Origin of the sequence: Bartonella sp. HY328 (genome assembly GCF_025449335.1) — a bacterium.
Lineage (GTDB): Bacteria > Pseudomonadota > Alphaproteobacteria > Rhizobiales > Rhizobiaceae > HY038.
Window position 1 is genome coordinate 612,501 of record NZ_CP104883.1, and the last position, 57,671, is coordinate 670,171.

Sequence of the window (57,671 nt, forward strand, 5' to 3'; positions counted from 1 at the left end):
TTCGGATAAGGGTTTAGTGACAAGATACACTATGTCGTAAGGGAATGCTCAAAGCCCTTACATATGATTGGCAAGCTTAACCGCACCATCGAATATATCTCAAGAAGCTGGTCTTTCTGCTGATATTCAGCTTAAAAATCTGCACAGGTTTTTAACAATAATTGGATATTGGCAATGAGAACGATCAAGTGTCTTAAGGGCATTTGGTGAATGCCTTGGCATGCACAGGCGATGAAGGACGTGATACGCTGCGATAAGCTACGGGGAGGTGCGAATAACCTTTGATCCGTAGATCTCCGAATGGGGGAACCCACCTTTGATGGCTAGAAAAGTTAAGTTGTTCAGTAATGGACTGCTTAGGTTTCTAGCTATCTTTAAAAAGGTATCTACATCTGAATAAAATAGGGTGTAAGAAGCGAACGCAGGGAACTGAAACATCTAAGTACCTGTAGGAAAGGACATCAAACGAGACTCCGTTAGTAGTGGCGAGCGAACGCGGACCAGGCCAGTGGCTTAAATGAGAAAAGTGGAATAAGTTGGAAAGCTTAACCAAAGTGGGTGATAGTCCCGTACACGCAAATTGATTTTAAGTCCTAGAGTAGGGCGGGACACGTGAAATCCTGTCTGAACATGGGTAGACCACTATCCAAGCCTAAGTACTCGTGCATGACCGATAGTGAACCAGTACCGTGAGGGAAAGGTGAAAAGCACCCCGACGAGGGGAGTGAAATAGATCCTGAAACCGAATGCCTACAAACAGTCGGAGCCCAAGATTAGTTCTGGGTGACGGCGTACCTTTTGTATAATGGGTCAGCGACTTAGTCTGACGAGCAAGCTTAAACCGTTAGGTGTAGGCGTAGCGAAAGCGAGTCTGAACAGGGCGTTCAGTTCGTCGGATTAGACCCGAAACCGAGTGATCTAGCCATGAGCAGGCTGAAGGTAAGGTAACACTTACTGGAGGGCCGAACCCATATCTGTTGCAATAGATCGGGATGACTTGTGGCTAGGGGTGAAAGGCCAATCAAACTCGGAAATAGCTGGTTCTCCGCGAAATCTATTTAGGTAGAGCGTTAGTTGTATTCTCCAGGGGGTAGAGCACTGGATGGGCTAGGGGTCCTCACCGGATTACCAAACCTAACCAAACTCCGAATACCTGGAAGAACTGACTAGCAGACACACGGCGGGTGCTAACGTCCGTCGTGGAGAGGGAAACAACCCTGACCACCATCTAAGGTCCCCAAGTTATGGCTAAGTGGGAAAGGATGTGAGGATCCCAAAACAACCAGGATGTTGGCTTAGAAGCAGCCATCATTTAAAGAAAGCGTAACAGCTCACTGGTCTAAATAAGGGTCTTTGCGCCGAAAATGTAACGGGGCTAAAGCCATACACCGAAGATGTGGATTTACACGTAAGTGTAAGTGGTAGCGGAGCGTTCCATAAGCCTGTGAAGGGATACCCGTGAGGGATCCTGGAGGTATTGGAAGTGAGAATGCTGACATGAGTAACGATAAAGGGAGTGAGAGACTCCCTCGCCGAAAGTCCAAGGGTTCCTGCTTAAAGTTAATCTGAGCAGGGTGAGCCGGCCCCTAAGACGAGGCCGAAAGGCGTAGTCGATGGGAACCACGTTAATATTCGTGGGCCTGTGGGAAGTGACGGATTGCGTAAATTGTATCATCTTATTGGATTGATGATGCAGTGAAGCAGTTCCAGGAAATAGCTCCCACATTATAGACCGTACCCGAAACCGACACAGGTGGACCGGTAGAGAATACCAAGGCGCTTGAGAGAACTATGTTGAAGGAACTCGGCAAATTGCACGCGTAACTTCGGAAGAAGCGTGACCCTTTAGCGGGCAACCGTTAGGGGGTGGCACAGACCAGGGGGTAGCGACTGTTTACCAAAAACACAGGGCTCTGCGAAGTCGCAAGACGACGTATAGGGTCTGACGCCTGCCCGGTGCTGGAAGGTTAAGAGGAGATGTGCAAGCATTGAATTGAAGCCCCAGTAAACGGCGGCCGTAACTATAACGGTCCTAAGGTAGCGAAATTCCTTGTCGGGTAAGTTCCGACCTGCACGAATGGCGTAACGACTTCCCCGCTGTCTCCAACATAGACTCAGTGAAATTGAATTCCCCGTGAAGATGCGGGGTTCCTGCGGTTAGACGGAAAGACCCCGTGCACCTTTACTATAGCTTTACACTGGCATTCGTGTCGACATGTGTAGGATAGGTGGTAGACTTTGAAGCAGTGGCGCCAGCCATTGTGGAGTCTTCCTTGAAATACCACCCTTATCTACATGGATGTCTAACTGCGTTCCGTTATCCGGAACCAGGACCGTGTATGGTGGGTAGTTTGACTGGGGCGGTCGCCTCCTAAAGAGTAACGGAGGCGCGCGATGGTGGGCTCAGAACGGTCGGAAATCGTTCGCTGAGTGCAATGGCATAAGCCTGCCTGACTGTAAGACTGACAAGTCGAGCAGAGTCGAAAGACGGTCATAGTGATCCGGTGGTCCCGTGTGGAAGGGCCATCGCTCAACGGATAAAAGGTACGCCGGGGATAACAGGCTGATGACCCCCAAGAGTCCATATCGACGGGGTTGTTTGGCACCTCGATGTCGACTCATCGCATCCTGGGGCTGGAGCAGGTCCCAAGGGTATGGCTGTTCGCCATTTAAAGCGGTACGTGAGTTGGGTTCAGAACGTCGTGAGACAGTTCGGTCCCTATCTGCCGTGGGTGTAGGAATATTGATAGGATCTGTCCCTAGTACGAGAGGACCGGGATGGACGTATCTCTGGTGGACCTGTTGTGGCGCCAGCCGCATAGCAGGGTAGCTATATACGGAAGGGATAACCGCTGAAGGCATCTAAGCGGGAAACCCACCTAAAAACGAGTATTCCCATGAGAACCGTGGAAGACGACCACGTTGATAGGTCAGGTGTGGAAGTGTGGTAACACATGAAGCTTACTGATACTAATCGTTCAATCGGCTTGATCGTTCCCATTACCTATATCCAGTTAATAAAACAGCAGAAAATCAAAACCAGCTTCAATTTGTTCATGCCTTTCGCCGACCTGGTGGTTATGGCGGAGCGGCTGCACCCGATCCCATTTCGAACTCGGCCGTGAAACGCTCCAGCGCCAATGGTACTTTGTCTTAAGACACGGGAGAGTAGGTCGCTGCCAGGTCTGCAAAATGCATGAATGAATATAATCTCTTCACCATCAAAACTCCGTATTTATTCTTATCTGATCTTCCTTAAATAACCGTTCTAAACGCTTAATCAGATAAGGTCCTTTGCTCGAGCAACATCATTACTTCAAGCAAAGTCTATAGGTGACGCGGGGTGGAGCAGCCCGGTAGCTCGTCAGGCTCATAACCTGAAGGTCGTAGGTTCAAATCCTGCCCCCGCAACCAAATCCCCAGCAAAAATTTATAAACAGTGTTAAAACCTATTGTAATAACCGCCTCAGAGCGGTCTTTGGCGTTTATACATATAGGGTTACACTCGCTTAACTAGCGAAAAGATCCTATCTGCACTCGAAAAGCCTAAATACCCCCGCCAAAAACAAACATAACATCATCGTCGTCCGTCAAAATCAGCTCCGCTCAACAAAATCCAATCAAATTAGAAACAGCATATATCATAGCCCCAAAAGAAGCGGTCTGGCGGTCCTTGGCGTATTCTTACAAGGCGCTTGAAATCTTGCTGCGTTGCCGAAGATTAATACAACAAGTCAAAATATTAAATGACTGCCACATGGCCTATTATTGCCTATTAAGGTCAATTTTCAGGCTAGCTTGACGGGGAGACGACAGAGTGGCATGAGAACGGTCATCTTAATAGTAAAATGAATTTCGTTCGAGGGCTATCTATATTAGGTGATCGGATCACATGGTATTCTAATGGAGTTATGGAGAAATGTGAGAAAGTAGCTTATGGCACCGTATTAGCTATTAAGGAATGGGATGAAAAAGGAAATCTTATAAATAACTACTCGTTAGATACTAACTCTTCTAGATTTGACAGTGCTATCAAAAATCGTAAATACCACATAGATAAAGTAAAGAGAGGATTGGTAGATGCAGATTCACTTTCTCCATGGACTTGCATATTAGATCTTTCTTAAGTTTAATAGAATTCATGGTTTGCCTTACAGGATGATCTGATGCAGGTATAGTCTCTGGTAGTCGGTGGTGTGGGGCGAGCTTTAATATACAGCCACAAGCGATTGGCAATGAAATCTTTTGCCTGATAGATACAAACAACAGCTTAACATCATTTTGTGTCCTCAAACATGCGCCTATCATCTCGCCATTATCAGTTAATGGCAATTGCACCCAGGTATTCTATCGAGAGCATCATAAAGTCCAATAAGATGATTTTTGCACAACCTATTGGCGGCTTATCAAATAGATGGGAGTTCATGCATGAAAGATAGTCGGGTATATATTGATACTCGAATTTTGTTCCAACGATGCATTTTTTTCTAAAAGTTCCAGTGTATTAACATCAATTTTAATAGCCTCAGCTAGAACTCAACAAGGTAACTCATCATAAGCTGCATCGACACCAAAAACTATTTCAGTTGTCTAGACGCAATTCTTGGTAATGTTTTTTTGAGATAGTTTTTAATGCGTTAGACTGATGATATCCTTTATAATGGATTAATATTGGTTTTATCGCTAGGCTGATAGCGGATGACGTCAGCTCATGAATGAGATGCTTTTTGCTCAATTGTGTTTGATTGAACTTCGCGCTGAACAATCAACTATCTCAGCTATAAATGGTTAATTGGTAAAGACGACTAAATAGCCGGTTATTTTTGGTAATGATGGAGGCAAAAGAATAAGAATGTAAGTGGCATATTTTGACGCTAACTAGATTTTCGATCTGATATTGCGTCAAGTCGCACTATCCAATTTACGAATAGCCCTTGTAAAAATTTATGGCGTTATACATTGTCGTTTAGTGCTCTCAGGGTCAATATTTGCTCACAGCGTCCAAAGGGGCCGTAAACATCGTGTAGAATTGAGCTGCTTAACCCAATACCATCTTCACCATATTGTTGTACAGATTGCAGCCCTAACCAGCGCCCCTTGGGCAGACGATACATATGCAATTGTAAATCAAGATTAGGAAAAGCAAAAGCAAAGGGCTTATCTTGGCGTGGTGAAGTGCCATTGGCCATATCAATGAGACCGACCAAATGAACAAAGTCGCTGGTTGGTTGATTATCAAGACAATTTAAGGGTGTATTAATCCATATGAGGCCTTTGCCTTTGCGATTAGCCTTATCTCGTCGAGCTATAAGGCTTTTGATAAAGCCGCCTAACCAATTGTCAATATCCGGCCAAGGCTCACATTGCTCCGGACTATGAACTGGCTTATCCTCGATCCCAGCAACAGAACCAGTTTTGGTTTTTGCCATGCGCCATGTATGCGCAACAATGCAAGTTTTGCCAGCAGCTTCTAAATGTTGTTCAATTAATTCTATTGTCTTACCTGGCCGTATCAAACGAGTGGTAATTGAAAAATCGGTAAGACTAATTTTGCCCCAAATATCAAAGCTTATGCGTCCAATACGCATATCAAAACGCGGCATAAAACATTCAAGCTCACGGGCAATAATACCACTTGCGGCCGCCATGTGTTGCTCATCTTTATTCCATGCCCCTTGCGCATGGATTGTTGGAGAGAAATGGCTAATTCTTGTACCATCTTCACTGGTGGTTTCACTTAATAAATTATAATAACAGGTCATGCTGCAATATCAATTTCTAACAATTTCCAACCGAAAAGGGCCAAACGCAATGTTTGACCCCAGTTTTACACTTATAAAAAGCGTCTATAATCAATCAGCTAAAACTGCGCGGATACGATCAATATATTTATGGCCAAAGCTAAGGTTATTTTCCGAAACCGATTGGCTTTCATCAAAGAATTGTTCTTCACCTTGAGCTGATGCCGCAGATAATGCTGCTGACAGCGCCATAGAGCCTACAACATAATCATGGGCAGAGATAGAATATTTGCGTAACAGTGCCATTAGTTCCGGGCGACCGCTAATCGCCTGCGTCATACCGCTAATAGATGTATCATCATCGCCTGTACCAGGTGGATTTGATTCAAGCGGCAATGCTTGAAATTCCGCGCGCACTTTTTCCATCCTGTTTAAAAAATCTTCAGTTAATGGATAGGTCGCAACTTCTTTGGCATTTTCTTCGCGAGTGAGTGCAAATGACGTATCATCACCTTTTGGCGCATTTTGGGCAAAACCAAATGTCGGCACTATGAGTAAACCTAAAATAGCCAGAATGCCTCTTTTTATTTTCATTTAAAATTGTCCTTTAACCTACGAATTTGTGTAAATACTGTAATATCATCAGCGCCATCGAGATTGAGATTAGCACGAATCTCACTGTTATTACAGCGCAAGAATGGGTTGGTTGCCTTTTCTTGACCAATTGTGGTTGGTAATGTTGGCAAATTCTGGGCCCGCAGCGTATCAACTATGATCATGCGTTGCTGTAAGGCATGATTCCCTCCATCAATCGACAAAGCAAAGCGACCATTAGCTTGCGTATATTCATGGCCGCAATAAATGAGCGTTTCATCTGGCAATTGTGCTAATTTTTGTAGTGATGCATGCATCTGGCTGGGAGAGCCTTCAAATAAACGACCGCAGCCAAGCGAAAATAGCGTGTCGCCGGTAAATAATAATTGGTCCAATGGCAAATAATAGGACAGTGCTCCACTGGTGTGACCGGGCGTCGATAGCGGCATAACGCGGCTGTTGCCAAAGCTAAAATTATCCCCCTCGCTAATCGCCTTATCTAGCCCACCAATTTGCAACTGCTCGGCCTTAGGGCCAATAACCAATGCACCCGTTGCCGCCTTTAATTTTTCGATTCCGACAATGTGATCACTGTGGTGATGCGTAATAAATAGATAATCAAGTGTCCAATTCTTTTTACGTAATACCGTCAAAATAGTATCAGCATCGGGCGCATCAATCGCAGCAGTCTTACCGCTACTTTCCTCATGCAAAATAACGCCAAAATTATCGCTACGACACATAAATTGCTCAATTTGCATAATTTGCTCCATTTGTTATCGTGCCAAGGTTCCATGGCGGCGCGTAAAGCTAGATCATTGAAGGTAAATGCGGCAGTACTTTGCCCTTATATCATTTTTAAAGCCCCGTGCTAAAGGTTTTAATATCCTTAAGGAGCCAAGTTAGTGTTAACTTTATTACTTGGTGATTGGTAAGGATAGCCCACAAGCGGTATTCGTTACCAATTTTAGTATCAAATAGACATTAAAAACATTAGATGCGCTTTAAATAACATCTACATTATCAAACATGACCGCATTGGCTATAAGTTTATCTTAAAAATTCGCTACAAAGTGAATGAATCGATTTATAGCATTTTGTGCAAAAAAAAACTGAATTTTGAGAAATTTTAAAAATCCATCAGTGTATTTTTCTAAAATTAGAGGATTCTATATATATTATCCTATTATTATAATAGAAATACGGTTTTTATTTTAATTTATATTAAAGTATTAACGAAATAGTTATTTTAAAATAACTTATTGTTTTTAAATATTTTTTTTAAAAAAAGTCTCGTAGTTAGGATATAGCTAAACAGATTTGCCCCCGCTTACTTATTTTGTACGCAAGCTCAAATTACCATATGTTTTATTAAATTATAATATAGCGATGTAATATATATTGTATTTATAAAATTATAATTTAGAAAAACAAAATATAAAAATAGGTGCAACTAATTGATTTTGTGGTGTTTATTTTTGTAGTATTTTTATTATTTTTTGATTAAGTTATTATATAATTAAATTATTATATAAAATTTATTAAATATATAAAATTTGAAAAACATAACGATCTAATATTTGAAATAATATTTAAATTGACAACATATATATTATGAAACTACAAATGTAATTGTACACAGCAAGATATATACATTCGAAATATTATCTTATTTAGATTTAAACATTACGCATGAGAATTCAAATTCAATTTCTCAAGTTGAAAACGAAAGGTTGCTAACATGGCTAAAGGTCTTACAAAGTCTATCCGTGAAATCGTCACAAAATATGGCTTAAAATATTTCGATGGTAGTAATAATGATGATGTTCTTACCGTACAAAAAAATATTGAAAGCAAATCTAATTCTGCAATCGGCATTAATTTAGGTAATGGCGATGATATATTGAGAGTTAATGGTTCAATTAAAGCTCAAGGCAAAAATACTATTCTTGGTGGCGATGGCGATAAAGAAATCAATGTTCGCAAAGGTCTTGAAGCAGAAAAAGGCGGCGAAAATCGCTTTACCTTTGGTGAGGGTACTCACATCTTGACCTTTGGCTCAGATATTAAAGCAGACTCAGGTTCAACCAACCGTATCGCTGCAGGTGAAGGCGATAGCGTCGTCAATGTTAAAGGTGATCTTGAAAGTAAGGGTTTAAATGAAATCTTACTTGGCTACGGCACACATCAGATTAACATTGAAGGCATTGAAGCTGAAAAAGGTGGTGTAAATCGCTTAACAGCTGAAGGTCAAACTGAGCTTTACATTAAAGACAGCATCAAGGCTAAAAGTGGTACCAATGAAATTACCACTGGTGAAGGCAATGACCACATCGTTATTGGCGATAAGATGTCGGCTAAAAATGGCGGTGTAAACCGTATCTCAACGGGTGATGGCGATGATGTTGTTCATATTAAAGATGGTGCTGAAGCCGATCGCTCAAGCCACAATTATTTAGATACTGGCGCAGGTAATGATACTATTATTCTTGATGATGGTGTGAATGTTGGTGGCCTTACCATTGATGCTGGCGATGGTTATGATGTTTTGGTGTTAAATTCCAATTATAACTGGTCTTTCCAACTAGACTATCGCAACTGGTTAACTGACCTTCAGCAAAGTGGTGAGCTTGCTTCGACCAATCTTGAAGAAATTCAAGCTAATATTGGCTATCGCGCTTCAGTTTCTAGCATTGATTGGCTAACTCAGCTTATTAATGATTATAATGCGGAAGCAGGCCATGATGACATTAACTTGACAGTTAATCTTGATAGTGCTGGCCGTGTTATCAACTTTGATAGCCTATTTACCAGTGCTGATGAAAGTGCAATCACTGGCATTAGCCTAACTGGTGGCCGTGCCAATACTTTGAAAATCGGTTCTGATATTCAAAGTTCTGGCTATGACAATGACAGCTTGCACATCACAGGTGATGGCAATGACACTGTACAGCTTGCATCTAACTGGCACTTGAGTGAAAGTAATTACACAGCTGAATCTGGCGTTATTTATAATGTTTATAATAATGGTGCCAATGAAGAAATCTTCGTACAAGCAAGTATGAATGTTGCTTATGGCTGATAATTACAACAAGTAAAGCCCCCCGATAGGCCCGCATCTTATGAGTGCGGGCCTTTTTGTGTTTGTTAGATAAATCACATATTTATTGGTAATATAGTTCGTAGCATTATTGTATAATGCAGAAAATTTTAATTAGAGCGTTTTCCGAAAAGTGTGAAGCGGTTTTCGGACAAAAAACGCGGTGTAAACAATGGATTAGAGCGCCGATCTGATCCAGTCAGATCGAAAAGCGCTCTAAAGTCCTTTTTCTATTAATAAAAACGTAACTCATCGTTTTAAAAATTATTACTTTATTAAAATGTAATTTTCCAGCTGGCATGAGCTCCATGGTCTTTAATGTCACTCGCTACTTGACCGCGATAGCCTAAGGTTATTTGATTATGTGGTGTAACTTGCCAAGTAAAGCCAGCACCAATTAATGCAGAGTTTTTAGCAATTGGTGTGCCTTCAACACTAAATTTATGACTACCAAGCGCAAAGCGGTTTTCAACGCGGCCATCAATATCACCAAAGGCATGGCTCCAACCAATATCACCATAAAGGGAGATTGGTACATGCTTACCTAATTTGAAGTTGCCGCGTAAGCCAAGAGTTGTAAAACTTGTATTGGTGGTGTTGCTATCACTGAATAATGAAGCATAGCTGGCGCTCTCACTAATATCCTCAAGGTTTAGCCAGATATGGGCGATATTGGCATAAGGAGAAATTACCGCCCCTTCATTTAGATGAAAATCATGGCTAGCTTCACCAAATATCTGCATTTGCCAACCATTGAAGCTAGCATTGGCAGTGCTTTCAAGCCCATGAATTGAAATTTTTCGCTCGGTTTCATTATCCAAATGGCTATAAGCGATACCGCCGCGCAATTTAATTCCGCTAATTTCACTCGCCACATAAGCACCAAGATGTAAAGCATCAACATTAAATCTTGAGCTATAGCGACCATCTATTTCAGATCGTTCATAACCAAAAACAATACCGGCAAATGCTTTATCGGTAAGTGCGCCATCAAGACCTAATGCAATGCCCCAGCCATCATTATTAATTTTGCCAGCATTATTGGTTGATGGCAATTTACCACCATGGCCCCAAGTGGCAAACCAAAGCGGCTCTGTTGTTGGCATTGCACTATCTGACAACATTCGTTGGTTGATTTGGTCGCGTAAGTGGTGGCTATTTTGCAAAAGTGCTGAGCGAGCAGAACCAAATATTTCACCTGAAAGCTGGTCAAAGGCTGGATTTGCATTATCGCGGCTTAAATTTAATACAGCTTCATAAACAGGGGTTTGTAAATCCAGTGTCTCTATAGCTTTGGCTGTTGAACATTGGTTACTTGTTGCGCCGGCAAAACACAATGCAATATCATTACGCGCCATTTGGAGAACAAGGCTATTGTCGTTAAAAACTAGGTTTGGTGTTAAAAATGCAAGATTGCTAGCGATTGCATCAAAGCCATTCACACCATTTTTGGTAATACCGTTTTGCGCCGTCATAATAGTGTAATTCGTGTTAGCACGATAAAACCCATTTCCGGCAAATATATTAAGATTGCCGCCATTAATGGTTATACCGCCACTTGCAGCGAGCAAGTCACTATTGCCCATATTATCCACTTCAACATTATAATGAGAGCCGGTCGCAAAAGTTACATTTTGAACATATAAAGTGCCAATTGACTGTCCTGGAGCAAGTATTGCACCTTGAGCGACATAGATATTACCAGTTTGGCCCGTGCCGCCTAGGGTCGTGCCGGCGTTAATTGTAATATCCCCAAGCAAGGATCCATTGACAATTAGGCTACCACCATTAATTTGCGTGCCAGTATTAAAAATATTGTTTCCATTTAATATTAACCTACCGCCGTCAAGCTTTTGTAATTGCCCTTCACCTTGCAAATCATTATCAATATTTGCAGTGCCATCAGAAACACGGATAATATTTTGATTGCCACTTAATTGTAGCATATCACCGCTTAATCGATAACCATCGCTAGCAAATTGTAAGCCGCTAGCGCTGACTGGGCCATTATTAGCATTGATTGCAACTTGGCCAGCCTTACCGGTGAAAACTGCAAAAGCATCTTTTTCAAAACTGCCATTTTGCGCGCCATTAGCAGATGTCCAAGGGGTGGCGCCATTGGGTGCCATTTGCCAAATACCAGATCCGCCAGTAATGACACTATCATTGACTATGCCTTCACCATCCCAAAAGTTTAACTGCGTCCCATAGCTGTTGACAAGATTAACTTCACCTTTAACAGCTGTTTGGACATGGGTTTGCGATTGTTGCGGCATGGTACCAATAAGCAAGCCATTATCGCTTAAAGATCCACTGTAATTAAAAATTCGGTAGATACCGGGAGCAAAATTACCATTTTCAGTGACATTAATTGTGCCTGCAAGGGTTAGATCACCATTAACGCTCACAAGATCATTATTGGTACCACCAGCAATATTCACTTCTCCAAATCGATAATTAAGATGAACACCATCATTTAGAGTTAAATTGCCATTAATCACCAATGTACCGGCATTATTAGTAGTGCCCGGCCGCAAAATTGCACCATTATTCATCACCACATTGCCGGTACTGCCAGTTCCACTTAGAATGCCACTATTATTGACAAGAAGATCAGAGGATAATTGACCAAGCACTGCCAATTCTCCACCATTAATATTTGACTGCGTTGTTAGGTTGTTTTGACCGTTTAAAATAAGTTGCCCACCATTTAAGGTGAAGCCACCAAAGCTATTTTGGCCACTTAAGACCAAAGTGCCATCGCCATTTTTGGTTAAATGACCATCACCATCAATATTATTTTTCCAGATATCGAAAGCACCAAAGCCAGAAATATCATTGGCAGTATTGATATTTTGATTGATTGTCATATCCCGATAAAGGTGAGCTGGACCATTATAAGCAGCGGGTAGGTTGATAAGGCCCCAATAGGACATATCATTGCCTTGTTCAATTGACCAACCAGCAAGAGAATCTTCAGGATATGCTGTACTTGCCAGAATATCGCGCCAATCTTCTGGATTTAAATAGGGAAAACGCAAACGCAACAGATAGCCAGTTTGCATGTTGAATTTTTGAGGATCAAAATAGCTATTATCATTGCTTTGGCGGCTACCATAATAGCCAATACTAAAATTATCAGCTGCATGGCTATCATAAACAGGTCTTGCTTGTTGCTCCAAGCATTGGCGCATATCAAGCTCGCATAAAGGATCCATAGATTGGCGTAAAGCTTTGGCATTTTCTACTATCTCAGCAGTAATATCATCGTCAGCCAAAAGATTAGATAATGTATAATAGGTGCCTATGCGCGATGCGATTGTGTCGGTTGGAAAATGTGCATTCACAATAACCCGACTTTCACCAAATTGTAGTGCTCTTGAAAATAACTCATCACCTCGTTCTGGAAAAAGCAGACTAAGGGCAATGGCTTGGCGATAGCCTTTCCATGTGTGGCCACTTGGATAGGAAGATCCGGTTATTTGCCAATAATTCTCGTTATAATTTCCATCCGCATCCAATACTTGATACGGGCGACCTCTTAAATATTTATCTTTTAAAATAAAATCTAATGATCGGATCCGCGCCGCATTTGTGTCTAGCGCATAGGTGGCATTATAAATATAGCTATAAGCGTTTTTATAGTAAAGATTGGCGGCTAAACTACGATCAGCCGCATAATCACCCAACGCACTTTTTGAAAAAGTTGATAATAAATATGCGGTTGTTTCACTTCGGTCAGCCAATGCTAAATCTTTTCGCTCACCGGTGATAGATGTATATAAAATACTGGCAAGCCGATCTTGTTCTGCCGCTAAGCTTGCGGGCGCAGGATAGGCTCCAATAACTTTTTCGTCTAATGTTGTGTACCATTGATTGCGGTTTGCGTTTATTTTTTCAATAGCAGTTTGCTCGGCGGCCAAAACATTGCTTGATAACAAAGATGTCGATAACAGCGCGAGAACGATGGCGGATTTTTTCATGATCATTTCCTGCAAAGGCGTTTCGTAACAATTGAAAAGAAAATCTCGAATATTTTTTCAGATAATACGTTATTAGTCCGTGCTCAGTAAAAGAGCAGCGTTACACTGAGATGAAACTTGCATTACAGTTTGGTTGAATGCACATATAAGAAAGTTAGGTATAGCGAATATTCACGACAATATGATTTCACATTAGCCTAAATCGCCATAACTTTGCCGTGCGATTCAATAAGGAAATAGATAAGCTTAAGCCCTTGGATATTTCATAATGACAAATAATACCGCGACACCTCTTAGCAAAGACGATGACAGCCTTAAAAATACAGCCTCTTCTAGCCAATACCGCCGATTAAAGCGCTATTTGGGGCTTTTGGCGGGATTAGCCATTGCCTTCATTTCGCTTTATGCCTTTTGGCATCTTGCTTCATCAACCCCGCGTCATGAAACGTGGAATGCGTTGCATAATATTGATAGCAAAAATATTATGCTTGCCATTTTCTTTATGATCATAAGCTATTGTGGCATTGCCCTTTATGACGTGATTGCGGTTCATATTATTGCACCTTCTAAAATCCCTCTACCGCTTGCAGCCGTTACCAGTGCAGCAGGCTATGCTGTATCCAATGCCCTTGGTTTTTCCTTTGTAACTGGCGGTGCTTTGCGCTATCGTCTTTATGCGCAGGAAAAAATCAATATCGCTGATATTACCCGTATTACCAGCATGTCATGGATTTCCATGTGGCTAGCGCTCATGGTTATTTTAGCTTTTGCCTTAATCCTTGATCCGATTGGTTTTCCCCACTTACTTGCCTTTATGTCGGGTTTAGAGCGCCCAATCGGCATTTTATTGCTCATTGTGCTCGCCGCATTGTTATTTTGGCTGCGCAAAGGCGCACGTGTATTAAGAATAAAATCGTTGTCGCTGCCCTTGCCTGACGCCAAAAATGCCATTTTCCAAATGATAGCGGGACTGATTGATTTAATTAGTGCAGCCGCAACGCTTTATATTTTTATGCCAGCAGATTTAAATATAGGCTTTGCTGCTTTTACTGTCATTTATGCTTTGGCCGTAGTTATTGGTGTTTTTAGCCATTCTCCAGGAGGTCTTGGTGCTTTTGAAGCAATCATTATTGCTGGCCTTGGCATGCCAAGTGATGGCGAAGTTTTAGCCGCCCTTGTGCTTTATCGGCTTGTTTATACCGTATTGCCATTAATCCTTGCAGCTTTTGGTGTGGCATTATGGGAAATAATACGCCAACGCAAAAAAATGACCAGTAAAGCTGCCTTGGTTGCAAGAATTATTGAGCCATTCATTCCGATATTATCAGCAGCCCTTACCTTTTTGGCAGGCGTTGTCATGCTCATTTCTGTGGTGACACCGGGGCGAAAAATAAGACTGGATGTTTTGTCCGATATATTGCCGATGATTTTTATTGAGACGTCAAATCTTGCCGCAAGTCTTGTCGCGATTATCTTGCTTATTGTTTCTTATGGCCTTGCCAAACGTCTTGCCAATGCTTGGTTGGTTACCATGTGCCTTTTAGCTGCTGGCGCAGTATTTTGTTTAACCAAGGGTTTGGATTTTGAAGAGGCACTTATTCTTTGCGTATTTGCTTGGCTTTTATGGCAATTTCGCCATTCCTTTTACCGCCGGCCATTAGATAGTAGTTTTTCAATCAGCTGGGGTTGGCTTACCAGTGTTATTACCTGTATAGGTGCGGCGCTTTGGCTTGGCTTTTTTGTTTATCGCCATGTTGAATATTCCAATAACCTATGGTGGGATTTCGCATGGAACGCCAATGCACCGCGTTTTCTACGCGCTAGTCTTGTGATTTTGGCCGGCATTTTTATTATTGCCCTTTATAATATTATTCATCGATCATCACGTAAAGACAATCATCATAATTATCAAATTCCTGATATTATACCCTCACTTGTTCAATCATCACCAATGTCTGATACAGCTTTGGCGTTATTAGGTGACAAACAATTTTTAATCTCTGAAAATCAAGATGGTTTCATTATGTATGACCGCTCAGGCGGCAGCCTCATTGCTCTTGGTGAACCGGTAAGTAATAATGGCGATACATTAAAATCACTTGCTTGGGATTTTCATAAAAAAGCTGACGGCGCTGCCCTCCGCACGGTTTTTTATAGTGTTGGGGTTGAAAATCTACCGCTCTATCTTGATATGGGGCTTAGTGTTTTAAAACTTGGTGAAACGGCGCGCGTTGCACTTGAAAACTTCACCCTTGAGGGGGCAAAGCGGCAGCCTTTCCGCTATGCTTATCGTAAAGCCGAGCGTGATGGATTAAAATTTGAAATTATTTCGGCAAAAGATGTAAATCTTCATTTAGATGAATTGCGCGATGTTTCGAATAGCTGGCTTGCCAAAAAATCAGGGGCAGAAAAACATTTTTCTATTGGTAATTTCAATGATGAATTTTTATGCCGTTTTGATGTTGCAGTAATGAAAAAGGACAATAAAATTGTGGCTTTTGTTAATATTTGGCAAAGCGCTCATAAAAATGAAATTACCATTGATATGATGCGCTATTATGCTAATATTTCCAATATATTAATGGAAGCGCTTTTTGCCAATTTGTTGCTTTACGGCAAAGAAAGTGGCTTTAAATGGTTTAATCTTGGGGCCGCTCCCTTATCTGGTCTTTCAACCAATCGTTTAGCCTCGCGCTGGCAGCGCATTGGATCATTTATTTATAATCGTGGCCGTGATCTTTATCATTTTGACGGTTTAAAATCATTCAAGGATAAGTTCGATCCCGTTTGGACACCTTATTATCTTATTTGCCCAGGCGGTCTTGATACAGCAAAAGTGCTTTTTGATGTTACAACCTTGATTAATGGCAACCCATTGGAGTTCATACGTAAATGACCATAAGAAGAAAAATATTCACGTCATTGATGATTATAGTGGTTGCTTTGGTAGCGGGAGCAGCCATTTATGGCTTTATGCATCAGGGTAAAATAATGCGTCTTTTAGCAGGTTGGAAAGGTGATAACGCCCCGATTGCTTTTGCAGAAGGCGAAAGACTGCAAAATATACCAGTTTTTATACCAAAAGGTGATCCTCGCGGCTTTGTCATTTTTGTTACAGATAAGGGGGACAGTTCAGCCAATGAGCAAGCTTTACAAAAATCTTTACTAGATCATAATTTAATTGTTGCCAATGTACGCTTTGATGCATGGCGCAAAGCTTTAGATGCTGAAGATGGCGAATGCATCTATTTGGTGTCCGATCTTGAAGCTTTGGCTAAAGACGTGGCACGAAGACTTGATCTTGAACAATATTTCCGTCCTGTAATTGTTGGTTTAGGCGAAGGTGGCGCCATCACTTATGCTGCAGCTTCAGACTCGCCATTAAATACTCTTGCTGGTGCGGTAAGCATTGACGCAAGTAGTGGTTCGCATACCCGTCTTCCCTCATGTACTGAAAATGCTCTTGCCACCAAAACTACTGACAATGGCTTCCAATATGGGCTTAATGTTTCCATTCCTGTTCCAGCAGTGATTATCGACAATAAAAGCCCTATCGATAATAATCCGATTGAAATTGGCGAAAGCGGTGATGTAGCCGTGCTTGCCCATGTCAGTAGTGATGCCCAGCGCATAAAACAAGCTGCCGATACAGCACTTGCTTTTGCAATTCGCGATAATGGCGACAATGCATTACCGGTAGTTGACTTACCGTCGAAACAAGCACCCAAAGCTGTGGTGATTTTCTTTTCTGGTGATGGCGGTTGGCGTGATATAGATATGCAAATTGGTGATTGGATGCAAAACCATGATGTTCATGTCGTTGGTGTTGACTCCTTACGCTATTTTTGGTCAAAAAAGACACCTGAAGAAATGGCCCATGATATTGAACAAATGATAAAAAAAGCTGATCCAACCGGTAAATTGCCCGTTAGCCTTTTTGGCTATTCTTTTGGGGCAGATGCTTTACCTTTTGCCTGGCCTTTACTTGATAGTAAAACCGCAAATCGCGTCAAAATGATAGCTTTAATGGGCGTGTCAATGAGTGCTGATTTTCAAGTATCAATTGACGGCTGGTTTGGCGGAGCAGGGGATATGCCCGTTTTGCCTGCGCTGCAAAAAATGCCAATGGATAAAACTATTTGTATCTATGGTGATGAAGAAGATGATACAGCTTGTGCAAGTAAGGATCTTGGCACAATGCAACGCATTGAACTAAAAGGCGGTCACCATTTTGACGAGGATTATGCAAGCCTTGCACAAACCTTGCATGAAAATCTCTTAAAGCGCATCAATAATTAAAAGTTAAAAGGCATTTAGCAAGCTAGCGAGATGCCTTTTAAATTAATATTAAGTGCTTAATAAGCCTTGGTCATAAATTGCAACCGCTTCTTTTAAAGCATTTATATCATTTGCGCATAATTGCCGTTTTACCGCATTAAATTTATCTACTGGCCACTCATAGATTTTCAAGGCCAAAAGCTCATTAATTATCTCTGGTGTAAAACGATGCTTAACGAATTTTGCTGGGCTACCTGCAACAATACTATAGGGCTCAACATTTTTAGTGACAACGCTATTGGCTGCAATGATCGCCCCCCTCACCAATTTTAACACCGGGTAAAAGAATAGATCGCATACCAAGCCACGCACCATCTTCAATAATAGTATCACCCTTGCGTTCATAGGATTCATTGATAAAATTAGCAAAGGGGTAAAGACAAAACCAATCTGCACGGTGGGTGTGGTTGCCACCCATTAAAATAATAACTTCAGCAGCGATGCAAACATAATCGCCAATATAAAGCTTATCAAGCTCCCAATTATTATTCCATTGACGGCTGATCTCATCGCCTTGTAAATATCGCACGCAATATTTTTCAAAGCCGCTATCCCAGCAATCACTATAATAGCTGTGGGTGCCTTTAATAATTATATTGGGATTGGTAACAACTTCATGCAATAATTGGGTTCTTGACCAGTGTTTTTCCATTAAATTACTCTTGTAAGCATCTCTATGGTTGAAATGAAACTTTGAAAATATTCTTAATAAGAAAGTGCTTCGCTTATTTTATGTTAAAGCCAAAGCATATCAAGTCATAACAGATAGCCTATTGGATTAGAGTGTTTTGTGAAAAGTGTGAAATGGTTTTGGGACAAAAAACGCGGTGCAAACAATGGAATGGGGCATCGATCTGATCTAATCAGATCGAAATGCGTTCTAAAGTATAAAAAATACTGCTATTGGCCTATTCAGATTTTGTCTGCGTTTTTTGTATTTTTCTCGGGTCGCCCTCGGCCCATTCGCGTAAATATTCTTCACTTTGCATTTCAAAGAGGCGCGATGCGGTGCGCTCAAACTCGAATGTTTCAGTCGTGTTAGAGCGTCCCTCGTAAAGCTTGTCAGCCGTAGCCGCGGCCGAGATAAAAAGCCGCGCATGATGGTCATATAGCGTATCAATAAACAAAATAAAGCGCTTGGTTTCATTGCGGCGCGTATCATCAAGTATTGGTACATTATCCATAAAAAATGTGCGATATTGTGCGGCAAGTGCCATATAGTCAAAGGCAGCAAGGGGCTTTGAACAAAGATCGAAAAATTCAAATCTTGCGCAATCCTTGGTAGCTTTTGGTATTTCCACCAAGTGGCCTCGTACTGATATTTCGTTCGCCTCTGCTTTTTCATCGCCGATGACATTTTGCCAAGCCGCATCCATTAATTTTTGCGCTTCATTGCCAAGTGGCGAAACATAAACTGGCTCACGGCCATTTTTTTCAAGGCGATAATCGGTGGGCGCATCAAGATTATAAACCTCGACCTGCTTTTTTAAAATAGCGATAAATGGCACAAATAATTGGCGATTTAAGCCATTGCGGTAAAGATTATCTGGTGCAACGTTTGAAGTTGCAATAAGGGTAACGCCCTTATCAAAAAGTGCTGTAAATAAGCGCCCTAAAATCATTGCATCGGCAATGTCGGTTACCGTAAATTCGTCAAAGCACAAGATATGGGCTTCTTTTGCCAAAGCATCGGCAACCACTGGAATTGGATCATTCTGTTTGGTTTCACCACGATTTAAAGCTTGGCGATGTTGGTTGATGCGGTCATGGACATCATTCATAAAGTCATTAAAATGGGCGCGTCTTTTATCACCTTGGGGTAAACAGGAAAAAAATAAATCCATAAGCATGGTTTTACCACGCCCAACTTCACCATAAATATAAAGGCCTTGAATTGGTTCTTGTGCGGATTTGCGTTTACCAAATAACCAGCCAAGCGGACTTGATTTGCGCGAAAGATTTTTTTCCCGCAAACGATCAATCAACTTATCAAATTCAGCCACCAGCTTAACTTGCGCGGGATCTTCATTAATTTCCCCAGATGCAATAAGTGCCTTATAGCGCTGACTAACCAAATCCATAAAATTCGACTCCACTAAGCTATTTTTGCTCACTTCAATTAACGCATTATGCGCTTTGTTATGTCAATCTATATATGAGCTAAAAAAACGTCTAAAGGCAAGTGTTTATAAGGTTTTTGTTGCAAATGGTAAACATTCGCATCTCCTCAGTAGCTTTTTTAAAAATAGTCGAAACTGGTTTTAGCGCAAAATGCCTTTGTTAATTGTTATGAGCTTTCGTTTAAAACCTACTTGGTTGGCGCAATCCGCACGGCAAGACCTTCGATGCGCTTGGCAGCTTCATCAATAAGTGTGATAAAAGCTTGTTCCTGCTGCGAAATACTGGAAGAGGTGTTTTCTTGCTCAGCAGTGAGCTGGGCATTCTGGTCTTCCAAATATTCGACACGCTTTTCAATTTCAGTCATTTCATCCATGACCATAATGCCAGCCATGACCGATAGGCGATGATCACCAATTTCGCCGAAGGATGATTTTAAATGGCTAATATAGCGATCAAGTCGGGCAGCTAGTCCCGCCAAATGCTCTTCTTGTCCCTCGTCGCATGCCATACGATAGGTTTTGCCGTCAATTGTGACCATCACTGTTGCCATGGTAATAACTTTCCTATCGCTCGATAACCGCTCTAATTGTCTCCATTGCCGTAATCAGGCGGCGGGATACGTCCTTGTTGGCTTGTTCAAGACGTTCGCCTCGCGATTCAGCCTTGTCAAGTTCTTGGGCCAAGCGCGAGCGGTCGGCATTTAGCCGTTGCACTTCTTCTTCAAACTCTTGCACGTCGCTTTGTGCTTCAATGCGAGCCTCGACGGCATTTTCAAGCATGTTAAGGGCACGCGACATATGCTCTAGCGCCTGTTCTAACGATGTGTTGACTGCCATTGGCTTTTATACCCTATCTATTAAAGCATATGGATAAAATCCATCTACCCTTTATTCTCGCTTTTATCACAATGTAATTTAAGTGATTTGCCCAATTTAAAATCACCTAAAGTTCTTTCATAATCGAATCATGCAAATTACGAAAGATGTTAATTTATTTTATTCCACTTATCTTTCAAACAAACGGCTACAATAAAGCAATTTGATTGGTTGTTGAACAATGAGTTGGTTGTTTGCCACACTATTTTCCAGACAAGGGGTTTAAGGCTTGCTTTGAAAAAATATTATAAAATAAATAGCTACCAAACAGTTATTGCAATTCAAACTGCTATTGAAGTAAGGTATATTTGTCGTTAATATTGACTTAATCACCTTAAGTGATATTTGTGGTTAAGTCTTTTTAAAAGGCGTGTTTACATCCATCCCGTCAATGCCAGATTAAGCGAAAAATAAGCTCATGACAAATTCAGAGAAACAAAACCAGATGGCTAACGCCATCCGCTTTCTTTCCATCGATGCCGTACAAAAAGCCAATTCGGGCCACCCCGGCCTACCAATGGGTGCGGCAGATATTGCCACCGTGCTTTATACCCAATTTATGTCGCATGATCCTAAAAAGCCTCATTGGCCTAATCGTGATCGCTTCGTGCTTTCAGCCGGCCATGGCTCTATGTTGCTTTATTCATTGCTTTATCTAACTGGCTATGAAGATATCACCATTGAAGAAATTAAAAATTTCCGGCAATTGGGCGCTCGCACTGCAGGGCATCCTGAATATGGTCACGCCGCTGGTATTGAAACAACGACCGGCCCATTAGGTCAAGGTATTGCCAACGCCGTTGGTATGGCTCTTGGTGAGCGTTTGATGAATGCGCGTTTTGGTGATCTTGTTGACCACTACACTTTTGCTTTGTCTGGCGATGGTTGCTTAATGGAAGGCATTTCGCAAGAAGCCATTGCTCTTGCTGGCCATTTAAAGCTCAACAAGCTTATTTTATTATGGGATGATAATAACATCACCATCGATGGTAATGTAAATGTTGCTGACAATACTGACCAGTTAGCACGTTTTGCGGCTGTTGGTTGGGATACATTCTATGTTGATGGTCATGATCAACAGGCAATTGCTGATGCTATTTCAAAAGCTAAACAATCCGATAAGCCAAGCTTTATTGCTTGCAAAACTACTATTGGTTTTGGCTCGCCTCATATGGCTGGCACCAATAAGGTGCATGGTTCACCCCTTGGCGCAGAAGAAATTGCTGCAACTCGTAAAGCTCTAAACTGGACTGCCGAACCATTTATTGTACCTGAAGATATTTTGGACAGCTGGCGTTTGTCAGGTCTTAATTCTGCTAAAAAGCATGTTGAGTGGACAAAAAAATATGAAGCGCTGGACGCCAATACTCGCGCAGAATTTGACCGCTTGATGCGTGGTGACTTGCCGGGCAATTTTGATGCGGCAATTGATGAATATAAGCAAAAGCTTGCCAATGATCAGCCTAAGGTTGCAACGCGTAAGGCGTCCGAAATGGCATTGGAGGTCATTAATGGTGTTGTGAATGAAACCATCGGTGGCTCGGCTGACTTGACTGGTTCAAACAATACTAAGACCAGCCAGACCAAAAGCATAACGCCTGATGATTTTTCTGGTCGTTATATGCATTATGGCGTGCGTGAACATGCAATGGGCGCAATCATGAATGGCTTGTCACTTTATGGTGGTATCATTCCTTATTCAGGCACATTCTTGTGCTTTGCCGATTATGCGCGCCCTGCAATGCGCCTATCATCACTTATGGGTATCCGCGTTATCTATGTAATGACACATGATTCCATCGGTCTTGGTGAAGATGGTCCAACCCATCAGCCAGTTGAGCATCTAGCTTCCTTACGCGCTATTCCAAATCACTTGGTTTTCCGTCCTGCGGATGTGACTGAGACTGTAGAATGCTGGCAATTAGCATTAAAATCCCACAAAGCGCCATCAACTATCGCGCTTACTCGTCAAAATTTGCCAAGTTTGCGTAAAGAGTTTGATAGCGACAATCTTTGTGGTCTTGGGGCCTATGAGTTGGTAACTGCAAGCGATGAAGCAAAGGTCACCATTTTTGCCAGCGGTTCGGAAGTTGAAATTGCGGTTAATGCCCGTGATGTTCTGGAAAAGCAGGGCATTGCAACCCGCGTTGTGTCTGTGCCATGTTTTGAATTGTTCGAGCAACAATCACCATCCTATCGCAAGGCTCTGATTGGTTCCGCGCCAGTTAAAATTGCGGTTGAAGCGGCTATTCGCCAAGGTTGGGACAGCTTCATTGGCAATGATGGTATCTTTATTGGTATGCATGGCTTTGGTGCCAGTGGTCCAATTGAAGAACTCTATCCGCATTTTGGCATTACCAGCGATGCTGTTGTTGCTGCTGCAAAAGAAAAGCTTCAATAATCTTATCAAGCCGGCGTTTTTTCCGCCGGCTTTTTTCTTATTCCTTATTAAAAGATATATTTTTTCAAGAATAGGTATAAATATTTGTTGCTAAAAAGAAATCGTCATTAATTGGCAAAAATTGGGCGTTAAGTTTAGATCATGCGTTCCAATGCCACAGATTAATATGGGATTATCGCTTTTAAAATTACCTTTTTTTGTATAAAATCACTATCGTATAAGTTCACTTGGTATAGGCTTAAAAAGCCATATATTTAAATTATGCCAATAATCAGGAGAATACCCATGGCAGTACGTGTAGCTATTAATGGATTTGGCCGTATCGGACGCAATGTTTTGCGTGCAATTATCGAAAGCGGTCGTACCGACATCGAAGTTGTTGCCATTAATGATCTAGGTCCAGTTGAAACAAATGCCCATCTTCTCCGTTACGATTCTGTGCATGGTCGTTTTCCTGGTACCGTGACTGTTGCCGGCGATACAATTGATGCTGGTCGTGGCCCAATCAAGGTTTATGCCGTTCGTGACCCAAAAGAACTGCCTTGGGCTGAAAATAATGTTGATATCGCCCTTGAATGCACCGGTATTTTCACCGCACGCGATAAGGCTGCTATGCATCTTGAAGCTGGTGCAAAGCGCGTTCTTGTTTCGGCTCCTGCTGATGGTGCTGATCTTACGGTTGTTTATGGTGTAAACCATGATAAGCTTACTGCCGATCATAAGGTGGTTTCTAATGCATCTTGCACCACCAACTGCTTGGCACCTGTTGCTAAAGTGTTGAATGATTCAATCGGCATTGAAAAAGGTTTTATGACCACCATCCATTCTTATACGGGTGATCAGCCAACCTTGGACACAATGCATAAGGATCTCTATCGCGCTCGCGCGGCTGCCTTGTCAATGATCCCGACTTCAACCGGTGCTGCTAAGGCTGTTGGTCTTGTCTTGCCTGAACTTAAAGGCCTGCTTGATGGCGTTGCTATTCGCGTACCAACCCCTAATGTTTCTGTAGTCGACCTTACTTTCATTGCCAAACGCGCGACATCAGTTGAAGAAATCAATGATCTTATCCGTAATGCAGCCAATGGTCAGCTTAAAGGTATTTTAGGCTTTACCGATGAAAAATTGGTAAGTCATGATTTCAATCATGATCCACATTCTTCAGTGTTCCACACCGATCAGACAAAAGTTATGGAAGGTACAATGTGCCGTATTCTTACTTGGTATGATAATGAATGGGGCTTCTCAAACCGTATGAGTGATACAGCTGTTGCTTTGGCAAAGACCATTTAATGCTGATGCGCTTATCCTTTAAGATTAGCGCGTGAATATTATAACGCCATGCATTTTCAGCTGGAAAATGTGTGGCGTTATGTTTTTTAAAGTGTTTTAGGGCGGCGTGCCCAAGCTATTGTATGCATTTGACTAAATGCAATGAGGAGAAGATAAGTGGCATTTAAAACTTTAGATGATGTTGATGTAAAATCAAAACGCGTACTCTTGCGTGTCGATTTGAATGTACCTGTAAGTGATGGCAAGGTAAGTGATGTTACCCGTATTGAGCGAGTAAAACGCACGATAACCGAACTATCTGACCATGGTGCAAAAGTGATTTTGCTTGCTCATTTTGGTCGCCCCAAGGGTAAGGTCGTTGCTGAAGATTCCTTAAAACAGATTATTTCTGCGGTAGAAGGTGTTTTAGGACAAAAAGTTGCTTTTGCCGATGATTGCATTGGCGAGCCGGCTAAAAAAGCCGTGGATGCAATGAAAGATGGCGATGTTCTTTTGCTTGAAAATACACGCTTTCATGCCGGTGAAGAAAAGAACGATCCTGAATTTGTTAAAGCTCTAGCAATAAATGGCGATATTTACGTCAATGACGCGTTTTCCGCCGCTCACCGTGCCCATGCTTCCACTGAAGGTCTTGCCCATGTCTTGCCAGCCTATGCTGGCCGCGCTATGCAGGGCGAATTGGAAGCCTTGGAAAAAGGTCTGGGGCAACCTAAAAAGCCAGTTGTTGCAATTGTTGGTGGAGCCAAGGTTTCAACCAAGATTGACCTTTTGAATAATCTTATTGATAAGGTTGATGCGCTGGTTATTGGCGGCGGTATGGCTAATACATTTTTGGCAGCCCAAGGCTATAGCGTCGCAAAATCTCTTTGCGAACATGAACTTGGTGATACAGCACGAGCCATTATGGTTAAGGCCGAAAAGCAAAATTGTGCGATTATTTTGCCAATTGATGCGGTTGTTGCAAGTCGGTTTGAAGCAAATGCTGACCATCACAATTACGGCATTGATGCAATACCAGCAGGCGGCATGATTTTGGATGCTGGCGATAATTCGATTGAGCGTATCAATGCGGTTATTGATGAAGCTTCCACCGTGGTGTGGAATGGTCCGCTTGGTGCGTTTGAATTAACACCCTTTGATCATGCAACGGTTGAAGTTGCAAAACGCGTTGCCGAGCGTACGAAACAAGGCAAGCTTGTTTCAGTGGCTGGCGGCGGAGATACGGTTTCAGCACTTAATCATGCTGGCGTTGCTGATAAGTTTACCTATATTTCAACCGCTGGCGGTGCTTTCCTTGAATGGATGGAAGGCAAGCCGCTTCCAGGTGTTATTGCGCTAGAAATATAAAGATTAAACATCAAGGCAATGCTCCTTACCAAGTTTTTTGGAAACTGGGCATTGCCTTATGAAAGCATATTTGTTCTGCCTATCATTACTAAAATCATATAGTTAACTCTTATAGGAAGCCGTGAATGAGCGAACGTATAGCAGATATTGCCAAAAAATTGGTGGCTACTGGCAAGGGGATTCTTGCGGCCGATGAAAGCAACAGCACAATTAAAAAGCGCTTTGATGCTATTCATCTTGAATCAACGGAAGAAAATCGCCGCAACTATCGCGAAATGTTATTTTCCGACAAAGATGCGATAGAAAATTATATTTCTGGTGTCATTCTTTATGATGAAACTATTCGTCAAAAGGCTTCAAACGGTCAAATGTTGACCGATCTTATCAAGGCGGCTGGATCAATTCCCGGTATCAAGGTAGATGAGGGCGCAAAGCCACTCGCACTTTTTGCCAATGAAACCATTACTGAGGGGCTGGACGGTTTACGCAATCGTTTGCAAGAATATTATCAATTGGGCGCGCGCTTTGCTAAATGGCGAGCGGTAATTGCTATTGATAGCAAAAGCCTACCGTGCCGTGGAGCAGTATTACAAAATGCACAAGCTTTGGCTCGCTATGCAGCACTTTGCCAAGAAAATAATATAGTACCAATCGTTGAGCCAGAAGTGCTCATGGATGGCGTACCAGCAGATCACTCGATTGAACGCTGCTATGATGTAACCAAATTTGTACTGCAACAAGTTTTCATCGCTTTAAATGATGCAAATATCGCCTTAGATGGCATGATATTAAAACCTAATATGGTTATTGATGGCAAAAATGCCCGCAAAGCATCGGTTGAAGAGGTTGCGCAAAAAACCGTGCAATGTCTTAAAGAAACCGTGCCAGCCAGCGTTGCCGGTATTGCGTTTTTATCAGGCGGGCAGGGTGACGTTGAGGCGACAGCCCATCTTAATGCGATGAATGCAATTGGAAATTTGCCGTGGCCGCTTAGTTTCTCTTATGGTCGCGCTTTGCAAGCAGCAGCAATTAAGGCTTGGGATGGAAAGGCGCAAAATGTGTTAGCTGGTCAAAACGCCTTTACCCACCGCGCCAAAATGAATTCCCTTGCCTCATTAGGCAAATGGAGCGAAGTGGTAGAAAATAATAATTAAGCAAAATTGTAATTTTGCCAATTTATAAGCAAATCTACGCTTCGATAATAAATAGACCTGCTTTAAAATTTATTTAAGTAAAAGTGCAGTTTAAATATTGCGCTTTTACCCAAGTAGGTACCTATATTTTGGGTTATGATATTACAAATATTAGAAATTAAAATATTAATCAAAAAGTTTTAATTTAATAAGATGTAAGAGCAGCAAGCTTTTTCTTTATCAAATTTGATTGTTTTACTGCTGTTTATACAGCCGTAAATTTTCTTCTATTTCTTATTTTAGCTATTTACCTTTAGAATATTTTTTCAGGTTCCGTTTTTATAAGTTAGTTTTTACTATGCTGGCTATTATCTGTCATTTAAAATTACCTTAAAATATGCATAAAGTAACAGAAATTTTGATGTGTAATACTTTCGTTGATTAATGAAATGTAAGTGAATTTCAATTTAGAATTATACCTTAACAAGAAATACTTTTTATATTGCTGGTTTTAAAATTGTAGGAAAACATATGTCAAAGGATATTATTGTAACAGAAAAAGACGTCAGCGTTGCAGTAACATTTATTACATCATTACTCTTTAATTTATCCTACTATTTAACTTTATTTTCCGTTTTTTGGTTTGCATTTGATGTCGATAGCTTTGCAAATAAAAGTACCACGATACAGTTTGTTACGATCATTGCTTTTTTTTTGTTCTTTTTAATTTTAGGTTTTTGTGAAGATGCTTTATCTCGTGTAATATATAAATGTTTCATATCTCGGTTAGTTTTCACCCATTCTATTGTTTTGTTCATTATACGCATTGCGCATTTTTTTGAGCTTAAAAAGGGACTTTTGAAAAAGCCTTTTATTTTTGTACCTTTTATTTTTGTAAGTCTTCTTATTGCTCAACATGGCATTGCTCTTGGTAAAGATTGGCTTGTTTATGTTGATCCCGTAGTTGTGCCGGAGGCGACTTCTCGGTCCCTTTTGCCGAGCACTAATCCAGGTGGCCGTGAGAGATATTGTTTTTTTCCAGTTAAGGGCGGTGGGCTCCGGGAGTATGCAATCCTATCGGATCGTGTTTGTGATGTACGCGCGATCAGTTATCAAGGCGTTACCTACGTACGCAAAATGTATTATTTCATTGATGATCAGCAGAGTAGTGCCGATAATATAGCGGCGAATAGGATTTATGCGTCCCGCCTGATGCCCTCCAATATGACGAGCGGCTTTGTAATTAGTCACTATAGTTTGCAGTGGCGCACAATTAAACTCTTCTTTATCGCAGTTTTGATTACATTATTGTGCTATTTTTTTGTTTGCCCCAATTGGATAAAAACAAAATATGAAAAATGGATGGAAAAGAAAAAATTAAGTGGTGATAATTAGTTGTAGATAACAACCATTCTTATAAGAAACCAATAGGGTGGCAAAATCATTACTGCCGACTTTCAAATGTTTAATTAGTAGGTCTTCGCTTTCATATTGCTGCTTAAATATTTGATAAGTCATTGTGTACAAGATAAGGCTAATTTCTTAGCAAGCTTATAAATTATAATAGACTTATTATAATTTTGAATAGATATCGAAACAATTTAAGCCAAAAGATGTTTGGGATAGCTTAACAATTTTTCCACTGTTATTGGTTAAAACATCAAAGCTACATGATAGATTTTGCATTGTTCTGATTGGTGGACTTTTTATAGTGGTGGCAACGTTTCGTCCATTGATATATTGCGTGCCAGCTATTGTTTGCCCTGATGCCATATCAACCCATCTTGTTTGATTTTTAAACCAACTATACTGCTTTTTATCGCCAATTGTGCTGGTGCTATTTGGTGCGCCTATTATATTTTCAATATCTGAAATCGGGCGGTTTATATAGTTTTGTTGAAGTGTTGTAAGCTCAATGCTTTGCATTGGCGCACATCCTGAACCAGCAAATATCAATAAAAAAAGTCCGAAATATTTCATGTAAATTATTCTCCTCAATTAAATATTGTAAATAATAGCTTTAAATTATATAATATTTTGTCATTTTTGGTAAATTGTTAATAAGTAGTTTTATAAAAATATTTTATTTTTTAATTGAATATTTTACTAGCAAGAAAACTGTTTTTTGCATAGCATTTATGAGTTTAAGATTTAGATCAATATATTTGGGGGACTGGCATAGATAAGAGGTGAGTATAATTATTTCGCCCAACTTGACAATACTTTAATCAAATTCTGTGTTGAATGATAGTTAAAACACTACTCACACTCATTTAAGTAGAGGTGAAAGTACTCTTTTGGGATACCATTAAAGCTACGCACACGCAGCTTGGTGTGGTTCCAGAAAATTTCAATCCATTTGATATTATTGCGATTATCCACAAAGGTTTTTGAATGGTTGATCCGCTCATGGTGAAACTCAGATACATCGAGAACATCATAGGCAGAAAAGCTTATCTCGATAAATAATGGAATCTGGCTTAATTGATTGCCTAATAATCGTTAAAAGAATTTCAGTGCTGGCATTTGGTATAGGAAAAGCGTAAACTTTTAACATTCCAAATACGGGTGTTTTTCCATCCGTTCTTGTCCTCTTTTGCCTTTACGCACCCCACCAAAATAACTCTAATTAAGTTCAATTTCATCACACATAAGTTCAGGCGCTTCTTATTCAAGTCGGGAAACTTTTTTCCCTCGCAGCTTATGGAAATAAAGTGTAGCTGTGTTGCTGTTTGCTCCGGCTAAAACATGAGCAGAACGAGCCGTTGAGCCTCAAAAAATAACTTAATTAGGCATAATTTATTTTACTTGTTAATGGCGACTTTGACACAGGGCCTTATCCATTTATTACCAATAACTTTTTTAGTTATCTATGCCCGTCTCCATAATTTTTAAAATGGCAGTAAAAACTCACATGTTTTTCAACATCCATTTACTCAATCAACAGGAGTTAGTATCCTTAATAGCCAAACAGTTGCCATTCCCTTTTAAAACATAATAGTGGTTTTAAGAAGAGATTCAACTATGCCTACTATTTATAAGATATAAACTGGATATTCATCACAATGATAGTTATAAAAAAATTTCCTGGTCTTTGGCAATTCTTGGGACGCTTTCACCAAGATTTCGGTTTAGACGGCGAAACGGTTGAAGACGCTATTAATGAATTTATGGATACTGATAATAATGAAACTAAGATAAAACTCTTAGCAGAAATTACAGAATTTTTAAGACTATATGGCAATGAACTTGAAAAAATATATAACTCTGGTTTTGCATATGATGATATAATGGTAAAAGCTGGTGTTGGTTATATGCCAATGCCTGATGATATGTCTGCCTATGACTGGTTAGTGATGATTAAAAAACGGTTGATAAAAGTAATAGGTTCAAAAGTTGAGGAATGACACCTGATTTTAGTTCGGTCTGGATCTATTTATGCGTGTAATGCGTTAAAAAAAATAATTAAGCACATAGAGTTTTTTGAATATTACTTTTTGGGACTAATCGTTAGCACAGCCTCTGATTTCGCCGGTGTTCATCATAATATAGTCGTAGGTTTCTTTCATAAATTGTCGTGTTCAATAGCTGGTGAGCAACAGGTGCAAGCACAATTTCTAAGTTAAATGGAACAAGATGAACAACTTGGGTGTTCACCACAAAGCTATGCTTATTAATTAGCCAAAAAATTATATTAATGGTATTTCCAGTTTTTGACGGGCATCAAAATAGATATGAGAAAGCTTAATGCAACTTCAAAAAGAGCATTTTAATTAATTTTGAATGAATGTGAATGGCGCTTTAAGACGAGAATGTCTAAACAGTTGCTAGACGATTTCAAAATCAACCTCAAATTACAATCTTAGGTGTCAGCCCAAAAAAATTAAACTGTTAATTTTAACTGCTGCGTAATGGAAATAGTTAAATGGAAAAATTATTTGATACAAATGGGGCTGAAACTATTTCCTATCGCACAGCAGTGGATTTTTATAATAGAATTTATTCTGATGGTAAGTTTCTTGATATAATATACAGCTTATCGCATGGGATAGGAGTTGATGTTGATGGAGCGGGTATCGATTTTGAAGATGGGTTTGGACATAAGTTAGATGGATTGGTCAACTTTACTTATGGCAAGGATGGCGAAGAAGAAAAAACAGTTCCTATTGACGTTTTTAAACAGCTTACTTTAGAAGCAATTGATCTTTACCAAAAAAAGCATTTTCATAACGGCCTTGCAAAAATTCGAAATGCGTTTTTACCCAATATCAATCAAAATCAAAAAAATCCGATTCATAAAACTATTCTTTTAAACAGTGAACCAATAGATATCCGTGAAGTTCACCTCAATAAAACTCTATTTGGTGGACCTTATGATAAATCTGATCATTATTGGCCTCTTAAATATTATTTGGATGCTGCATACGAGAATAATAGCTTTATATGCGTGGTAGATGTTATTCTAAAAAGAATTGGCTTTAATTTTCGCCTAAATCCTTTGCATTTAAATTTCCATTTGAACTTTTCTGATCGTTTTATAAAGACTTCTAATGGTCAGTCCATTGTCCGTATTGGAAGTTATCTTGATGGAGTGGTTTTAATTCCATTTAATAGTTTAAAAAATACAGTATTGAATGGTATTGATATTTACCAGTCGAAAAATTATAAAATTACACTTGAAAAATTTAAACAACAGCTTAAACAGCAATCCGCTGAAATTATGCCTGAATATTTTGATTATACGAAACAAAAATTTGACGACGATAGATATGAATGAATTAGAGAGTAGAAAGTCCAATAAAAATAGATTTTTATTTTATATTGCAGAATTGGGGCGTCGCAATTTAATGTAAAACGGTACGGTGCTTTAAACTATTCATATTGGTGCGTTATTGATGAAAAAATTTGCTTAGATTTTTGTTAAAAATAGGTCAATTGGCATTTAACGACTATTAACGACTGGGTATCGGCGTTGCTCCACGGTAGTCATAAAAACCGCGTTCGCTTTTACGTCCAAGCCAGCCAGCCTCAACATATTTAATTAAAAGCGGGCAGGGGCGATATTTGGAATCTGATAGGCCATCATGTAAAACATGCATTATGGAAAGACATGTATCAAGCCCTATAAAGTCAGCAAGTTGCAGCGGCCCCATCGGGTGATTGGCACCAAGGCGCAAGGCACTATCAATGGCTTCAACGCTGGCGACCCCTTCATAAAGCGTATAGATTGCTTCATTAATCATCGGCAATAAAACACGGTTAACCACAAAGGCTGGAAAATCTTGCGTGACAACAAATGTTTTACCAAGACTTGTAATAAATTCCTCTGCCGCATTAAATGTTTTGTCATCGGTTGCAATGCCCCGAACAATCTCCACCAGATTCATCAAAGGCACAGGATTCATAAAGTGAAGGCCAATAAACCGCTCGGGTCTGTCGGTTGTAGCGGCTAGTCGGGTAATGGAAATAGTTGATGTATTAGTGGCAATGATTGCTTGTGGATTTAGAAATTGACAAAGTTCATGAAAAATATCTTGCTTCGTCTTTTCGTTTTCAAAAGCTGTTTCAATAATGAGGTCAGCAGATCCTAGTTGCTCTTTTTTATTCAGCACCTTAATGAAAGATAGTGCCTGCTGCCTTTGTTGTTCGGATAATTTACCAAGTGCAACTTGTCGCGCTAAATTGCCATTGATGGTTGCAAGGGCTGCCTCTGCCTTTTCTTGTGAAAGGTCATGAAGCAATACATATTTTCCTGCAAGCGCACAAGCATGGGCAATACCATTGCCCATTTGTCCGGCGCCAATAATACCTATTGTTTCAATCATGCTGTCCTCCCCATCAGAACATTATCATAAAACATTATTTACAGCTTTTGTGATAATATCAAAAATTATATGGGCCATAATACTGCCTTTGGCCGAAAACTAATTCTTTTTTTCAGGCAAGGTTGGTAGCGGAAGCAATTCGATACCCTCCTCTACGAGCGATTTCACTTCATCGCCATCGGCCTCGCCATAAATTGTGCGTTCTATAGCTTCACCATAGTGAATTTTTCTTGCTTCCTCGGCAAATTTTTCGCCGACATAGTCGCCTTCCTCACGAATTTTCTCCGATACTTTGCGCCATTGCGCTATAAAATCACGCTCTTGAGAAGACAGTGCGTTGCCCACCATTTTTTCTTTTTTGCGTGAAGTTGAAATGGCTGGTGCCATAAGATCTTTAGCAATTTTTATTGATTCGCATTGCGGGCATGAAACCCAACCTTTAGCACATTGCAGGTCAAAATCATCATTGGAGCGAAACCAAGCATCAAAATGGTGGCCACCGTCACAGTGAAGATTAAAGCGAATCATTTGTTAATTCCCTTTTTTATGTGACTGTAAAAGTTCGTCTAGCTTACCAGCTTCGTCTAACGCGAATAGATCGTCGCAACCACCGACATGGATGTCGCCAATAAATATTTGCGGAAATGTATTGCGTCCATTAGCACGTTCACGCATTTGCGCCCGCACTTGTGGATCACTTGCAGCTTCAATAGTGGTAAATTCAACATTTTTTTGTTCAAGCAATGCTAAAGCTTTAGCGCAATAGGGGCAGCCTGTTTTGATGTAAATTGTAATAGACACGCTTTTCTCCTTAAACGAATATATATAGAGATAAAAAGCGGCAATGCCAAGCATAGTCCATTCTATAGTTTATAAATATAAGCTACTGTAAACTATTTTTGATGAGAAAAAACGAATGGTTAAAACCAATAAGCCCTGAACTTTCACTATATTAGAATAAATAAGTATATATTTATTAATAATGATAATACATTGTATTTTGTTGAAAAAATGAAATAAAAATAAAATAAATTTGATTTATAAAAAATCTGGTTGCTTTTTAATTAAAGTTGAAATAGACAGGTCAACGGGCCACCTCTCCCCACCGAGAGGCGAGCTATCTGAGAGGATAGAATAAAATGACTAATATTAATGAGCCGGGCCGCCGCCCGAATAATCCAAATTTTTCTTCTGGCCCTTGTGCCAAGCGTCCAGGTTGGACAACTCAAGCGTTGAATGATGCGCCTTTAGGTCGCTCTCATCGTGCAAAAATTGGCAAGGCCAAATTGGCAGAAGCCATTGATCTCACCCGTGAAATTTTAGAAGTTCCTGCCGATTATCGCATTGGTATTGTACCTGCATCGGATACTGGTGCTGTTGAAATGGCGTTATGGTCATTGCTTGGTGCACGCGGTGTTGACATGTTGACTTGGGAAAGCTTTGGCGCTGGTTGGGTCACTGATGTAGCCAAGCAATTAAAGCTTAAAGATGCCCGCATTTTTGATGCTCCTTATGGCGAATTGCCAGATTTTTCACAAGTTGACTTTAATCGTGACGTCGTCTTCACATGGAATGGTACTACATCGGGTGTACGTGTTCCTAATGTCGGCTTTATTCCAGATAATCGTGAAGGTTTAACCATTTGCGATGCAACATCTGCAGCTTTTGCGCAAAATCTAGATTTTGCCAAACTCGATGTTGTTACTTTTTCATGGCAAAAAGTACTCGGCGGTGAGGGTGCCCATGGTATTCTTATCCTTAGCCCACGCGCTGTAGAGCGCTTGGAAAGCTATGTGCCACAATGGCCATTGCCAAAGATTTTCCGCATGACCAAAGGTGGCAAGCTTATTGAAGGTATTTTCAAAGGCGAAACCATTAATACACCTTCAATGCTTTGCGTTGAGGATTATCTTGACGCGCTAAAATGGGCAAAATCCCTTGGTGGTTTAAAGGCTCTGCGTCAACGCGCCGACAATAATTTTGCAGTTCTTAATGCTTTCGTTGAAGAGTCATCATGGCTTGCAAATCTTGCTGTTGATCCAACAACACGTTCTAATACATCTGTGTGCTTAACCATTATTGATGAAGATATCAAAAAGTTAAGTGATGATGATCAAGCAGCTTTTGCTAAAGCAATTGTAACCCGTCTTGATAAGGCTGGTGTTGCATATGATATTGGTGCTTATCGCGATGCTCCATCAGGTCTGCGCATCTGGGCCGGTGCAACGGTAGAGGCTGATGATTTAGCTGCTTTAACGCAGTGGTTAGATTGGGCTTTTGCTTGCGAAAAGGCTGCCTTAGCAGCGTAATATTCGCTTAGACCAACCTATAGAGTGGTTAAAGCCACTCTATTTCAATCTTAAATTTCTTTAAAATTTGGTTTTGCTTTGCATTGATTTGCTAAAGCACGGTTTTTTATTTTCTGTCGATTAACCAAATTAAAAATTCAAACGACGAATTATGAAATGCGTATGGTGGTAAAAGCGCTTTTATAATTAACCTTTTGCAGTATTTTGACAATTATGGAGGCCATAATGGCACCTCGCGTATTAGTATCTGATAAACTTTCTCCTACCGCAGTTCAAATCTTTAAAGATCGCGGCGTTGATGTTGATTATTTGCCTGATCTTGGCAAGGATAAAGACAAGTTACTTGAAATTATTGGCCAATATGATGGGCTTGCCATTCGTTCGGCAACTAAAGTAACCCAAGCAGTAATTGACGCAGCAACCAAGCTTAAAGTTGTTGGCCGTGCCGGTATTGGCGTTGATAATGTTGATATTCCAGCAGCGTCCCGCCGTGGTATTATTGTGATGAATACGCCTTTTGGCAATTCAATCACTACTGCTGAACATGCTATTGCCATGATGTTTGCTGTTGCGCGTGAATTGCCTGAAGCTGATGCTTCAACTCGTGCTGGCAAATGGGAAAAAAACCGTTTCATGGGTGTTGAAGTCACTGGTAAAACCCTTGGTATTATTGGTTGTGGTAATATTGGTGCAATTGTAGCTGCCCGCGGTATTGGTCTTAAAATGCATGTTGTTGCTTTTGATCCGTTTCTTTCTGAAACGCGTGCGGAAGAATTGGGCGTTGAAAAGGTTGAGCTAGATGACTTGCTACGCCGCGCTGATTTCATCACTTTGCATACACCGCTTACCGATAAAACCCGCAATATTATTGATGCCGAAGCCATTGCTAAAATGAAAAAAGGCGTGCGCATTATTAACTGTGCTCGCGGTGGTTTGGTTGTTGAAAAAGATTTGGTTGAAGCGTTAAAATCTGGCCATGTTGCTGGAGCTGGTATTGACGTGTTTGAGCAAGAGCCACCAGCAGCTGATAATCCGCTTTTTGCTTTAACCAACACAGTTTGCACGCCGCATCTTGGTGCATCAACCTCTGAAGCGCAGGAAAATGTTGCCATTCAAGTGGCCGAGCAAATGGCAGATTACCTTGTTAAAGGTGCCGTGAGCAATGCTATCAATATGCCAGCAATTACTGCTGAAGAAGCACCGCGCCTGAAGCCATTTGTCAAGCTTGCTGAAGTGCTTGGCACTTATGTTGGCCAATCAACTGAAGAAGACATTCAAGAAGTTGAAATTCTTTTTGATGGTTCCACCGCAACCATGAATACGCGTGCTTTAATTAGCGCGGCATTATCTGGTCTTGTACGTCCCCAAATGGCCGATATTAACATGGTTTCTGCGCCTGTCGTGGTGAAAGAGCGCGGCATTATTGTTTCAGAAATTAAGCGTGATAAATCTGGTATTTTTGACGGTTATATTAAGTTAACTGTTCGCACTTCAAAGCGTACCCGTTCAATCGCCGGTACATGTTTTGTTGACGGTAAACCACGCTTTATTCAAATTAAAGGTATTAACCTTGATGCCGAAGTTGGCGCCCATATGCTTTATATCACAAATAGTGATACACCCGGTATTATTGGTACAATTGGTTTGATTTGTGGTAAGCATGGCGTTAATATTGCAAACTTCGCTCTTGGTCGTGATAAGCCAGGTGGTGATGCTATTGCGTTGCTTTATCTTGATGCACCAATTCCAGCGGCAGTACGCGAAGAATTGCAAAATGTTGCAGGCATAAAGCGTGTTCAACCGTTGGAATTTAACACTATCGAGGCATAATGTCGATTAATTGGCGTTTTATGAATAAAAGCGACCTCGCAGCTATCTGCGAGATCGCCTCCATTTGTCATCCTGATTATCCAGAAGATGAAGCGGTTTTGGCGCAAAAGCAGATGCTTGCATCACAAAGCTGCTATATTCTCGAAAAGGATAATATTCCAAGCGGTTATATTTTAGCGCATCCTTGGAAAACCGGTAATATACCGCCACTCAATCAGTTGTTGGATGGCTTACCGCAAGATGCAGATACGCTATATTTGCATGATATTGCTATTTTGCCCGATGCCCGTAGTGGCGGCGTTGGTTCAATAGGCTTAAAAATTCTATATCAGCAGGCAAAGGCATTGGGCTATGATACGATGTCGCTGGTGGCTGTTAATAATTCAGCACCTTTTTGGTTAAAGCAAGGATTTGCAACCCAAGTGGTGAACAGTGCTTTGCAGCAAAAGCTATTAACTTATAGTGAAGATGCACTCTATATGATGAAGACCTTATAGATCCTCACTGTAAGTCTTTGCAGTGAAAAAATGGTGGAAGAATTTCAACTAAAATTATAACGATTTTTGAATTGAAATTACAATTAGACCATTAATTAGCCCAAAGCTTTGAGCCGTCTTAAAGTAGCTTTATCGTCTAATGGAGTTTATGATCTATTTTCCCACCGACTTTACTAATGATTTAACGATAGTTTTATTTATCGGTGGTTGGTGCAGGGCTAAGCGGCTTTTCTAAAGCGAGCCATTGATGGTGGGTTGTATCAATGACTTTAGCGAGACAATAGTAATTTTCCCACCTGTCAGTAATTTTATAGTCATCATATTAAATTATAATAATTCCTTATCCGCACAAACAGTTACCTTAAGATAAATTGAAAACCCACTTTTTATCTTTTGGTATAATTTTAATTTATTAATAAAAAAGGCATTTTATTCAATGATAAAATGCCTTTCTATGTTAATATAATTGGGTCAATAAGCCCTATTTTGGGTTGCGCGCGGCAAGGGTGCGCAGGCGCAAAGCATTCAACTTAATAAAGCCGGCAGCATCTTTTTGGTCATAAGCGCCTTGGTCATCTTCAAAAGTTACCAATTTATCTGAGTAAAGAGACTTATTGCTGCTGCGGCCTTCCACCATGACATTGCCCTTATAAAGCTTCAAGGTGACTTCACCTTCTACATGCTCTTGACTAAGGTCAATTGCTGCCTGCAGCATTTTACGCTCTGGTGAGAACCAGAAACCATAATAGATAAGTTCGGCATAACGTGGCATTAATTCATCTTTAAGATGGGCAGCACCACGATCAAGGGTAATTGATTCAATTGCACGGTGAGCGGTAAGAAGAATTGTGCCGCCTGGTGTTTCATAAATACCACGTGATTTCATGCCAACAAAGCGGTTCTCCACAAGATCAAGCCTGCCAATACCATTTTCGCGGCCATAATCGTTGAGCTTTGCTAAAAGCGTAGCAGGAGAAAGACGTGTACCATTAATTGAAACAGCATCACCCTTTTCAAAGCCGATAGTAATAGTGGTGGCTTTATCTGGCGCGGCTTCAGGTGAAACGGTGCGCATATGTACATATTCTGGTGCTGGCTGAGCTGGATCTTCTAAAACCTTACCCTCTGATGACGAATGCAAAAGATTAGCATCAACAGAAAATGGCGCTTCGCCTTGCTTGTCCTTAGTGACAGGGATTTGATGAGATTCAGCAAATTCTATCAAATCTGTACGGCTTTTAAAAGTCCAGTCGCGCCAAGGAGCAATGATTTTAATGTCTGGATTAAGTGCGTAGGCCGATAGTTCAAACCGCACCTGATCATTACCTTTACCAGTTGCGCCATGGGCTATGGCATCGGCTCCAGTATCGCGGGCAATTTCAATAAGGCGCTGTGAAATAAGCGGACGGGCAATCGAAGTCCCAAGCAAATAAACACCTTCATAGACGGCATTAGCGCGGAACATTGGGAAAACGAAATCACGAACAAATTCTTCGCGCAAGTCCTCAATATAGATCTCTTTAATACCCATCATTTCAGCTTTGCGGCGAGCTGGTTCAAGTTCTTCACCTTGGCCAAGATCGGCGGTAAAGGTGACAACTTCTGCACCCAATTCGGTTTGTAACCATTTTAGGATGATTGAGGTATCAAGACCGCCCGAATAGGCGAGAACGACTTTTTTTACATCTTTGAATTTGTTCATTTCAAAAGGCCTGGCTCATGGTTAAACATATACTGGTTTTATCAAGCTATTGCTATTGTGCAAGCGCAAAATGCACAAAATTACTTTAGCTTAACTCTAACCGATTTTAATAGTTAAAGACAATGTATTTTTACATATTATCGGGCAGGGATGAAACTAAAAACTATTTTTATGAATAAGAGTATTTTAAGGTAGCAGCCAAAAACCAATGGCCGCAAAACCCACTGCAAAAAATGGGTCAATAAAGGCGGCTTTTGCGTTTAATTTGTTTTGGATTGGCGCAAGGGTAAGCAATAAGATGAGATAATAATAGACCAAGGTTAGAATTAAGAAAACGCCGCCAATGCTTATGGCAAAATTTTCAAAAATATAGGATGTTACGCCAATACGCCCTAAGGATAGCGAAAACATAACAAGAAAGGAGCTACAAAATATAAAGCAGATAATGCCTAAAAATGCACCTGTAAGAAATAGTATTATTGCATTTGGATTGTTTCTTGTTAGGCGTCCGGTTAAACAAATAAAGCAATAAAAAAAACAAAATGCTAACAGCGCTAGAAAAAAATATGCGCGATAGGGCTCAATTACATTAAGATAAAAATGTGGAAATATGCCCAAAATACAGCACGCAAGCATACCGCTTAAAAAAAAGCCAGTCACTGCAAATATGCTGGTATAACGCCCTGCAAGCAACGCTTGTCGGATAAAAAACAAGGGCTGTACAAAGGTGATAAACTGGGCAAAAGCCATAAAGATTGCAAAACTGCCCAAAAATTGCAGTATGAAAAAATGCATGAAATATCCATGTCTTATAAAATTGGTTTATTATCTTATATCCCAATTATTTATAAATTTGGCAATCGTTTATTTTGTTAACTCTAGTTAGCGATGATTTATTGGGGTAATGCTAGCTGACCATTATGAAAACTATTTAGAACCGAAATAGATTAAGATTTGAAACACAAGGGGAGGGTGCGGATTTCATAGTAGGCTATTTGAAAATTATTGCCAGCACTGAGAAAATTAACGAATAAGAAGACTGACTAACCGTGTTTGTGCCGGCGAAAAACCAAGCCTAATCGTGGTTAATCATAAAAACTTAGTTTTTAAAATATCACACTCGCATAGATATATAAGAAAGCTTGTGTTTTGCTAATGATCAAGGTGCGTATTAAAGCTCTGTATGGCTTGGCTCATACATAAGACTAAGTTAATGCGTAATTTAAACAAAGACTAAATCTTTATTTTTTAGTTTGGCTCTTAATTATAAAAGCAAAGTGCGAAACAATTATTGCTCTGAAATAGAAATACCATATCCATCAAAAGCTGTATCATTTGAGCTAGAGCTATTGGCGCTAATAACAGTTGAAATAATAATTAATGTGAACAGCATTGCGACTGTAACAAAGGCTGCTTTTTTAACGGTCATAGCGAAATTCCCTTGCTTTTCAAATTAGATGGTTAAGAAATTGAATGGTCAAAATCAGTTGGTAATTACATGAAGCTTCTTTAGCGTGAAGTTTTGCTTGCGACAATCATTAGTCATCAAAATTCTTACCTAATTGCTAATGAAATATGGGTTTTTACCAAGCTGTGTCCTTACTGCAACGCTTGTCTTACTGTTGACATAATATAACAGTGCTTGACCTTAAAAACCGCACGGTATATTCAATAGAAATGCGCGCAAATTACAAAATGCAACGACTTTTCGTTGATCAATCTTTCTCACATGATTCTTCATCTGCCACTGGTGTTAAGCTTGCTTTAGGTAAGGATCAAACCCATTATCTCGTCCATGTTTTAAGAATGACCTTAGGTAGTGAGGTTCTGCTTTTTAATGGTCGGGAAGGTGAATGGCGTGCAAAAATTATTGATGTTTCTAAAAAAACGGTTGTACTTGAATTACAAGCTATTGAAAGACCGCAACCAAAGCCCGTTGATCTGATTTATTATTTTGCTCCACTAAAACATGCGCGTCTTGATTACATGGTGCAAAAAGCGGTTGAGATGGGGGCGAGTACGCTGCAGCCGGTTTTAACTCAGCATACGCAGGTCACGCGCCTTAACCTTGAGCGTATGCAAGCCAATATTATCGAAGCAGCGGAGCAATGTGGTATCCTTACTGTGCCATCTTGTTTAGAACCTTTAAGTTTAGAACGGCTTTTGGCCAATTGGGACGAAAAGCGCCATTTAATTTTTTGCGATGAAGCGGCAGAAGGTGACAATCCTCTACCGATATTGCAAAAATTACCACGCGGCCCATTGGGGGTTATTATTGGTCCTGAGGGTGGGTTTAGTGACGGAGAGCGTAAATTAATCCGTAGTTGTTCTTATGCCCATGCTATTGCGCTTGGGCCGCGTATTTTAAGGGCGGATACGGCTGCGGTTGCCGCCCTTGCATTAATTGGTGCTACGCTTGGGGACTGGGTTTAAATTGAAACTTGGTATAAATGGTTTTTATAATGCAATAATAAGTGGTGCGAAAACAACCCAATAAAGTAACAATAAAGTACCAATAATTTAATTGCCTAGTCTAGTTCTTTGTATAACCATAGGCTTTTATTTTAAAGCATGAAGACATAGCCGAAATTATTATATATATGCATATAAGATATCGGTTATGGCTTATTTTATAAAAGTGAAAAATCATGCTTTATATTTTTACATTGATTAATATACTTATATTTGCACGCCAAGCTTTAACATGTAGGCGAAGTGATGCAATTTACAGCGTAATCGGCTTTGTATTAAGTGGTGTGATTATACTTCTGTTAGCAGATTTTACTAAAATGCCAGTCTGGAGTGTGTTCAATCAAAAAATTGTTGATTTTAAGCTTTATTTTGCGGTTTTTTGTTTTGCGTTCGGCTTTATTTGTATCATCGGCAAAATGGCATCACTCAATCGTATAAATGAAGATCCGATGCACGGCATAAAGCCGCTTAATTTTGTACTTGGCATTCTTCTTGGTTTTAATATTACATTTCTTTTTGCCCTTCATGATAGCGAAAAATTACATGATGAAAATTTAAGCACTATTCCAGAAGGTCTTATTATCCATAATATGCTCGTGCTATGTATCTGTGCGATAATTGCTGTAAGCCTTATTTTTGTTTTAACGACAAAACCAGTCTTTCGCAGACTGCGCCGCTATCAAGATGTTTTGGATCCGGTTTTTGGTGTCTTATTCGCAGGTCTTGGTATTTGGATTGTTTTAGCCGTGGCACCATTAAGGCTCTATGGCTAAGCAAAAAAGATACTCCACATATTCACTTTCCTGCTCATAGAGTTTTGCTTGTTTATTGTACTATTTCATTTCAACCAATAGATGTTGCCCCTATAAATGAAAAAGGCATATTTACATCCTTAAGATATAAATATGCCTTTTATTTAAAGCGAATTATCGCTTAATTGTCTAAGCTCTATTCAAGACCAAGCTTGCCGCGAAGTTCTGAAAGATCTTCTGCAAGAGTGTTTACAGCTGCTGATAGCGTATTGCGATCATCATCGGTAAGCTTTTCATAGCTTACATAGCCTTCACCTTCTTTATATTTGCTGAGAATTTGATCGACTGTATCAAAGTTTTCAGTAACTTTGGTTACAAAAGCTGCATCATCCTTGCCAAGGAAACCTTTGAAAAGATCGAAAATCTTGCGTGAACCATCAAAATTACCACGGAAATCCCAAAGGTCCGTGTGGCTATACCGGTCTTCTTCACCTGAAATCTTGGTTGCAGCAACTTCTTCCATCAAGGCAGCAGCGCCGCCAACAACGGTTTCTGGTGGGAAAGCAAGATCAGAAATACGTGCTTGCAAGTCTTTAACGTCCGTTAAAAGCTTGTCAGCTGTACCTTGGATATCGTCAGTGGTTTTGGTGTCCCACAAAGAATATTCAATGCGGTGGAAGCCTGTGAAATTTGGATCTTTTTCTTCTTTTTCAAAATCATCAGCACGGGCATCGATTGATTTATCAAGATCAGCAAAGAGTTCAGCAATTGGTTCAATAGCCTCATAGCTGATGCGGGTTGGTGCAAATAGTGCTTTAGCTTCGTCTACTTTGCCAGCCTTAATCGCTGCGGTAAATTTTTCGGTGTCTTCGACAAGCTTATCAACTTTTTCGCTAACATAAATCTTATATTCTGCAATCGGCGCAACAAGATCAAGCTCTGGCTCATTTGCCGCAAAAGCAGGTGTCATCAATGACATAAGACCAGCAATTGCTACAGCCTTTAAAGCCATTTTTCGCATCGGAAGTGCTTTCAAAAACATCGCTATTTCCTTTTCTATAGCTGTTCAACGAAAACGGTGGAGATTTAGTATAATCTACCACCTTTGATACATTGATGAGATATCCCAGCATATCAGCTAAAAAATCAATCATCATTTGTATTTATGATGATACCAATTTTAAATTGGATCGAAACCTTTGAGCATGAATGGAAAAGTTGACTAACGCAGTAGTCAAGAAAACCATGCCATTAAAGCAGCGACCTTTTCCATTCATCTTGATTTATTAGCTGGCTTTTACCGCTTCCATAAGCGAACGGCCTAACCAATCTTCATCATTTTGAACACCAGGCAGGGTGAAGAAATACCCACCACCTTCTGGCTTCAAATATTCTTCCAATGGTTCACCATCAAGTTGGCTTTGCACATGGATAAATCCATCATGAAGGCTAGCTTGATAACAGATAAATAATAGGCCTTGATCTAATTGGCCAGATTTGGTCACGCCATTGGAGTAATTGAAAGGCCGTCGCAAAATTTGATGTTTTTCCGAGTCTGCTGTTCTTGGGTTAGCAAGGCGAATATGGGCATCAAGCAATGTTACTTTGCCATCAGGATCCTTGGTATAATCTGGAACATCAGATTCTTTCTTGCCATCCATCGGCGCGCCACTATCACGCTTGCGGCCAAAAATGCGCTCTTGCTCCTGCAAGGGAGTACGATCCCAGCGCTCAACAAAATTGCGAATAATGCGCACAGCTTGATAGGAGCCGCCACGGGTCCATTCCGGTTCATTTTTGCGGCTGTCATTGACCCACAAAATACGATCCATCAACGCGCTATCATTGGTATCAGGATTGGCGGAACCATCGCGGAAGCCCAAGAAGTTACGGGCATTTTCAACTTCACCATTTGGTAATGGTGCAATGACCGGAACACTGCCTTCTTGCATCCATTTCATCACCAATAGGTTTGATAAGTTTTTATTAATGTCGCGCAATGCGTGAATAACCGTATCAATATCATTGGCACAAATTTGTATTGAAATATCGCCATGGCAGCGGCTTGCAACCAAAGCATCATTATGAAAGCCGGTCATTTGTTCAAGTTCTGCAGGCTTATGGGCCTTTAGCCAATCAAATTTTTCAAAGAGCGAATTGCCAAGCGCAACCGTTACCGTAAGGCCATTGGGTGTAATTTCTGGCCCCAAAATACCAGAATCATAAGGCGGTAATTTATCATCACGCTCTGGATAGCTACCACCCTTGGTTAAAAAGCGGATACGGTCGGTAAGACGGCGAAACAAATCTTCTAATTGCTCAGGTTTACTGACAACAACATTTAGTGCCGCCACAAGACCAGTTGCCGGTCGCGGGGTTAAGATACCTGCCTGATGCTCGCCATAAAAAGCGACAACATCTGATAAATTATCATTGCCCGTTGGTGCAGCTGTCACCGCTCCACTTTGCGCCAAATGCGCGGCTTTTGCATTATCTTGGGCAAATGCCTCATTGCCAGCTACCAAGGTCGGTGTGACTAATGCCGTTGCAGAGGCGGTTTTTAAAAACGAACGACGATTAAAAGGGCTTGATCCACTTTTGGTCATTATATTCTACTCCATTGGATTAAGTGACAGGTCTTATCCATCACCCAATCTCTTCATTTCACAGTGGTTCTTTATTGCTTGCGCATTACAAAACCACTTATTTTAAGGGGTTTAGTGCAACATTGGCGGCACTAAAACCCTAATTTCGCTTGTAACTGCATTAGCTGCTCCGAAAGCTTTTTTAAATCAGCTAAAAGAACTTGCTTTTTATCTGCTGCAAGTTCACCAGTTTCATTTACACCATCTTTGAAAATTGTGCTTAAAGCATCAAGATTTTGATTGATGTCTGTTTGCAATTGCGGTGCAGAATGCTGTGCAACTTCAGCCATGAGCGACGTGGTCTTTTTAATACCATCAATGCTGGCCGCCATTTCGGTTGCTTCACCCTTAGCCCAAGCATTAACACCATGATCACTCGTCAGCATATCAATAAGCTTTTGGGTGATATTTTCAGCACTTGTCAGCATTTCAACCGGTGCAACCTGATTGTCCTTTATGCGCTGGGAAAGGTCATTAGCCGCAGCCTCTAAATCGGCCATAAATGGTGCAAGACCGACGGTTGAATTTTGGCTCCAAAGCCCATATTCAATACGGTGGAAGCCAACAAAAGCTGTGTCATTCTCGCGATTGGCAAGATATTGGGCTTGTGGGTTCATCTTTGCTTCAAGATCTGAAAAACGCCCCGAGAACGTATCAAGCTTGCGATAGTGAAGACGGGCATCAAGCCAAGCTTTTTTGGCCGCATCAACATCATTGGCATCAATGGCTGTCTTAAGTGATTGCAGCGCAGTTGACATGCGCTTTGCTTCCAAAATGAGATAGACGCGATATTCAGATAATGGTTTTAGAAATTCGCGATTTCCCGGTTGCGCTGCTACGGCATCTTTCCACTCATCGCTTGCAGTGACAATTAGTTTGCCGCGTGGATTGGTAAGTAAACCGCAGGTAATCTCATATTCACCTGGTGCAAGGGTGGCAGATAAACGTGATTTAAATCCAGGTAAAATATTCTCACGCTCGGCAAGTACCATAACGCCTGATAAAATTTCCCATTCAACCGCACGATCTGACTTATTTTCAATTTCAAAAAAACGCTTGCCAGCAGGTACGGTCAAATTCATTGGATCGCAGCTATCGCTGCCCACTTTAACCGCAATGATATCATTAACATCTGTATCATCTGTGTGATTGCTGCTTGCCCACCACAATGTGCCAGCCGCAGCAACGGCCAAAACACATGAGCCGACCAAAGCAATCACCATAGGGGTTTTATTTGATTTTGGTGATGTCATGAAACTTACTTTCTATAATAAACACTATTTTTTTAGGTGCTTTACAGTCTAGCACCAAATTGACTTTGTATTGCTTAGTTTCTAAACAGCCACTTGCTTCTTAGGTGGTTTACTTTCATAAACATAAAAACCAAGAACTGGCACCAGATAAAGAAAATAGATCACCACTTCACCAATAGTTGGGGCAGAATTATAACCAAAGAACCCTGTCAAAAAAACACCTAAAGCGCTTTCCTTGGAAAGGATTGGCTCAATGTTAAAAGCAATGTCTTGTAGATGGTTCCAGATCCCGGCTCCATGCAGTTTATCAAGCGAACTTGCAGCAAGGCCTGCTGCCACAAAAATAATAAGAACCCCTGTCCAGCGGAAGAAAATACGCAAATTTAGTGAAATGCTACCTTTGTAAAGCAAGAAACCAATGGCACAGGCTAAAAGCATACCTGAGAGCGCACCCCATAAATTATCGGTTTCATTGCCTTGCTGAAACACGGCAAGTAAAAGGAAAATAGATTCCAATCCTTCGCGCGCTACAGCTAAAAAAGCCATTCCAATAAGGGCGAATGTTGTGCCTCTTGCACCAGATTCCTTTTGAGAAAAAGCCGCCTCCAACGAATCTTTTAATTCTCGGCCAACATTTGATGCGGCCTTTTTCATCCACAATATAACCCAAGTAAGCACACCAACAGCTAAAAAGCCAACAATTGCTTCAAACATTTCTTGTTGCTTTTGGGGAAACTCCGCGCGTATTGCTAAAATAATTGCTGCAATAAAAAGCACGAGAGCAATGGCTAAAAAAACACCAACCCAAATTGCGGGTAACCATTGACGTCGCCCCGTGCGTGTCAAATAGCCTGAAATGATAGCAACAATTAAAACCGCCTCAAGGCCTTCACGCAACATTATAAGAAAAGCAGCAGACATTAAATAAACTTTCTAAAACCCAAACCTTATAAAGGTATTCATTATATGATCATTATATGAGTGCAATTTCTCAATTTGAATGAAAAATTGCTAGCCCTTATAAATCTATTCTCATCTCTCACTTACATTATTAAAAATAATACTGACAAGAATCAGTTATTTAAAAAAACAAAAATAAATGGCTCATTCCACTTGAAAGGGTCTTTGCAATTGAAAAACCATTAATTCAACTAAAGTATAAAAATGAACATTTTCGCCACATGCTATCCATGAAAAAAAGCGAAATATCAAGTGCTGATAATACCATCAGCATAACACAGATTGGAAATAAAATTAAAGTATTAAACAAAAGATAATGTCAATTATTGTAACATTACACCAAATATTTACTAAGATATTTAGAATAATTATAAACTATATTGTTCAAAAATAGAATGGATTCATAAGATTTTGCAAACAGTAACGCAAACAAAAATTTAAATTTTTTTTGCAGGTAAATTAAATTCTATTTAATTTTTAATTTTACAAAATGGTGATCATTATCCAATGATAGGGCCAGTTTATATGCGTTATTTTGAATGAAACTAATTTCACCCATTTGCTGCATTGCAAGATAATTTTCGAAATGTAAAAAAATTTAACACTTATGTCACAATTCTGCTATTAAAACTTCACCTAATAAGTCAAGTGTTCAAGTGATGCTCTCTTTGGTTTTAAGGCTTTATTAAAAAGGCGCAATTGTTATTTCGTGATTTCGCCTAATTTTGTGTTCATAAACCAAATGGAATATTGCAAAATTAACAAAGTAAATTGGGTCGTTTTGTATCTCTATGGCTTTGTTATGAAAGGCACTGACCAAAATTAAAAATGAAAAAGTAAGATATTTTCTTTCTTTTTACTAAATACCGATTTTTTGTAACTAGTTTAAAAGGATAATAATTTTACCATAAATTCAAAGCTGCTATCTCTTGGCTATTTAATTTATTAAATCAACGCTAAAAACTACAATTCCCTTATGCCGCCATTTGGCTTAATAATTATGGTATAGCTTGCTTTGGTCGATGAAATTGCTTTAAAAAGACCAACAGAGATATATATGATTTAACAATAGCATTTGTGATTGAATTGCATTTGTGATTTTATTTCATTGATGGCATCAAATAGTGGTAATAATATTATTTAAATTGGCACAAAAGAAAGGTCAGCGCTTTAATGGAGTATCGCCAATGCAATTGAGATCTATAGTGAAATGGTTTTTTGCCGGTTTCCTATTTCTGATTTCTGTCAATTCGGCGATGGCAGATTTACGCGTTTGCAACACAACTCAGGATATTGTCGGGGTTGCTGTTGGATATCGTTCTGATGATGGTTGGGTTAGTGAGGGCTGGTGGCGCATTAATAAGGCAAGCTGTGAAACAGTTATTGTCGGTTCACTTTCTTCGCGTTTTTACTATCTATATGCCGAAGATGAAAGCGGCAAAAGCCGCTGGGATGGTCCTGTTACCATGTGTGGCACCGAAGCTGAATTTAAAATATCGGGCACCAATGATTGTTTTGCCCGTGGCTTCCAGCGTTTTGGCTTTCAGGAAATTGATACACAAAACCAAAAAAACTGGATGGTACAATTAACCGAACCAGTTATAACAAATCCTGTAATAAATAATTCACTGGTGACAGGGAGTCAAAATCCATGAGACGCAACCGTAATGTGAAAATTCTAGCTACCCTTGGCCCTGCTTCTTTTGACGAAACCGTAATTGAGCGGCTTTTTGTAGCGGGTGCGGATGTTTTCCGCATTAATATGAGCCATGCGGACCATGATACGATGCGTGCGCTCGTCCAGCGTATTCGTAATGTCGAAAAGAAACAAGGCCGCCCAATTGGTATTCTTTGCGATTTACAAGGCCCTAAATTACGCGTAGGTGCTTTTGCCGACCGAGCTGTTGAATTAAAGCAAGGGCAAACCTTTACTCTTGATCGTAATGAAGCGCCTGGTGATACCAATCGCGTTTATCTACCCCATCCAGAAATTTTTGCAGCGGTAAAGCCCGGAGACCGTTTGCTTATTGACGATGGGCGGCTTGAATTGGTTATCATTCAATGCGATCTTGATAAGATTGAATGTCGCGTTGTCGCAGGCACCAAGATTTCTGATCGTAAAGGTGTAAGCCTACCTGATACATTATTAGCCGTTGGCGCCATGACGGAAAAAGATCATCGCGACCTTGCCGCTATTGTTGAAGAAGATGTTGATTGGATTGCGCTATCCTTTATTCAACGTCCCGATGATATTGCCGAAGCCCGTAAAATCGTCAAGGGCCGCATGTCAATCCTATCAAAGATTGAAAAGCCGCAGGCATTGCTCCGCATTGAAGAAATTATTGATCAATCTGACGCGATCATGGTGGCACGCGGTGACCTTGGTGTTGAAATGCCGCTTGAAAGTGTCCCCGGTACCCAAATGCGGCTTATTCAAGCTTGTCGCAATGCTGGCAAACCAGTTGTTGTTGCAACGCAGATGCTTGAATCAATGATTAGTGCGCCTGTTCCAACACGCGCAGAAGTATCAGATGTTGCAACAGCAGTTTATGAGGGCGCTGACGCTATCATGCTTTCAGCAGAATCAGCTTCTGGCCAATATCCGATTGAAGCGGTACAGACTATGGATCGCATTGCGCAAAAAATCGAGCGCGATATTTTCTATAATGGTATGATTAATGCGCAGCATCCAAAGCCAATGGCAACCAGTGCTGATGCTATAGCCCTTGCTACCAGACAAATTGCTGAAACACTTAACCTTGCTGCTATTGTTGCCTATACAACAACGGGAACTACTGGCATTAGAACCTCGCGTGAGCGTCCACGCACACCGATTATTCTCTTATCACCTAAGGTTGAAACAGCACGCCGTCTTGCTATTGGTTGGGGTTTGCACTGCGTTGTTACCGAAGACGCAAAAGACCTTGATGAAGTGGTAGATCGTGCGGCAAAAATTGCCTGCAAAGAAGGTTTTTGTAAAACAGGAGAGCGCATCATCATTACCGCCGGCGTTCCTTTTGGTACACCTGGTTCAACGAATATGTTGCGCATTGCTTTTGTTAATGAAGATCATAAAGCTTGAGTGTTCACTCTACCTAGGTCTCATTAAGCGTAAAGCTAGTTAGTATTAAATAAAAGGCATTTCTATTATCGCAAGATATAGAGATGCCTTTTTTAGGTTAATCTGATTGAATTTAATATATGAGTGAACGCATTAAGACATTGACCATAATATCAATGGAAAGCCCAATATCACTGCAAGATTAATATAGTAAAAAAATAAAAGGCTCGAAAGCATTACGCATTCGAGCCTTTTTAAAATAGAAATTTATAATGTCAAATTAGAAAGAAGTGTTTTCTTCTTCCTCGTCTTCATCCTTACGCTTCATGGAAGAAAGCTTTGCAAAGATCTTGTCAGCATCAAGCTCTTCTTCTTCATGGCCGCGATCATAGCCATAATTTTCAGTCGCAGATGCTGGCAACAAGGTTTCATCGCGTGGCATATCAGCAGGGCGATTTTTAGCAGCTTTTTCAACTTCAATATCAAGATCAATCTGCGAGCAAAGACCAAGAGTTACAGGGTCACGCGCAACAAGAGTGCCTGAATTCCAGTGGGTGCGGGTGCGGATTTGCTCAATGGTTGATTTGGTTGTGCCAATAAGACGTGAAATTTGTGCGTCTTTTAATTCAGGATGGTTTTGCACAAGCCAGAAAATAGCATTTGGACGATCTTGGCGCTTTGAAAGCGGTGTATAGCGTGCCGTGCGGCGCTTGCTTTCAGGAATACGCACTTTTGGATCAGCTAATTTCAAACGTAAATCAGGATTTTGTTCGGCACGCTTAATGTCATCACGGCTTAATTGTCCGGTATTGATTGGATCAAGACCTTTAATGCCTTGCGCGGCTTCACCATCAGCAATTGCTTTTACTTCCAGTGGATGCAATTTGCAAAAAGCAGCAATCTGATCAAAAGATAAAGCAGTATTGTCAACAAGCCATACGGCGGTCGCCTTGGGCATCAGCAGCTGGTTAGCCATAGATATAATCCTTCTGTTCGCCCGCACCGGTTTTGCGGGACGTGGGTAAAAGCCACATTTTTTCCGGGAAATTTGTTATCCTTATATAGTGATTTTTATCTTGCGGCAAGTAGGCAATCAATAAAACCGGCTTATGCTATTAGTTTAGAAAACATCAATATAAGCTCATAACGCCAGCCGCTTGAAATTTTATAGCTGTCGTCTTACCTATAAAACATAATATTTATTATAAAAATGCGTTAAATCGGCTTTCAAATTTTTAGAAAATTATGGCAATCATTAATCTTCATAAAAACCATCCACTTGATGACGGGCGACAATCTGAACGAGCACTTTTTGTGCGGCGCGGCGTTATGCGACTATTATTAAGCCTTGGCTTTGCACCCTTAAGCGAATTATCGCTGGCAGATGGGCGGCGTGCTGATCTGTTAGCGGTGTCATTAAAGGGTGAAATTTGGATTATTGAAGTGAAATCTTCCATTGCTGATTTAAAAGCCGACAATAAGTGGCCTGATTATCGGGCATTTTGCGATCGGCTGTTTTTTGCAACCCATAGTGATGTGCCAATGGATTTATTTCCTGAAAATTGCGGATTTATCCTTGCTGATAGTTATGGCGGCCATGTCCTGCGTGAAGCACCAGAGCACAAATTAAATGCTGCACGTCGTAAAGCGGTGATCCAGCGGTTTGGCAGAGCCAGCGCCACACGATTAGCCCGCGCCGAGCTTGATGGATTAATCATTGACCAAAAGCAACTTGATTGTGAAAATACAGACTGAAAAGAAAAAATGGCTAAGGCCGTTGTTTTTTAAGATTTTTATTCCATTGTCTTTTGCTTGCGCTTTATTGACATAAAGATTTCTTTATGTCATTTAAGTGAAGCGGCGAGGGGGAGTTTGGCAAAACAATCTTTGTCCCGTGCCTAGATTGCAGGTTTCGCGCTTTTTAGTTTTAAGCCGAAGATTAAGCAATGAGCCTAGTATTTTATAACAATGCGCCGATAACGACCAAGGATCATGTATTATGAGCGAATCTTTCTCTTCACTTTTTGAAAGCAGTAAGGCAGCGGATGATCGCCTTGCAATGCTCAAAAAAGCCGCTAAAGAGCGCATTCTTATCCTTGACGGCGCAATGGGAACACAGATTCAAGGTCTAAGCTTTGAGGAAGAACATTTTCGCGGTCATCGCTTTGTAAGTTGTGATTGTTTGTTAAAAGGTAATAACGACCTTTTAACCCTTACCCAACCAAAAGCCATTGAAGATATTCATTATCGCTATGCCCTTGCTGGCGCAGATATTTTAGAAACCAATACTTTTTCATCAACCTCAATTGCGCAAGCTGATTACGGTATGGAAGCGGAAGTTTACGAGCTTAACCGCGATGGCGCACGTCTTGCTCGACGCGCAGCATTACGCGCGCAAGATTATGATGGCAAAATGCGCTTTGTTGCAGGTGCTATTGGGCCAACCAATCGCACAGCATCACTTTCGCCGGATGTTAATAATCCAGGCTATCGCGCTGTCACTTTTGATGATTTACGCATTGCCTATGGCGAGCAGATCAGAGGACTGATCGATGGGGGTTCGGATCTTTTACTGATCGAGACGATTTTTGACACATTAAATGCAAAGGCCGCTGTTTTTGCCGCTGAAGAAGTGTTTCTTGAAAAGAATATCCGTTTGCCGATTATGATTTCCGGTACGATTACCGATTTGTCTGGGCGTACCTTATCTGGGCAAACGCCAACCGCCTTTTGGTATTCACTCGCCCATGCCCAGCCTTTTTCATTTGGGCTAAATTGCGCGCTTGGCGCCCATGCGATGTATCCGCATATAAAAGAATTGTCGCAAGTAGCAGATACGCTCATTTGCGCTTATCCCAATGCTGGTCTTCCCAATGCTTTTGGTGAATATGATGAAAGCCCAGAGGCAATGGCAGAGCAAGTCGCCAATTTTGCTAAGGATGGTCTTATCAATATTATTGGTGGTTGCTGTGGTTCAACGCCTGAACATATTGCCGCTATTGCTGAAAAAGTTAAAGAATTTAAGCCAAGACAAATTCCAACAATTGAGCCACGTTTGCGCCTGTCAGGTCTTGAGCCTTTTACTTTAACTGATGATATCCCATTTGTGAATGTGGGGGAGCGCACCAATGTGACCGGCTCGGCCCGGTTTAAAAAGCTTATTACCGCAGGTGATTATAGTGCGGCATTAGAAGTTGCCCGTGCGCAGGTCGAAAATGGCGCGCAAATTATCGACATTAATATGGATGAAGGGCTCATTGATTCCAAAGCCGTTATGCATGAGTTTTTAAATCTGTTAGCAGCTGAACCTGATATTGCCCGCGTGCCGATTATGATCGACTCGTCTAAATGGGAAGTGATTGAAGCAGGTTTAAAATGCGTGCAAGGTAAATCCATCGTCAACTCAATTTCTATGAAAGAGGGCGAGGAAAAATTTATCGAGCAAGCTCGTCTTGCCCGCAGTTATGGTGCCGCCGTTGTCGTTATGGCCTTTGATGAAGTTGGCCAAGCTGATACACGCGAGCGTAAGGTAGAAATTTGTACCCGCGCTTATAATATTTTAACTCAGCAAGTTGGTTTTCCGCCGCAAGATATTATTTTTGACCCCAATATTTTTGCCGTTGCCACCGGTATTGAAGAACATAATAATTATGGCGTTGATTTTATTGAAGCAACCCATGATATTCGTGCCACCTTGCCGCATGTCCATATTTCTGGCGGTGTATCCAATCTTTCTTTCTCATTTCGCGGTAATGAACCGGTGCGTGAAGCCATGCATGCGGTTTTCCTTTATCGCGCCATTGCTGCCGGTATGGATATGGGCATTGTTAATGCTGGCCAATTGGCAGTTTATGACGCGATTGATCCAGATTTGCGTAAAGCATGTGAAGATGTGGTGCTTAATAGTGATGATGGCGCAACCGAACGCTTATTGACTTTAGCTGAAAATTATCGCGGTCAAGGAGGGCAAGTGGCACAAGAAAAAGATATGTCTTGGCGCCAATTGTCGGTTGAAAAGCGGCTTGAACACGCGCTAGTCAACGGTATTTCAGAATTTGTTGAGGCCGACACTGAAGAAGCAAGACTAGAAGCCGCAAAACCATTGGATGTGATTGAAGGCCCGTTAATGGCTGGCATGAATGTGGTTGGCGATCTTTTTGGCGCTGGTAAAATGTTTTTGCCACAAGTGGTTAAATCTGCCCGCGTGATGAAACAAGCCGTTGCGGTTCTATTACCCTATATGGAAGATGATAAATCCGGCAATACCCGCTCAAGCGCTGGTAAAATTGTTATGGCAACGGTTAAAGGTGACGTGCATGACATTGGCAAAAATATTGTTGGCGTTGTGCTTGCTTGTAATAATTATGAAATTATTGACCTAGGGGTCATGGTGCCGGCAGCTAAAATTTTAGAAACCGCCCGTGAAGTTAAGGCCGATGCCATAGGCCTATCAGGGCTTATCACGCCATCACTTGATGAAATGGTCAATGTTGCCAGTGAGATGGAAAAAGAAGGCTTTGATATTCCATTGCTGATTGGCGGCGCAACCACAAGCCGCGTTCATACAGCGGTAAAAATCCATCCGCGTTATCAACGCAGCCAAGCGGTCTATGTGCTTGATGCAAGTCGCGCGGTTGGCGTTGTATCATCACTCTTGTCGCCTGATAGCCGTGAAGCTACAATAAGCGATATACGTGAAGAATATGCAAAGGTTGCGAGCGCCCATGAGCGTGGGGAAGCGGCTAAAAAACGCTTACCGCTTGCAGAAGCACGCGCTAACGCTTTTAAGATTGATTGGCAAAATTATTCGCCACCAAAACCAACATTTCTCGGCACCAAGGTTTTTGAAGATTGGGATCTTGCTGACCTTGCCCATTATATTGATTGGACACCTTTTTTCCAGAGTTGGGAGTTGAAAGGGCGTTTTCCAGCTATTTTACAAGATGAAAAGCAAGGCGAAACGGCACGCCAACTTTATGATGATGCACGCCATATGTTGGATAAAATTATCAAGGAAAAATGGTTCCACCCAAAAGGGGTTATCGGTTTTTGGCCAGCCAATGCAATTGGTGATGATATTGCTTTGTTTACTGATGAAACAAGACGCGAGCAATTAACAACCTTTTATACACTTCGCCAGCAATTAAGCCGGCGTGAAAATGTTGCAAATCTTGCCTTGGCTGATTTTGTTGCACCGCAAACAAGTGGCAAAGCTGATTATCTTGGTGGCTTTGTCGTAACGGCTGGTAATGGCGAACAAAGCTTTGCCGAAAATTTTGAACGTGCCAATGATGATTATTCGTCTATTTTGGTTAAAGCCTTGTCTGACCGTTTTGCTGAAAGCTTTGCCGAGCGTATGCATGAAGAAGTGCGCAAGAATTATTGGGGCTATGCAAAGGATGAAGCTTTTACGCCAGAGCAATTGGTGGGGGAACCCTATAAAGGTATTCGGCCTGCGCCTGGCTATCCTGCCCAGCCAGACCATACTGAAAAACGAACCTTGTTTGATTTGTTAGATGCCACCAAAGCAACAGGGGTGGAGCTTACGGAAAGCTATGCCATGTGGCCAGGATCAAGTGTTTCTGGGCTTTATTTTTCACATCCAGAAAGCTATTATTTTGGCGTTGCCAAAGTTGAGCGTGATCAGGTGGAAGATTATGCTGCGCGCAAAAACATGCCGATTGGTGAGGTTGAGCGTTGGCTTGGGCCAATTTTAAACTATATGCCTAACAAGCTAGATGCGGCTTAATTGAAGGTTTAAATCTATTAAAGCCAAAGTAAGGCATAAAGGGCGCTGTAAAAGTGCCCTTTATTTTTCATCAAAAAAGCAATTTAATTCGAATAGTTGCGCTTTTATGTGGAAAAATGCGCAAAATTCAATTATAGCATTTTATCAATGGTAGATGTTTGCTCCCATCGCTCAAATGCATTCGTCAAACATCTCAAGCATTTTGTTGGTACAAAATTGCTTCATCCTTATTCTCTAAAACTGGTAAACGGCAAAAAGCATGAAATTTCTCGATCAAGCAAAAGTATATATTCGCTCCGGCAATGGTGGCGCTGGTGCGGTCTCTTTCCGCAGGGAGAAGTTTCTTGAATTTGGCGGCCCCGATGGCGGTGATGGCGGACGTGGCGGTGATGTTTGGGCTGAATGTGTTGCAGGTCTTAACACCTTAATTGATTATCGCTTTCAACAGCATTTCAAGGCTAAAACCGGCATGCATGGCATGGGTCGTAACCGCACCGGCGCTAAGGGTGAAGATGTTATTTTAAAAGTACCCGTTGGTACGCAAATTTTTGAAGAAGATGATGAAACCCTAATTTGCGATTTCACTCGTGTTGGCGAGCGTTTTCGCCTAGCAAAAGGTGGTAATGGCGGTTTTGGTAATTTGCATTTTACCACATCTACTAACCGCGCACCAAGGCGTGCCAATCCCGGTCAAGATGCCGAAGAGCGCACCTTATGGTTGCGCTTGAAGTTGATTGCTGATGCGGGTCTTGTTGGCTTGCCTAATGCTGGTAAATCAACCTTTTTGTCAAGCGTGACCGCAGCGAAACCCAAAATTGCTGATTATCCCTTTACCACTTTACATCCCGGCCTTGGCGTTGCCCGTATTGATGGCCGCGAATTTGTGATTGCGGATATCCCAGGTCTTATCGAAGGCGCCCATGAAGGCGTTGGTATTGGTGATAAGTTCTTGGGCCATGTCGAGCGTACGCGGGTGTTATTGCATCTTGTTTCAGCACGCGAAGAAGATGTTGCCAAAACCTATCGCACCATTCGTGATGAATTGGCAGCCTATGGTAATGGTCTTGATGAAAAGCCGGAAGTTGTTGCGCTGTCGCAGGTTGATATTTTAACCCCTGAAGAACGCGCCGAAAAAATGTCGGAGCTTGCAAAGGCTGTAGGATCTCCCGTGCTTGCCCTATCAGGTGTGACCCGTGAAGGTTTGGAAGGTGCATTGCGCATGTTGATGAAAAACATCGACGAGAGCCGCATTGAGGAAACAAGTGAGGCGTAAAATTTGATGGCGGCGGTCAAACAATCATTAGCAAGCTATAAGCGTATTGTGGTTAAAATTGGCTCTTCCCTTTTGGTTGACCCAAGTTCTGGCCTTAAACAAGACTGGCTTGCCGCCATTTGTAGTGATATTGCCGCACTCAAAAACTCTGGAACAGAAATTATGGTTGTTTCCTCTGGCGCTATTGCCTTGGGTCGTACCTTGTTATCTATTCCATCGGGTGCGTTAAAACTGGAAGAAAGTCAAGCTTTTGCGTCGGTGGGGCAGATTGAACTTGCCCGCGCCTATAATGAAGAATTGCAAAAATTCCAGTTGCGCACGGGGCAAATTTTATTAACCCTTGACGATACCGAAGAGCGTCGGCGTTATCTCAATGCTCGTGCCACCATGAATACTCTGCTAAAATTGGGCATTGTG

43 protein-coding genes, 1 tRNA gene, 2 rRNA genes and 2 pseudogenes (1 of these 48 only partly in view) are annotated in these 57,671 nt (G+C 41.0%); 25 read left to right on the forward strand and 23 right to left on the reverse strand.

Going from position 1 to position 57,671, the window contains the following annotated elements; translation table 11 throughout:
- The first annotated feature begins 182 nt into the window (after positions 1-182).
- The 4 genes and pseudogenes from N5852_RS02530 to N5852_RS14705 all read left to right on the forward strand — a co-directional run.
- Positions 183-2,995 (forward strand): 23S ribosomal RNA (locus N5852_RS02530).
- A gap of 75 nt (positions 2,996-3,070) precedes the next feature.
- Positions 3,071-3,185, forward strand: a 5S ribosomal RNA gene (gene rrf / locus N5852_RS02535).
- Positions 3,186-3,337: 152 nt separating this feature from the next.
- Positions 3,338-3,414 (forward strand) — tRNA-Met (locus N5852_RS02540).
- A 386-nt stretch (positions 3,415-3,800) separates the two neighbouring features.
- Positions 3,801-4,127, forward strand: a pseudogene (locus N5852_RS14705) (hypothetical protein); the annotation flags it as partial.
- Here N5852_RS14705 and N5852_RS14710 read toward each other — a convergent pair.
- The 4 genes from N5852_RS14710 to gloB form a co-directional block, all read right to left on the reverse strand.
- Positions 4,033-4,338 (reverse strand): endonuclease V, encoded by a 306-nt coding sequence (locus N5852_RS14710; RefSeq protein WP_410004224.1) that lies wholly within the window; start codon positions 4,336-4,338, stop codon positions 4,033-4,035. The pseudogene N5852_RS14705 and the gene N5852_RS14710 sit on opposite strands and share 95 nt — an antisense overlap.
- Before the next feature lie 614 nt (positions 4,339-4,952).
- The gene (locus N5852_RS02545; RefSeq protein WP_262098817.1) at positions 4,953-5,762 is read right to left on the reverse strand and encodes a thioesterase family protein; all 810 of its coding nucleotides are present in this window, start codon (positions 5,760-5,762) and stop codon (positions 4,953-4,955) included.
- 90 nt (positions 5,763-5,852) lie between these two features.
- Entirely contained in the window at positions 5,853-6,335 is a 483-nt protein-coding gene (locus N5852_RS02550) for a hypothetical protein (RefSeq protein WP_262098818.1), read from the reverse strand.
- Positions 6,332-7,096 (reverse strand): hydroxyacylglutathione hydrolase, encoded by a 765-nt coding sequence (gene gloB / locus N5852_RS02555; protein WP_262098819.1) that lies wholly within the window; start codon positions 7,094-7,096, stop codon positions 6,332-6,334. The genes N5852_RS02550 and gloB overlap by 4 nt, the downstream gene beginning before the upstream one ends.
- Positions 7,097-8,076: 980 nt before the next feature.
- On the opposite strand from gloB, the gene N5852_RS02560 reads away from it, so the two are divergent.
- Positions 8,077-9,417, forward strand: coding sequence for a hypothetical protein (locus N5852_RS02560; RefSeq protein ID WP_262098820.1), 1,341 nt, complete (start codon positions 8,077-8,079; stop codon positions 9,415-9,417).
- A 293-nt stretch (positions 9,418-9,710) separates the two neighbouring features.
- Here the strand turns inward: N5852_RS02560 and N5852_RS02565 are convergent, their stop codons facing one another.
- Complete coding sequence (locus tag N5852_RS02565) at positions 9,711-13,418, reverse strand: autotransporter domain-containing protein (protein ID WP_262098821.1); 3,708 nt, start codon at positions 13,416-13,418, stop codon at positions 9,711-9,713.
- Between the two features lie 268 nt (positions 13,419-13,686).
- Here N5852_RS02565 and mprF point away from each other — a divergent pair, with 268 nt between their 5' ends.
- Both mprF and N5852_RS02575 read left to right on the forward strand, forming a co-directional pair.
- Entirely contained in the window at positions 13,687-16,314 is a 2,628-nt protein-coding gene (mprF, locus tag N5852_RS02570; protein WP_262098823.1) for a bifunctional lysylphosphatidylglycerol flippase/synthetase MprF, read from the forward strand.
- Positions 16,311-17,717: a virulence factor family protein gene (locus N5852_RS02575; protein WP_262098825.1), complete on the forward strand. Its 1,407-nt coding sequence runs from the start codon at positions 16,311-16,313 to the stop codon at positions 17,715-17,717. Before mprF ends, N5852_RS02575 begins: the two co-directional genes overlap by 4 nt.
- A 48-nt stretch (positions 17,718-17,765) precedes the next feature.
- Here the strand turns inward: N5852_RS02575 and N5852_RS02580 are convergent, their stop codons facing one another.
- The 5 genes from N5852_RS02580 to N5852_RS02600 form a co-directional block, all read right to left on the reverse strand.
- Positions 17,766-18,020, reverse strand: coding sequence for an LbetaH domain-containing protein (locus N5852_RS02580; RefSeq protein ID WP_262098827.1), 255 nt, complete (start codon positions 18,018-18,020; stop codon positions 17,766-17,768).
- A complete protein-coding gene (locus N5852_RS02585; RefSeq protein ID WP_262098828.1) occupies positions 17,992-18,408 on the reverse strand; it encodes an LbetaH domain-containing protein in 417 nt (138 codons plus the stop codon). Before N5852_RS02585 ends, N5852_RS02580 begins: the two co-directional genes overlap by 29 nt.
- Positions 18,409-18,664: 256 nt before the next feature.
- Positions 18,665-19,837: a cell division protein ZapE gene (gene zapE / locus N5852_RS02590; RefSeq protein ID WP_262098830.1), complete on the reverse strand. Its 1,173-nt coding sequence runs from the start codon at positions 19,835-19,837 to the stop codon at positions 18,665-18,667.
- 227 nt (positions 19,838-20,064) lie between these two features.
- Positions 20,065-20,427, reverse strand: coding sequence for a cell division protein ZapA (locus N5852_RS02595; protein ID WP_262098832.1), 363 nt, complete (start codon positions 20,425-20,427; stop codon positions 20,065-20,067).
- A 13-nt stretch (positions 20,428-20,440) separates the two neighbouring features.
- Entirely contained in the window at positions 20,441-20,713 is a 273-nt protein-coding gene (locus tag N5852_RS02600; protein WP_262098834.1) for a DUF4164 domain-containing protein, read from the reverse strand.
- 457 nt (positions 20,714-21,170) lie between these two features.
- Here N5852_RS02600 and tkt point away from each other — a divergent pair, with 457 nt between their 5' ends.
- The 5 genes from tkt (at position 21,171) to N5852_RS02625 (ending at position 28,321) form a co-directional block, all read left to right on the forward strand.
- Positions 21,171-23,153 (forward strand): transketolase, encoded by a 1,983-nt coding sequence (gene tkt / locus N5852_RS02605; protein ID WP_262098835.1) that lies wholly within the window; start codon positions 21,171-21,173, stop codon positions 23,151-23,153.
- Between the two features lie 285 nt (positions 23,154-23,438).
- Positions 23,439-24,446 (forward strand): type I glyceraldehyde-3-phosphate dehydrogenase, encoded by a 1,008-nt coding sequence (gene gap, locus N5852_RS02610; RefSeq protein ID WP_262098837.1) that lies wholly within the window; start codon positions 23,439-23,441, stop codon positions 24,444-24,446.
- A 156-nt stretch (positions 24,447-24,602) separates the two neighbouring features.
- Complete coding sequence (locus tag N5852_RS02615) at positions 24,603-25,793, forward strand: phosphoglycerate kinase (protein ID WP_262098839.1); 1,191 nt, start codon at positions 24,603-24,605, stop codon at positions 25,791-25,793.
- A gap of 125 nt (positions 25,794-25,918) precedes the next feature.
- Complete coding sequence (locus N5852_RS02620) at positions 25,919-26,947, forward strand: class I fructose-bisphosphate aldolase (protein ID WP_262098841.1); 1,029 nt, start codon at positions 25,919-25,921, stop codon at positions 26,945-26,947.
- 510 nt (positions 26,948-27,457) lie between these two features.
- Positions 27,458-28,321, forward strand: coding sequence for a hypothetical protein (locus N5852_RS02625; protein ID WP_262098843.1), 864 nt, complete (start codon positions 27,458-27,460; stop codon positions 28,319-28,321).
- A gap of 177 nt (positions 28,322-28,498) precedes the next feature.
- Here N5852_RS02625 and N5852_RS02630 read toward each other — a convergent pair whose 3' ends face one another.
- Together N5852_RS02630 and N5852_RS02635 are read right to left on the reverse strand one after the other, a co-directional pair.
- Positions 28,499-28,906, reverse strand: coding sequence for a hypothetical protein (locus N5852_RS02630; protein ID WP_262098845.1), 408 nt, complete (start codon positions 28,904-28,906; stop codon positions 28,499-28,501).
- A 282-nt stretch (positions 28,907-29,188) separates the two neighbouring features.
- Positions 29,189-29,698: pseudogene (locus tag N5852_RS02635) on the reverse strand (IS1595 family transposase); the annotation flags it as partial.
- Positions 29,699-29,991: 293 nt separating this feature from the next.
- Between N5852_RS02635 and N5852_RS02640 the strand changes: the two are divergent.
- Both N5852_RS02640 and N5852_RS02645 read left to right on the forward strand, forming a co-directional pair.
- The gene (locus N5852_RS02640) at positions 29,992-30,333 is read left to right on the forward strand and encodes a contact-dependent growth inhibition system immunity protein (protein WP_262098847.1); all 342 of its coding nucleotides are present in this window, start codon (positions 29,992-29,994) and stop codon (positions 30,331-30,333) included.
- A 518-nt stretch (positions 30,334-30,851) separates the two neighbouring features.
- On the forward strand, positions 30,852-31,703 hold the full coding sequence (locus tag N5852_RS02645; RefSeq protein WP_262098849.1) for a hypothetical protein: 852 nt from the start codon (positions 30,852-30,854) through the stop codon (positions 31,701-31,703).
- Between the two features lie 175 nt (positions 31,704-31,878).
- Here the strand turns inward: N5852_RS02645 and N5852_RS02650 are convergent, their stop codons facing one another.
- The 3 genes from N5852_RS02650 to grxC all read right to left on the reverse strand — a co-directional run bounded on the left by N5852_RS02650 (position 31,879) and on the right by grxC (position 33,552).
- A complete protein-coding gene (locus tag N5852_RS02650; protein WP_262098851.1) occupies positions 31,879-32,751 on the reverse strand; it encodes a 3-hydroxybutyryl-CoA dehydrogenase in 873 nt (290 codons plus the stop codon).
- Between the two features lie 99 nt (positions 32,752-32,850).
- Positions 32,851-33,279 (reverse strand): DUF1178 family protein, encoded by a 429-nt coding sequence (locus N5852_RS02655; protein WP_262098852.1) that lies wholly within the window; start codon positions 33,277-33,279, stop codon positions 32,851-32,853.
- Between the two features lie 3 nt (positions 33,280-33,282).
- A complete protein-coding gene (gene grxC, locus N5852_RS02660) occupies positions 33,283-33,552 on the reverse strand; it encodes a glutaredoxin 3 (RefSeq protein ID WP_262098854.1) in 270 nt (89 codons plus the stop codon).
- A 338-nt stretch (positions 33,553-33,890) separates the two neighbouring features.
- Between grxC and N5852_RS02665 the strand changes: the two genes are divergently transcribed.
- The 3 genes from N5852_RS02665 to N5852_RS02675 all read left to right on the forward strand — a co-directional run bounded on the left by N5852_RS02665 (position 33,891) and on the right by N5852_RS02675 (position 37,387).
- On the forward strand, positions 33,891-35,060 hold the full coding sequence (locus tag N5852_RS02665; protein ID WP_262098855.1) for a phosphoserine transaminase: 1,170 nt from the start codon (positions 33,891-33,893) through the stop codon (positions 35,058-35,060).
- Between the two features lie 225 nt (positions 35,061-35,285).
- Positions 35,286-36,890, forward strand: a complete 1,605-nt coding sequence (gene serA / locus N5852_RS02670) for a phosphoglycerate dehydrogenase (RefSeq protein ID WP_262098856.1) — start codon at positions 35,286-35,288, stop codon at positions 36,888-36,890.
- Complete coding sequence (locus tag N5852_RS02675; RefSeq protein ID WP_262098858.1) at positions 36,890-37,387, forward strand: GNAT family N-acetyltransferase; 498 nt, start codon at positions 36,890-36,892, stop codon at positions 37,385-37,387. The genes serA and N5852_RS02675 overlap by 1 nt, the downstream gene beginning before the upstream one ends.
- Before the next feature lie 481 nt (positions 37,388-37,868).
- Here N5852_RS02675 and N5852_RS02680 read toward each other — a convergent pair whose 3' ends face one another.
- The 3 genes from N5852_RS02680 to N5852_RS02690 all read right to left on the reverse strand — a co-directional run bounded on the left by N5852_RS02680 (position 37,869) and on the right by N5852_RS02690 (position 40,518).
- Complete coding sequence (locus tag N5852_RS02680) at positions 37,869-39,089, reverse strand: argininosuccinate synthase (RefSeq protein WP_262098860.1); 1,221 nt, start codon at positions 39,087-39,089, stop codon at positions 37,869-37,871.
- A 186-nt stretch (positions 39,090-39,275) separates the two neighbouring features.
- Positions 39,276-39,884: a hypothetical protein gene (locus N5852_RS02685; RefSeq protein ID WP_262098862.1), complete on the reverse strand. Its 609-nt coding sequence runs from the start codon at positions 39,882-39,884 to the stop codon at positions 39,276-39,278.
- A 493-nt stretch (positions 39,885-40,377) separates the two neighbouring features.
- Positions 40,378-40,518: a hypothetical protein gene (locus tag N5852_RS02690; protein ID WP_262098863.1), complete on the reverse strand. Its 141-nt coding sequence runs from the start codon at positions 40,516-40,518 to the stop codon at positions 40,378-40,380.
- A 248-nt stretch (positions 40,519-40,766) separates the two neighbouring features.
- Here N5852_RS02690 and N5852_RS02695 point away from each other — a divergent pair, with 248 nt between their 5' ends.
- Positions 40,767-41,522 (forward strand): 16S rRNA (uracil(1498)-N(3))-methyltransferase, encoded by a 756-nt coding sequence (locus tag N5852_RS02695; RefSeq protein ID WP_262098865.1) that lies wholly within the window; start codon positions 40,767-40,769, stop codon positions 41,520-41,522.
- A 356-nt stretch (positions 41,523-41,878) separates the two neighbouring features.
- Complete coding sequence (locus N5852_RS02700) at positions 41,879-42,334, forward strand: hypothetical protein (protein WP_262098866.1); 456 nt, start codon at positions 41,879-41,881, stop codon at positions 42,332-42,334.
- A gap of 175 nt (positions 42,335-42,509) precedes the next feature.
- Here the strand turns inward: N5852_RS02700 and efeO (N5852_RS02705) are convergent, their stop codons facing one another.
- The 4 genes from efeO (N5852_RS02705) to efeU form a co-directional block, all read right to left on the reverse strand.
- Positions 42,510-43,355, reverse strand: a complete 846-nt coding sequence (gene efeO / locus N5852_RS02705) for an iron uptake system protein EfeO (protein WP_315973232.1) — start codon at positions 43,353-43,355, stop codon at positions 42,510-42,512.
- A 244-nt stretch (positions 43,356-43,599) separates the two neighbouring features.
- On the reverse strand, positions 43,600-44,919 hold the full coding sequence (gene efeB / locus N5852_RS02710) for an iron uptake transporter deferrochelatase/peroxidase subunit (RefSeq protein WP_262098867.1): 1,320 nt from the start codon (positions 44,917-44,919) through the stop codon (positions 43,600-43,602).
- 131 nt (positions 44,920-45,050) lie between these two features.
- Positions 45,051-46,211 (reverse strand): iron uptake system protein EfeO, encoded by a 1,161-nt coding sequence (efeO, locus tag N5852_RS02715; protein ID WP_262098868.1) that lies wholly within the window; start codon positions 46,209-46,211, stop codon positions 45,051-45,053.
- An 81-nt stretch (positions 46,212-46,292) separates the two neighbouring features.
- Complete coding sequence (efeU, locus tag N5852_RS02720) at positions 46,293-47,132, reverse strand: iron uptake transporter permease EfeU (protein WP_262098870.1); 840 nt, start codon at positions 47,130-47,132, stop codon at positions 46,293-46,295.
- Positions 47,133-48,358: 1,226 nt separating this feature from the next.
- Here efeU and N5852_RS02725 point away from each other — a divergent pair.
- Positions 48,359-48,826: a DUF1036 domain-containing protein gene (locus tag N5852_RS02725; protein WP_262098872.1), complete on the forward strand. Its 468-nt coding sequence runs from the start codon at positions 48,359-48,361 to the stop codon at positions 48,824-48,826.
- Positions 48,823-50,253 (forward strand): pyruvate kinase, encoded by a 1,431-nt coding sequence (gene pyk, locus N5852_RS02730; protein WP_262098874.1) that lies wholly within the window; start codon positions 48,823-48,825, stop codon positions 50,251-50,253. The genes N5852_RS02725 and pyk overlap by 4 nt, the downstream gene beginning before the upstream one ends.
- 259 nt (positions 50,254-50,512) lie before the next feature.
- Here pyk and N5852_RS02735 read toward each other — a convergent pair whose 3' ends face one another.
- Positions 50,513-51,208 carry a DUF1013 domain-containing protein gene (locus N5852_RS02735; protein WP_262098876.1) on the reverse strand — a complete coding sequence of 232 codons (696 nt, stop codon included), beginning with the start codon at positions 51,206-51,208 and terminating at the stop codon, positions 50,513-50,515.
- 269 nt (positions 51,209-51,477) lie between these two features.
- Here N5852_RS02735 and N5852_RS02740 point away from each other — a divergent pair, with 269 nt between their 5' ends.
- The 4 genes from N5852_RS02740 to proB form a co-directional block, all read left to right on the forward strand.
- Positions 51,478-51,987, forward strand: a complete 510-nt coding sequence (locus N5852_RS02740) for an MmcB family DNA repair protein (RefSeq protein ID WP_262098878.1) — start codon at positions 51,478-51,480, stop codon at positions 51,985-51,987.
- Positions 51,988-52,231: 244 nt separating this feature from the next.
- Positions 52,232-55,981, forward strand: coding sequence for a methionine synthase (metH, locus tag N5852_RS02745; RefSeq protein ID WP_262098880.1), 3,750 nt, complete (start codon positions 52,232-52,234; stop codon positions 55,979-55,981).
- A gap of 259 nt (positions 55,982-56,240) precedes the next feature.
- Positions 56,241-57,254: a GTPase ObgE gene (gene obgE / locus N5852_RS02750; RefSeq protein WP_182417714.1), complete on the forward strand. Its 1,014-nt coding sequence runs from the start codon at positions 56,241-56,243 to the stop codon at positions 57,252-57,254.
- Between the two features lie 6 nt (positions 57,255-57,260).
- A protein-coding gene (proB, locus tag N5852_RS02755) for a glutamate 5-kinase (protein WP_262098883.1) crosses the window boundary here: on the forward strand, positions 57,261-57,671 show its 5' portion. 714 nt of this gene lie beyond the right edge of the window; only the first 411 of its 1,125 coding nucleotides appear in the window; the start codon lies at positions 57,261-57,263; the stop codon falls past the right edge of the window.

Bases quoted from the DNA above. Each gene is read 5' to 3' on its own strand.
- N5852_RS02545 (WP_262098817.1), bottom strand. From the start codon at position 5,762: ATGACCTGTTATTATAATTTATTAAGTGAAACCACCAGTGAAGATGGT.
- N5852_RS02550 (WP_262098818.1), bottom strand. From the start codon at position 6,335: ATGAAAATAAAAAGAGGCATTCTGGCTATTTTAGGTTTACTCATAGTG.
- gloB (WP_262098819.1), bottom strand. From the start codon at position 7,096: ATGCAAATTGAGCAATTTATGTGTCGTAGCGATAATTTTGGCGTTATT.
- N5852_RS02560 (WP_262098820.1), top strand. From the start codon at position 8,077: ATGGCTAAAGGTCTTACAAAGTCTATCCGTGAAATCGTCACAAAATAT.
- N5852_RS02565 (WP_262098821.1), bottom strand. From the start codon at position 13,418: ATGAAAAAATCCGCCATCGTTCTCGCGCTGTTATCGACATCTTTGTTA.
- mprF (WP_262098823.1), top strand. From the start codon at position 13,687: ATGACAAATAATACCGCGACACCTCTTAGCAAAGACGATGACAGCCTT.
- N5852_RS02575 (WP_262098825.1), top strand. From the start codon at position 16,311: ATGACCATAAGAAGAAAAATATTCACGTCATTGATGATTATAGTGGTT.
- N5852_RS02585 (WP_262098828.1), bottom strand. From the start codon at position 18,408: ATGGAAAAACACTGGTCAAGAACCCAATTATTGCATGAAGTTGTTACC.
- zapE (WP_262098830.1), bottom strand. From the start codon at position 19,837: ATGGATTTGGTTAGTCAGCGCTATAAGGCACTTATTGCATCTGGGGAA.
- N5852_RS02595 (WP_262098832.1), bottom strand. From the start codon at position 20,427: ATGGCAACAGTGATGGTCACAATTGACGGCAAAACCTATCGTATGGCA.
- N5852_RS02600 (WP_262098834.1), bottom strand. From the start codon at position 20,713: ATGGCAGTCAACACATCGTTAGAACAGGCGCTAGAGCATATGTCGCGT.
- tkt (WP_262098835.1), top strand. From the start codon at position 21,171: ATGACAAATTCAGAGAAACAAAACCAGATGGCTAACGCCATCCGCTTT.
- gap (WP_262098837.1), top strand. From the start codon at position 23,439: ATGGCAGTACGTGTAGCTATTAATGGATTTGGCCGTATCGGACGCAAT.
- N5852_RS02620 (WP_262098841.1), top strand. From the start codon at position 25,919: ATGAGCGAACGTATAGCAGATATTGCCAAAAAATTGGTGGCTACTGGC.
- N5852_RS02625 (WP_262098843.1), top strand. From the start codon at position 27,458: ATGTCAAAGGATATTATTGTAACAGAAAAAGACGTCAGCGTTGCAGTA.
- N5852_RS02630 (WP_262098845.1), bottom strand. From the start codon at position 28,906: ATGAAATATTTCGGACTTTTTTTATTGATATTTGCTGGTTCAGGATGT.
- N5852_RS02640 (WP_262098847.1), top strand. From the start codon at position 29,992: ATGATAGTTATAAAAAAATTTCCTGGTCTTTGGCAATTCTTGGGACGC.
- N5852_RS02645 (WP_262098849.1), top strand. From the start codon at position 30,852: ATGGAAAAATTATTTGATACAAATGGGGCTGAAACTATTTCCTATCGC.
- N5852_RS02650 (WP_262098851.1), bottom strand. From the start codon at position 32,751: ATGATTGAAACAATAGGTATTATTGGCGCCGGACAAATGGGCAATGGT.
- N5852_RS02655 (WP_262098852.1), bottom strand. From the start codon at position 33,279: ATGATTCGCTTTAATCTTCACTGTGACGGTGGCCACCATTTTGATGCT.
- N5852_RS02665 (WP_262098855.1), top strand. From the start codon at position 33,891: ATGACTAATATTAATGAGCCGGGCCGCCGCCCGAATAATCCAAATTTT.
- serA (WP_262098856.1), top strand. From the start codon at position 35,286: ATGGCACCTCGCGTATTAGTATCTGATAAACTTTCTCCTACCGCAGTT.
- N5852_RS02675 (WP_262098858.1), top strand. From the start codon at position 36,890: ATGTCGATTAATTGGCGTTTTATGAATAAAAGCGACCTCGCAGCTATC.
- N5852_RS02680 (WP_262098860.1), bottom strand. From the start codon at position 39,089: ATGAACAAATTCAAAGATGTAAAAAAAGTCGTTCTCGCCTATTCGGGC.
- N5852_RS02685 (WP_262098862.1), bottom strand. From the start codon at position 39,884: ATGCATTTTTTCATACTGCAATTTTTGGGCAGTTTTGCAATCTTTATG.
- N5852_RS02690 (WP_262098863.1), bottom strand. From the start codon at position 40,518: ATGACCGTTAAAAAAGCAGCCTTTGTTACAGTCGCAATGCTGTTCACA.
- N5852_RS02695 (WP_262098865.1), top strand. From the start codon at position 40,767: ATGCGCGCAAATTACAAAATGCAACGACTTTTCGTTGATCAATCTTTC.
- N5852_RS02700 (WP_262098866.1), top strand. From the start codon at position 41,879: ATGCCAGTCTGGAGTGTGTTCAATCAAAAAATTGTTGATTTTAAGCTT.
- efeO (WP_315973232.1), bottom strand. From the start codon at position 43,355: ATGTTTTTGAAAGCACTTCCGATGCGAAAAATGGCTTTAAAGGCTGTA.
- efeB (WP_262098867.1), bottom strand. From the start codon at position 44,919: ATGACCAAAAGTGGATCAAGCCCTTTTAATCGTCGTTCGTTTTTAAAA.
- efeO (WP_262098868.1), bottom strand. From the start codon at position 46,211: ATGACATCACCAAAATCAAATAAAACCCCTATGGTGATTGCTTTGGTC.
- efeU (WP_262098870.1), bottom strand. From the start codon at position 47,132: ATGTCTGCTGCTTTTCTTATAATGTTGCGTGAAGGCCTTGAGGCGGTT.
- N5852_RS02725 (WP_262098872.1), top strand. From the start codon at position 48,359: ATGCAATTGAGATCTATAGTGAAATGGTTTTTTGCCGGTTTCCTATTT.
- pyk (WP_262098874.1), top strand. From the start codon at position 48,823: ATGAGACGCAACCGTAATGTGAAAATTCTAGCTACCCTTGGCCCTGCT.
- N5852_RS02735 (WP_262098876.1), bottom strand. From the start codon at position 51,208: ATGGCTAACCAGCTGCTGATGCCCAAGGCGACCGCCGTATGGCTTGTT.
- N5852_RS02740 (WP_262098878.1), top strand. From the start codon at position 51,478: ATGGCAATCATTAATCTTCATAAAAACCATCCACTTGATGACGGGCGA.
- metH (WP_262098880.1), top strand. From the start codon at position 52,232: ATGAGCGAATCTTTCTCTTCACTTTTTGAAAGCAGTAAGGCAGCGGAT.
- obgE (WP_182417714.1), top strand. From the start codon at position 56,241: ATGAAATTTCTCGATCAAGCAAAAGTATATATTCGCTCCGGCAATGGT.